The following is a 57,671-nucleotide window of genomic DNA, read 5'->3' on the forward strand; positions in this document are numbered from 1 at the left end:
GATATATCCAGTATTACAACCACAAACGCATAAAGGCAAAACTAAAGGGCATGAGCCCGGTACAATACCGGATTCACACCCATAAGGTAGCCTAATATATATTGTCTAACTTTTTGGGGTCACTTCAGATGCTGGGCGGCTTTTTGGTGTGCTTGGCTTATGATGTGCGGGATCGAAATGAAAGCTTGATCCTTAGGTGAGACAGCGCGTGCCGCCTACTATTTTCTTGAATCCGCGCCAACTAAATTGGCTTTATGGGTTACAGCTAAAGCTGGTTTTTGGACACGTTCATATTGCTGGTGGTTGATCTTAAAAGGATTCGCATTTACGGCAACCTGTTGTTCTCCACCATTTAGAGCCAAAGTGAGCATAATAATCACAGCAGACACCATCAGCATTAGCTTTACCGCAAGCTTCATATCATAAAACCCTCCCGTATCAAGGTCCATCTAAGCCTCATTATAAAATTGGAGTATTATCGCTATATGATCCAGAGATGTTTTTTTTGTAAATAAACCCCTAAATGTTTACTTAAAACTATGGGCTATTCCATGCTTACCCTGATTTTGTTATACTATAGAATGGTTGTCTGATCGGATAAAGGAGAATTTTTTACGCACTAATTTCCAGGGAACTTTAGGAGGAATATACCATGTCCAAATATCATGCTTTAACCGAGGCGCAGGCCGTACAATATGCACGCAGCCTTCCCGATTTATTCACCCCTGACAGCGAGCTTTCCAGCCATGAGATTGGCGATGGTAACTTAAACCTCGTATTTCACATTTCAGAGCCGTCCACGGGGAAAAGCATTATTTTAAAGCAAGCCATTCCTTATGCAAAGGTTGTTGGAGAGTCCATGCCCTTGACCTTGGACCGCGCACGTATCGAAAGTGAGGCGCTGCTAATCCAGGAATCCTTATGCCCTGATCTAGTGCCGCATGTTTATGCGTACGAGCCGGACCTCGCGCTGACGGTTATGCAGGATCTAAGTGACCATACAATTATGCGTAAAGGCTTAATAGAAGGCAACCGTTATCCCCTGTTTGCACAGCATATTGGACGTTTTATCGCCCACACTTTATTTTATACATCCGATTTGGGCATGAACCAGCAAGAAAAAAAGCTAAGAGTTAAGCAATTTATTAACCCTGAGCTGTGCAAAATAACGGAGGATTTAATATTTGATGATCCTTACCGTGATGCCGATACCAACAATATTCCCCCTGCCATTCGGGATGCTGTGGAGGTTTTGTGGAAAGATCAGGAGCTACTGCTAGAGGTGGCGATTTTGCGTAATGGATTCCTGACCAAAGCCCAATCCCTGCTTCATGGCGATTTGCATACAGGCAGTATTTTTATTAAGGAAGATTCTACAAAGGTCATCGACCCCGAATTTGCCTACTATGGGCCTATGGGCTTTGATATTGGTGCTTTATTTGCCAATCTGCTATTAAACTTCACCGCGCAGGAAGGCTGGAGCAAGGATGCCAAATCCCGTGCTGACTACCGCAATTATTTATTAGGAACGGTAAAGGATGTATGGAGCTTTTTCGTTGGCGAATTTCGGTCCTTGTGGGCTTTGTATGGTGTGGACCGCGTATTCGCAGGCGAAAGCTACCAGGATTATTATTTGCAGCAGGTGCTGCGTGATACTTGGGGATATACAGGTGCCAAAATGGTTCGCCGTGTCCATGGCCTGGCGCAGGTCGCTGATATTAACAAGCTTGAGGACCCTGCCGCGAAGGAGCGGGCGCAACGCATCGCTTTGCGCATAGGGACGACACTTATTAAGCAGCATCGCCAAGCCACGTCCATAGATGGGCTTATCGAGATTGCCTTGAACAATGTAGAGTAAGCCAAAAGTGAGGTCAACGAACATCAGGAAGGGAGCTCATCTAAATGAACTTATCTAATAAACAAGAAGCAAAGCCGGCTGCGGATTGGCTGCAATCCGTTCGCTGGAACTCAGCGGACAATTGGCTTGACCTGCTGGACCAGCGTTTGCTGCCAGCTGACATTGTCTACTTGGAGCTAACAACATCCGAGCAGGTCTGGGAGGCCATCAAGCAGTTGGCCGTACGCGGTGCGCCGGCTATTGGTATTACGGCGGCGTACGGGGTTTACCTAGGCGTACGCGGCGTAAGCGGCAGCCTGGAGGAGCTGCTTGACGAAGCGGTCAAGCAGTGCGATTATTTGGCGACGTCACGCCCGACGGCGGTCAATTTGTTTTGGGCGCTGGAGCGGATGAAACAGCGCGCCACAGGTTTGGCCGCAGCAGGCGGCGAGCCGGAGGCGATGAAGCTGGCGCTGCTGGATGAAGCGAAGCTGATCCAGAGCGAGGATGAAGAGACGTGCCGGCTCATCGGCGAGCACGCGCTGGCGCTGTTCGAGGACGGCATGGGCGTCCTCACGCACTGCAACGCCGGCGGCCTGGCCACGGCACGCTACGGCACGGCGCTGGCGCCGATGTACCTGGCGCAGGAGCGCGGCATACACCTCAAGGTGTATGCCGACGAGACGCGGCCGGTGCTGCAAGGCGCACGCCTGACGGCGTTCGAGCTGCAGCAGGCTGGCGTGGACGTGACGCTGATCTGCGACAATATGGCCGGCGTCGTGATGAGCAAGGGCTGGGTACAAGCCGTGATCGTCGGCACCGACCGAGTTGCCGCCAATGGCGATGTCGCTAACAAGATCGGTACCTACAGCGTGGCTGTGCTTGCGAAAGCACATGGCATTCCCTTCTACGTCGCTTGCCCGATGTCGACCATCGACCTGAACACAGCCTCTGGTGATGATATTCCTATTGAGGAACGCCATGAGGACGAAATTACACAGGGCTTTGGCAAACGGACAGCACCTATAGGCGTCAAGGTGTTCAACCCGGCATTCGATATCACGCCTAATGAATATGTAACGGCCATCATTACAGAGAAAGGCATTATCCGAGCGCCTTACCCTGAGAATTTGAAGCAGCTTTTCCTATAAGTATGAAAAAAACAAAAAAACGGCGTACATCCAGAAATGGAATGCGCCGTTTTTTTCATGAAATGTTTACTTGATTAAATAAGGAGGGATCAATTTTAATAGATAGGTTACATCTGCTCTATCAAAGATGCCATCATTATTGGTGTCCACACGATTTCTAATTTGTTGATATACATAACTAATATCCAGTTTGATCTGAGCCTGAATGATACTAGCCGTGCTATTCAACATTCCATCTTTCATAGCTATGGCTGTGATTACTTGTCCCGTGTTCAAGACTGGCTTCTGCGCTGGGTTGTATGCCAGGCTTTGCCTTGTTGGTATGCTTGCATCAAGTGTGTAATAAATCACGGCCTCACTGGTACTACTTGTTAAAGTCACTTCGGTTTGTCCGTTTGCCAGAAACGTTGTGCTGCTTTGTAAGGCTACTTGCTCACTTTCAAATACACCATATATCGAGAAATGGGTTACTTGCGCAAAGGCATTCCCATTAACGATTTGTGTAGCTATATATTCCCACTTCAAGGTAGCTTCATTATAATAAAAAATCCCTACTTTTGCTGTATTGGCACTTGAATCGACTGGAAGCTGTAAAGTAATGGGCTGGTTCGGATTAATCGTAATCCCAAAAAGTGTGAAATTAAGAACCTTTCCAGCTGCCTTGAGCGGGCTACCCGCTATGTTCGGCGGATTGCTAATTAGCGTAGCCGTAATCTTGGCTCCAGGAGCGATCTGTGCCCCATTAAATTGGATATTGACGCCACCTTCAAACTCCATTTGAGCTGCCCCTGCACTAACAGCCTGCTCGACTCCCAACTCAACTTGGCGTGTCACTCGAATATCATAATCCTTCGTCGTTGTATGATCCGATGCCGTTACACGAATTTTGATCGTTTGCGTCCCTGCTTGCAGTCCCGATATCTTCAAAACATCGTAGACAGTAGACGTAACCGTCCCCCCACTAGAAGTTACAATATGCGATGCTCCCGTTCCCGCATAAACTAATTTTAGATATACATTGTCAACCACACTTCCAACACTAAGGTCATATTTCGAGCCGTCAAATAATAAATCGCTAGTATTGTATTGAATTTTCGTCAAATCCGCATTACTAGTGGGTATGGGTGCTACCGTTACTTGAATATCGTAATCCTTTGTGTTTGCCATGTCCTCCGATGTGACACGTATTTTGACAGTATGAACACCCGATGTCAATGATTGTAATTTCAGTGTAGAACCGTTAACACTAGGCGCAACAGTTCCCGTATGCGATAAGACAATCGTTGAAGCCATGGATGATGCTAGATGCAGCGATAAATCTAAGCTTTGCACGGAGCTATCCACACTAAGCTTGTATTGTCCATCGCTAACTATTAAATCGTTGGCGCCATAGCTAATCTTACTTAAATTTGCATTGGGAGATGCCAGTTTGGCGATAAACCCATTATTAACATAGTTCTCCGATTGTTGTTCAAAGGTTCCAATTGAGCCCGTAACAATGGGTTCTCCACTGCCTGATACTATTAAATCGTTCAGCTCATGATCTTGCCCAGGAACACCAAATGTTTTTTGCCATTCTGTATCATACAAGGAATTGAGCTTTAATAGAAGCCCGTATCTGTCATAATCGTCATTACTGAAGCTGGTTCCTATTAAGTAACCTTCATCAGAGGTTTGGCGAATGTGAAGAGATTGGTAGCCAAAGTAGTATTCCTCACTGAACGGTTTAACAACTGGGGTTGACAGCGTCCCCGAGACAGCATTCATAGGTTGTATAAGGATATTGGAGGTGCCTTCTCCTTCCGCTTCCTCAAAACCTACTGCTACATAATTCCCTGCTTTTGTGGTCGTAATTGAATGGAAATTATTGTTATTATCACCCAATCTCGGGATTTCTTTATTCCAGGATAACGAAGAGTTATAATCGCCACTGGCTGGCGAATATGCCAGCATAAATACTTTTCCATTACTCGTTGAATCCAATTCGCCATAAGGAATACGGCTATTTCCCACAACTACATATTGCTCAGGATTAATCCCTTTTATTAATTGAGTGGCTGAAATTTCCGACCCATATTCATCTGGATACTCATCGTGACAGCCCAAGCTAACAATCGTGCTTAAACCAGTCTCCCATTTGTAACGTTCAAGCGTAAAACCATTAATGCCATCACTATCAAAATCATATAAAACCATAAACTCATTAAGACGGTCGGAAGCAACTACCGCTTTCAGTTCATCAACTTCTAACTCGTCGGAGCTGGCTACGATTTGGAATGTAGTTTCATCAAATATTTTAATAAAGGGTATACGAGGTGATTCTCCAAAACCCATTTCACCAATAATTACATATTTACCTGTTTGTCCTGTAAGTTGTGCAATATCCGTTACCACTGTATTATCCAATTGTAAGGAAGACTCAATGGTACCTACGAGGTCTGTTTTGAAAATGGTTGCTTGGTGTTTATCTCCAATTCCTTCCACATAACTGATTGTATCCGCTATGTATAGAATCCGATCATTACCTAGGTCAGCGTCCTTATCATTAATAGGCAAAGCTTTAGTAACAGCGTCTCCTAATCTGCTGTAGCCTGGATCCTTAGAATCATGCTTCCATACAAAATCCGTTGTGGATACGGCATGCGTAGTGGATGGATGCAGCACCACAAGCAAAGTAATTAACAACAATAACCCTACCCCTATAAATCTTCGATAATAACTGATATTAAACACAGCTGAAATTCGATTGAAATTCACTTAACAATCATCTCCTAGTAAAATATAACTGAAACTATCATATATTTTCAGTATACCTTATTTTCTGGAATAAATTATATTAAAAGTGACACCTTTTCTATGAAGGTTCTTCTATTCTGTTAGATTTTGTCTTCACATTTTTTTTACACATATTCCAGTTGTTAGAAGGTGGTATTCACACTTCATTCACATCCCATTGCTACATTAATAGAAGCTAGCAATCCGATTGCTTGAATCGTTTGAAAGGAGAGGCATGCATGAAATCTCGCAAAAAAATAGGGATCACCTTAGTTACTTTATTGGTAATATGCGGGGCTGGAGCTTACTGGTATTGGACCTGGTCCTCCCAACCCAAAAACCAAGCTGCAAACACCCAGGAAAAAATAATGCCCATAAAAAAAGGCACGATACGTTCAGTAGTATCGGGAACCTCGCAATTTGAGGCGAGGGATATGCAGAACATTATCGCCACGGCTGACGGTACGATCAAGACGATGAACCTCACCAGAAACCAAGCGGTTAAGAAAGGTGAGGTTCTGCTCGAAATTTCGGTACCTTCCCAAGAAATCAGCTTGCAGGAATCGGAGTCTACGCTTCAACAGCTCCAGAAGGATGTAAGTGAGCTTCAAAACCAGCAAAATAATTTACAAATTATCGCTCCTATAAGCGGAACCTTGACACTGATCAATAATCTGGATGTGGGTGCCAACGTTAGCAAGACGAGCCGTTTTGCCACGATTTCTGATTCTTCCTCATTAATAGCCAAGCTACCCTTTCAATTGGAAAATGCGGTGCAGCTTAAAAAAGGTGATGTTCTGGATTTGGCAGTCGATGGCTTTAACCTGACTAAAACCGCAAAAGTTGAAGCCATAGGCACTTTGCCCAAGGCTGATGCCAATGGCGGCAAGTTGTTGGATGTGGAGATAAAAGTTAGCAATGATGGTACGCTGGCAGCCGGTATGAGGGTTAAAGGCAGCCTACAGCTAGGTGGAAGGCTAATCGAATCGACCGATAAAGCTACCTTGGATTTCAACTCGGTTGAAACAATATTGACCAACGCTAGTGGAAGCATTAAAGAGCTGAAAGTGAAAAATGGCAATTTCGTCAACAAAGGCGAGCTCATTGCTTCCCTGTTTAATGATACGCTTCAAAACGATATTTCAACCAAGCAATCGGCGATGGAACGCCAAAGAAATACGATAAATGATCTCCAGGAAAAGATCAAACAACTTACAATCATAGCTCCATTCGACGGCGTGTTCTCTACCGATTTTGCCAATAAGAGAAGCAATGTGCTCGCAAGCTATCCGGTCGGTTCCAAGATCGAAATCAATACGCTTTTGGGTGCCGTTGCCAGTCTTGATTATATGCAATTGCCGATCCAGGTGGATGAGTTGGATTTACCCAATGTTCAAACGGGGATGAAAGCAGCGGTGCGCGTAGATTCCATTACGAACAAAGTATTCGAAGGCGAGGTTAACCAAGTATCTACGGTGGGTACGACTACTAACGGGGTTACTTTTTTTGATGCTGTCTTATCAGTAAAAAATACGAGCGAGCTCCGGTATGGCATGACCGCAACCGCCGAAATTATTATTCAGGATAAAAAGGATATTATTTTGCTTCCGATTGAAGCGCTCCAGCAACAGCAAGGTAAAAGGTATGTTACCCTGCAGCAGCCCGATGGCACAAAAGCTGAAAAGCACGAGATCAAAATCGGGATCCGTAATAAAACAGACGTTGAGGTTACCGAAGGCTTGAAGGAAGGCGACCAGGTTGTAGTAGCTACACGCCGGGGCACGCAAAATGCCAGCCAAGCTGACATTGACCGGATTCGCCAGCAATTCCAAGGCGGCGCTGGTGGTGCGGGCGTTATTCCTGGCGGTGCAGGTGGTACTGTTCCCAGCGGCGCGGGCGGTGCCGGAGGCAACCAAAGAACTGGTGGCGGCGGTACCCGTTAATGTGACGAGGAATAGGAGGTTTTTGAGGGATGCACAAAATGATCGATCTAAAGCATATAACCAAGGTATACGAGCGGGGTATGGAGAAGCTGCACATTTTAAATGACCTTTCCTTATCTGTGGTTCAAGGTGATTTTGTAGCGATCATCGGACCCAGCGGCTCGGGTAAATCCACGCTTATGAATATGATTGGCTTATTGGATATTCCGACCTCCGGCAGCTATTTGCTGGATGGTGTGGCCACCGAGAAAATGAGCGACAATCAGCTGGCAGAGCTTCGCAATAAAAAAATCGGTTTTATTTTCCAACAGTTTAATTTGCTTCCCCGGCTGAACGCATTGGAGAATGTAGAGCTGCCTTTGATTTATTCAGGGCTTGGCAAAAAGGAACGCCGTGAAAAAGCGATGAGTATGCTTAAATTGCTGGGGATGGGGGAACGTGGACACCACAAACCGAGCGAGCTCTCAGGTGGGCAGCAGCAGCGTGTGGCCATAGCCCGCGCCTTGTCCGTTTCACCCTCCTTGCTTTTAGCCGATGAGCCTACAGGGGCGTTGGACACCAAAACAGGCAATGAGGTTCTTGAGCTGATCATCCAATTAAACAACCAAGGCAATACGATCGTGTTGATTACCCATGACCCACATATAGCGGAAAATGCCCGCAGGGTCATATCTATTCGTGATGGCGCTATTGTGAAGGATGAACGGCTGCTGCCCCTTCCGGGAGAAGCGGCCCATACAGCAGATGATGCAACGGCAACGGCTCATTTAGCTTCTCATCAGAAAGAGATGATAGAGGTCATAGCCCCTAAAGCTTCAAGCCATTTAGAGGTGAACGGATGAATCCATTAGAGCTGCTCTATATGTCACTGCGCACGGTAACCGCTAATCCAATGCGCACCATGCTGACCATGCTGGGCGTCATTATCGGTGTGAGCTCCGTTGTTACGTTGGTCGCAATCGGGCAAGGTGCCAATGCGCAAATCGAAAAGCAATACGAAAGCCTTGGAACCAACCTGATCGTGGTCAACACTCTCGGAAATGGAAGAGCCACCCAGCTTGATTATGATGAATTGATGACGCTGGAGGAGCTTCCAGAGATTGAAACCATTGCCCCTACGATGGTTAAAGGTGGCTCCAATATCAAATATGACCGTGTACAAGAAAAATACACAGTGGTCGGGACCAACGACCGCTACCTGTCTTTGATGAAGGGCGAGCTTGCCTCAGGACGATTCGTTGTTGATGGCGACATGGGCTTCCGTAACCAGGTTGCTGTGTTGGGCAGCACGGTTGCCCAAAATTATTTTGGTACCTTGGACCCGATTGGCGAAGATATCAATATCGATGGTATCGTGTTTACCATTGTCGGAACACTCAAAGTGAAAGGCTCGAACATTAGTGGTGTCTCGTTGGACAACTCGGTATTCGTACCTTTGGAAACAGCGAGACGCGCTTTCAAGCTGGGAAATATCCGTACCACCTACTTGGAGGCACCTACCAAAGAGCAGCTTTCCACAGCCCAAAGCACGATGCAGCAATATTTAACCTATAAATTCAAAAGCAGCACAGGCTTTCAATTGATTAATCAGGATGAATTAATGAATGCCCGTGTTGCCGCATCAAGCACCTTAAATAACCAGCTCATTAGTGTGGCTTGCATCTCATTGTTGGTCGGCGGAATTGGCATCATGAACATAATGCTGGTAACCGTTAGCGAACGAACACGCGAAATTGGGATTCGCAAATCCATCGGTGCAAAGCGCAGAAACATCCTGCTGCAATTTCTAATTGAAGCCACAGTTATTAGCGGATTAGGCGGCATTATTGGATTGCTGCTGGGAAGCGGCATCGCGATCGCCTGGCCGATGATCAATCCGAAGCAGACGACGGAGTTGTCTTTGGAGGTTAGCATGTACGCTTTCTTATTCTCGGTAGCGGTTGGCATGATATTCGGGCTCTACCCCGCCAACAAAGCCTCCAAGCTGCGCCCGATTGACGCTCTACGTACCGATTAGTTTAGGAGGAAAAAACGTTGAAAAACAATCATAAATCAGCACCATTTAACAAGAAATGGCTATTCACATTGGCTGTTTGCACAACATGCATGTTGGCAGTAGCTCCTTCTGCTTTTGCTGGTAAAGAGGGTGTGTTTGTTTCCGCTGATACTTATTTCACTTTGGAGGATGCCTCTTTTACAGCCGGGAATGATTCTACTTCCTTGCAATTCGCCCTGAAAATGCATAATGGCAGCAGTGAGGACATCGATTTCAACAGCTATGGAGTCCGTATTGTTGATGCCGAAGGCAATCCGTTTTCCGCCCAATTAACAAGCAAGCAGAATGCCAGAGTGACTCCAGGAAAAGATAGTGATTTTCGTTTTTTTTCGAAAATGGCCATTGGCGAAACGCCAGAGGAGCTAAAAGTAAATGTGTTCGCCTGGGACGAAACCGAGCCTACGTTTATGAGAAGCATTGGCGATTTGTCAGTGTACAGCGCGGTTTCCTCCTTGTATGATGCATCCAAGCAAATTTTGATTCCGATGAATGATTTGGATGCTTCTTATTCCAAGGAAGTTCAAGTCGCCATGCGTTTAGGGCGCAGCTACCAAATAGCCGAGAACGGCAGCAGCTACATGTACACAGAGCTATACACACAAAATACAGATAAAGTGAACCTGTCCCTTCCCTCTAATCTGCAATTTCGTTTAATAGGAACAGACTCTTTGCAATACGTTGGAGCTTTGCTCGAAGGAAACCAACAACCTCTACAGCCTGGCAAGCTAACCAAGCTAACGCTGCGCACTCTCGTTCCTGACAGCTTTTTGATAGCAAAATCCAGAATCGAGGCCTTCCATGTGGAATCAGCCGAGGACCGTATATTAGGGGCCTTATCGATCTCCGAAACCGAGCTTAGAATGCCAATTGGCCAAGAGCAGCCCTATTCCATGTTGGGCTCGGATAACGGCATACGTGTGATGGCTGAAAGAGCAATCGCTGTCAAACAAACCGAAGGGATCCTTTTGCAAACAACGGTCAAAATCCGTAACGACAGCGCCACCGCAACAACGCTCCCTGCTTTTACGGCAGCCTACCAGTTTGGCACAGGCAGCGTCGAGGCAAGCCAGGAGCAATCGGTTCGAACCGGCTTTCTTTCACCTCATCAAACGGCTACCGTCCAATATTCGGTCCTACTGCCGGATGGTATTGATCCCAAGACTGTCGATCTTGTCTTATTCGAGCCCGTATCAGGCACGAATACAGGTGCCTCGGCTACTAACAATACAAGCAACAGCAGCGCCAATAGCGCAGGAACAAGCTCCAATTCTGGCAGCATTGCCAATGGGACAGCAGGCTCAGCTACTAACGGTGCTAATGGAAATGCAAGCAGCACTGGCAGCACTGGCAGCACTGGCAACACCAGCAGCAACGGCGGCTCTGCAAGCAACTCAAGTAACAGCGGAAATGCTGGCAATACAACGAATAATAGCGCTAATTCTAATAATGATGCGTCCAGTAATACAGCATCAAGCAGCAACAGCATCGCATCGGGCAGCGCATCTTCAGCTAGTAATAGCTCCAATGGATCGACCAGCAGCTCCAATACAACCAACAATTCCAATACGGCCAATAGAAACACATCCGGTAAACGCCCTATAATGTTGATTGATCTCAGTACTGTAGAATTCGCAAGCCATGCAGCTATCCAATCCAAATCCTATGAGCTAGGAACACCACTGAGCTTTGTTTCCAATGGTTGGCTGGATACGAATATAGAGGTGTCACTGGTCGAGCTCCATATGCATGAGAATAGCGATTTCGGCTATAAAACAGCGGTAGCCAAATATAAATTGACCAACCGGGGTAGCAGCACCCTGAATTTACCTGCATTGGGTACGGAGCTGATCAATAATCAAGGTCTCGCTTTTGCTGGGATTAGGCAGTCCTCCACGGCTAGCCAAATTATGCCCAATACAAGCTATGTGGTGTCCTACTCTTATTTGCTGCCTACATCGGAAACAGGCGCGCAGCTGGCATTAAATGTGTTTGATCCCAAATCAACAGCATCCAATAAGCTGTCGATCGGCACCTACCAAGTCGCTATACAACCCGAATCGACTGATAAAACAATCAGCTTCTATCCGTTCCAGATCAGCTTTGATGCTTACGCGATCACGACATTATACAGCTCTAATGCTTACAACTATATTTTGAGCCTGGACCTGTCAGTAAGTCGCCAGGACTTGGTCATAGTAGACCAAAACTTCTCGCAGCTGGAATTTGAAATCATTGATGGACTCGGCCGCTCGTTGGGCTCGCAAACGGCTGCCTTCACCGGAACGCAAAAGCTTATATCCGGCAACCAAAAGATAACGTTCAGCAACATTAAAACCCAACAATTCGAAACGGGTTTAACGATTCATGTGTATGAAACGATTACGACCCCTAACGGCCCAGCCAAGCGGCTAGTGAAGCTCTTAACACAAGAATAGGCATCTCATCAAAGCCTTTTCGCTTAAGTCTTAATGCTGCCTTATTCATAAAAAGCCTGACAGCTCCATTGGAGCCAGTCAGGCTTTTTTCTATTGCTTAGCGATATCAATCAGTAAAGTGATAATCTCGTATGGCTTAATCGGCAGCCGAATCACCGGGCCCAGCGTTAATCCGCCGACAGGGCGCTCCAGCAGGTCGCTTTCCTGCCAGCTGTGAATTGTGTAATCGCTGCTGACTTCCACGCTTCCACGCTGGCCGCCGAACTCGTGGAACCGCAGGACGACACGTTCGTCGTCCTCGGCTTTTTTGACGGCATCGATATGCACCGTCCCGCCACCACCGGTCAAACGGAATAACGATCCCGGCGCCATAGCGGCTCCAAGCTTGCAGGACATCGGCGCATTGAGGTCCCATGCCTCCTGCACGGTGCCTCCCTCCAGCCAATCCCCCTTATGGGGCAGGAGGGAATACGTAAAGGCATGATGCCCTTGGTCGGCCTGGTCATCGGGAATCAGCGCCGATTTGATAAGGGTTAGGCGCAGTATATGATCCTTAATGTCGTAGCCGTATTTGCAATCATTCAACAGGCTAACCCCGTAGCCGCGTTCGGACAAATCCGCCCATTGATGTCCCACTACCTCAAAGCGCGCATAATCCCAGCTTGTATTCCAATGCGTAGGCCGCTTCACATTGCCGTATTGGATGTCGTAGGTAGCCTCTGTTGAGCGTACTTCAACGGGGAATGCCGCTTTTAATAGCTTGCGCTGCTCATGCCAGTCGACCTCTGTAACGTAATCGATCCTTCGCGAACGTGCATAAACAATCATTTGCTGGCTAATGGTTGAAGCCTTGTAGCTCCATTTAAAATGGATAACAGCCCGAAGCGGCCCTGTTTCCACGATCGAAGCAGCGGTTAAGCCAGTAATCTCCTCTTGCTTCTCTTGATAATAAATATCGATATCCCAAGCTTCATGCCTGCTCTTGGGCTTGTCCTCAAACACCTGTAATACATTGCCGCAAAAGCCTGCAGCCAACACCTCACGTTGAGCCGTTTTGTCCCAAATTGAGGTCAATTGTCCCTTGTCGTTCCAAGTGATCGTATAATATGGAGTGTCAATCCCATGGCTATGCCCAGTAAATATTGACCGTGATTGATGTTGTGATTCATGTTGTGATTCATGCTGTGATTCATGCTGTGATGCATATTGTGATCTACCCATATCCAGCACCGTGTTAGCAATCTGTTGGCTTGCTGCTTCTTTACTAACAAACTCTGCGTCAAAATCTAGTTGTTTAGCTTCTGGAGCCTTATAGGTGATTGTACAATAGCCCATTGGCGCTACTCCAACTAATTCAATCCACCAGCCTGTCGAATCCTGCTGGGCTTGCAACGCTTGGCCTTGGCTATCCTGCCATATCTCGCCAGCCCCAACATTTACCCCGGACTCCAACAGTCGATCATGAGCTACCTGGACCAAACCGCTTCTTGCCCAGCTTGCGCTATTCCAAACCGTAAATGTAGTTTCTTTCGTATTACCATTGCTACCGGACGCAACTACACGCAAACCGAGCGCTTCCTCCGCCTGGCTACATGCTTGCAGAAGTATCCGCTCTGCTTGTCCATACTCCACGCGGGAATCGTCATATACTTCCTTAATCGAGGAGCCAGGAATAATGTCATGGAATTGGTTGCGAAGCACTATTTTCCACGCTTCGTCGATCTGCTCCTTGGCATACGGCAGCCAATTGCCTTGCTCTAGACTGCCCATAACGCCCAGCCATTCCACTTCACGAAGCAGCAGCTCCAACTTGCGGTTCATCAGCTTGTTATAGGCTTGGCTTGTATAGGTGCCGCGGTGAAGCTCCAAATACAGCTCGCCATCCCAAGTATGCACATACTCCTTCGTAGCCGCTACGGTCTGCCGCAGCTGGGCAAAATATTCATCTGCCCTCCCTGTTGCCACATGGGGAATGCCCGGCATTTCATCCAGTCTGCGCCGCATCTCCAGCATCTCACGGTTAACCCCACCTCCGCCATCACCATAGCCATAGGCTAAAAGCAGCTCACGATTAACCGGCTTGTCGCGGTATGTGTCCCAAATCCCGTTAACAGAGCTAGCTGTCACATCGCCATTGTACGTATAAAGCCAGCCACCGCCAGCAGAAGGGTCAGGTGTCGTAATAAAATGTGTCAGTATCTCCGTTCCATCGATCCCCCGCCACTTAAAGGTATCATGCGGCATCCGGTTGTATTGATTCCAGCTGATTTTAGTCGTCATAAATGTATCAATCCCGGACTTCCGCAAGATTTGCGGCAGCGCCCAGCTATAGCCAAATACATCGGGTAGCCACAAATATGTACATTCCGCACCAAATTCGTCACGAAGAAAGCGTGTACCGTAAAGCAGCTGTCTGACTAATGATTCACCCGAGGTCAGGTTACAATCCGCCTCCAGCCACATGCCTCCGCCTGCTTCCCATCGCCCTTCCTTAACGCGCTGCTTAATTTGCTCATAAATATCCGGATAGTCCGTTTTTATATATTCATACAGCTGTGGCATCGTTTGCAAAAACACATAATCCGGGAACTTCTCCATTAATCGCAGTACCGTCGAAAAAGAACGTGCCGCCTTTTCACGGGTATGCTTCAGCCTCCAGAGCCATGCCACATCAATGTGCGTATGCCCAATACAGCGAACGGTCACCGCATGGTGTTTCGGAAGCTGCTGCACCGTTCCACGCAGCAAATTTGCCGCAGCGCTTATCGAGTCATAAAAATCCCCAGAACCCGGCCTTGACCAATCTACCAAAAGAAAGGCCTGGTCTACAGCAGACAGCAGCATCTGCCGCTCGGGCGTATGCTCATGGAGCACTTTCACAACATCAAGAGCAGCTCGCGCAGTGTAATACAAATCATCTGCGGCTTCATCCAACCAGCATAGCTCAGCTCTGCGCAGCTGGTGCTCCATAATCGCCTTGAATTGGTATCCCCCCAAGCCGCTCCATAACCGGAAGCAAAGCCCTATCGTCGTACCGCTACATTCGTCAAAAAACACCTCTTGGTGGTTCGAATCAACACCTTGGTAAGGCTTCCCATTCACATAAAGCAACGATTCAAAGCCGGAGCTGCCACCAGTGAGCCCAAAATCAAACCTTCCCAGCACGCTCCGCCCCTGCCAAGCTGCAGGCACCTTCACCTCCGCTGCCAGCCACACATAACGGTCACGTCCTTGCCAACGGTCCCCGAGCGACATTTCCATCGTGTCCGCCGATTGCGTCAAGGGCAGCACAGGCCGTGCCCCGACTTCACCCAATGGATCCTCCAAGCTATGGAACGCAGGGATCGAACAGCTTTCCCGATAACGAAACTCACTTAACTCCTGAACACGGGCATTTAATTTTTCCCATATATACAACATGAAGGCTGCTCCCCCTTTATTGGTTATTTGCGCCCCACACTATCCCGTACGATTAGCTGTGCCGCTACCAGGCTATTCCTTTTTTCCTCAAAGGGCCTACGCCCATCAATCACTTCTAATATTTGCTGGGCAGCCAAGCGCCCCATCTCAACATAAGGAACCTCCACTGATGTAAGTGTGGGATACATATGCTGGTTGATCCGCTCCGTATTATCCGCAGCCATTACATGGATATCCTTGCCGACCTTCATACTTAACAGCTGCGCGGCACGGCTCACATAAACAGCACCTCTTGACCAGTTGCATAATACGGCTGAAGCTTGTCCACGCTCCATTACCCAATGATGCCAAAAACCAATCCGCTGCTCCCAAGGACCATCCGCCGCCGTAAATACAACTGGCTCCAGCCCTTTGGCCAGCATCCATTCCCTGTACGCTTCCCGACGTTGCTGGTCCCCTTTGCCAAGCTCAATATGCTCATGGTAAAGCTCCAGATAGCTAGGCGGCAATCCCGTCCGCTCCCATATAAAATCAAGCGCGCGATAAATGCTGTCGCGATAATCCATCAATATCGAAGCAATCTGCCCATGCTCAGGATAGCCCTCCACCGATACGTAAGGCAGTCGATGCGTGTTAACTAGCTGCGCCCAAGCTTCATCCACAAGATGGGGGCGATCTAAAGCGACAATGCCATCAATCCGCCGCTGTAAATACAAGTCCAGCAGCCCTTCCAGCTTCTGATGCTCAGCAGGTCCAGACGGATACAGCAATACATAATAGCCTTGGACGGCGCATGCTTCCTCCATGCCCTCGAGTACCTGCAAAAACAAAGGATTCGCCACATGGCCATAGGCCGCCAAGCAGCGGCTGCGCCCCGTCTTCATACCTCTAGCATGAGCATCCACTTGATAGTTCAATTCATGGATCGCAGCGAGCACGGCTTTTCGTTTCTCCTCACCGACTCCTATGCCTTGCGTGCCGTTCAACACAGCAGATACAACGCTTCTCGATACGCCCGCAAGCTTAGCTACATCAAAGCTAGTTACTCTTTTACCTGTCATAGCCTACACCTCACATTTAATATAACACGTGTTATATAAGGGGATCAACATAAAAAAAACACCAGGATCGGCTCCTAGTGGCTTTAAAATCATATGTGTTTAAGCATGCATCAGTTGTTTAAATTGTTGGGTTGCGATGTGGTAACGAAGCTTATTCAAGTCACTTGTTGAGATCTTGTGCATCTCTGCTCCATAACGGATTGTTTTCTCCATTATATGAGCATATCGAACGATTACTTGCGGGCTGATGCATTCATCGTCACAGAAGATCTTCATATCATATACATGGTTCAATTTGATCGAGAAATCATTAACCTCGATGCCAATACCCATTTGACTAATATCCGAGATGCGGACTGCAGTAATTTTAAAATCATCGTTTAATGTAGCAAATGTATTTAATTTGAAGCTTTTGATCGTTACTTGCTCGTCACCAAAGCAATCGTCATATCCGTGTTCTGGTCGGGTTCCTATGTCAAATATTTCGGAATCTTTTGGGGCAAGAATGACCTTGTTGTTGGAAACATGCAACACTCTAGTTAGTTGGCGCCGTTGGAAATCAAAGCACAGCACCTTATCTCCACAGGTAAAATCAATGGGTGCTACGGTCTGAACTTCAATCATATCCGATTGATCGTATCCTATGCGTCCATGATATACTTTTCCTTTGTGTAATAATTGTATCTCTTTCATAAGATCGCCTCCACTTAAGCTATACACTTACTATACGTAAAATTGTTTTAAAAAGTTTGAGAATACTATTAGAAAACTGTTAGTTTTTTTAGCGAATTTGATCAAAACGTGTCGAATGCTGCTGAAATTCCCAAACAATATGTAGAAATGAGAAAAAGCCCCTCGAATTAACGAGGGACTTGTCAGTGATTGTCAGTTTATGTTTAATGGAATCCTGCTTTAGATGATTGGCTAATGCTCCATATGATCTTCCGGTTGCGCAGCTTTAACGGTTAATCCGCCATCGACCATCAGCAGATGCCCATTAATCTGCATCGCCTCATCAGAAGCCAAAAAGACGACAGCGTCCCCGATTTGCCTGGAGGTTCCTAAGCGCTTCATCGGGTTGGCCTCTACTTCTTTTGCACGAATTTCTGGATCGGCCAAGAAGTCCGTGCACATATCAGTGTCGACTGTGCTTGGCCCAACCGCATTCACATTAATATTATATTTACCAAGCTCAATCGCCATTCCTTTGGTTAACATATGTGCCGCTGCCTTGGACGATTGGTAATGCGGAATCACCGGGCTTGTAACCACAAGGCTTGCTGTAGAGAGCACATTAATAATTTTACCATAACGTTTCTCAACCATTGACTTGGCAGCCAATTGCGAGCATAGAAAAATCGACTTCACATTTGTAGCATAGGTGCGGTCCCATGTTTCTTCCGTCAGCTTCATAAAAGGCTCGAAGGGCGCGATTCCCGCGTTGTTAACCAAAATATCTACATCCCCCAGCTCCGCGCGAACCTGCTGGAACATCGCCTCTACTTGCTGACCGTTACCGACATCCGCCTGAACAACCATTGCTTTAACGCCTAAGGCTTCGATCTGTTCCTTAACCTTCTCCGCCAAAACCCGGGAGCGGTCCGATGTATAATTAACCGCTACATGAGCCCCTTCCTCCGCAAGGCGTAAGGCTACCGCTTCACCAATTCCGCGGCTGCCTCCCGTTACGAGGGCAACCTTATTTGCTAATCTTGCCACGGCTTTTGCCCTCCCTTATAGACTTGGTCCGATACGGTTAATGCTGAATTCGGTATGTCCGAGAATTTCGGCCTTGGTCAGCTTTCCGTTCGCTACCTCTTTAATTTCTTGCCAAATCGATTCTCCCGCATCTGCCAAGCTTAACGTTCCGAGCAGCATCTCGCCGACATCGATATCCATATTATCGTTCATTTTCTCAAACATCCGTGTGTTCCCGGTAATTTTGATTACCGGTACAACTGCTGAACCCGTTGGTGTACCACGTCCAGTTGTAAAGCAGACCAAGTGAGCGCCTGCAGCAGCCATCCCTGATACGCATTCGATATCGTTACCAGGCGAATCCATGAAGTAGAGACCATGCTTAGGGATCGCCTCCGCATATTCAATAATGCCTTTAATCGGTGCTGTGCCACATTTGCTGATACAGCCTAACGATTTCTCTTCAATCGTCGTTAACCCGCCGGCAATATTGCCTGGGCTTGGATTGCCACCGCGCATGTCGGCTCCCATACGTTCCACTTCTTTCTCGAAACGGTTGACGATCGTATAAAGCTGATCCGATATTTCTGGAGTTTCACAGCGGGATGCAAGTACATGCTCAGCCCCGATAATTTCGGTGGTTTCGCCAATGACGACTCCGCCGCCTGCTTGAATTAAGGAATCCGCAGCGACGCCTAGCGCAGGGTTAGAGGCGAGCCCTGAAGTTGCATCGGAGCCCCCACATTTCACGCCAATGATCAGCTCGCTGAATGGAATCGGCTCAGGCTGCATCTCATCCAGCTGCTTGCGCATTTTTTTGGCTAGCTCAACGCCATGCGTAATGGCCTTAACCGAGCCGCCGATCGATTGGATATCGAATACCTCAACCAACTTACCCGTTGCCCGAACGGCATCAGCCAGCTCCGTAGGATCGATAACCTCGCACCCTAGGCTTATAATAATAACGCCGCCCACATTGGGGTTTTTACCTGTGCCTGCCAGAATATCAAAGGTACGATCCTTATCTGCGCCGATTTGGCTGCATCCATGCTGATGCGGAATCGCCACCGTATCTGGTACCATCTGCATCACACGGCTGCACACTTGATTGGCACAAATAACAGTAGGAATAATAAGCAAATGGTTACGAATCCCTACCGTTCCATCCGCTCTTCTATATCCCATCATATGTTCCATTGTATTTCCTCCTAAGGTGTTGCTAGGTAACTGGGCAGCTTGTTTGGTAGCTTCGTAACTAACAGCGATATTCCGCTTAGGTTATTAAGCCTTAGATGCTTGGTCGCCGCGCCCACGAATACCCTCGACATTATGCACATGTACATGCTCACCGGCACGAATAAGCACTGTCGTCCTGCCAATAACCTCACCATATTTGCATATATCAGTACCTTGGGCAATATCTTGAAGCGCCAGCTTATGACCGAACCCGATGGCATCGACAAGTGTAACCTCACGAACCTGGTCCAAGACACGATAGGCGACCTTTTGCCCTTGCTCCAAATCTTTAATTGCTGTGGCGACATGATCCCTCGGATCCATCACCAAAGCGTCAGCGCCTTCCTCAATTTGATGCTCTGCCATTGTACGCATCCTTTCAGTATGTTCATGACCTATCACAGAGAGCCTTACAATTAGCTTTGCACGTTAAGCTTGCTCGGCTACCATCCGGTTGGTCAAAGAGCCCAGCTTTTCCACTTCAATCGTTACTACATCGCCGTCTTTCAAATACACCTGCTGATCCACTGGCAAGCCCAGTACTACACCCTCAGGCGTTCCTGTAAGAATGATATCTCCCGGTACCAGCGTCATATGCTGGGAAATATAGCTAACGATTTCATCACAATGGAAGATCATATCCGAAGTATTTGAATTCTGGCGTTGCTCACCATTAACAAGCGTACGAATGCCCAAATTGTTAGGGTCGCCCACTTCATCAGCTGTTACCAGGTAAGGACCAAGCGGACTAAAACCGTCAAGGCTTTTGCCTAGCAGCCATTGCTGGGTACGCATCTGTAAATCACGAGCAGATAAATCGTTGACATTGCAATAGCCGAATACGTGGCTCAAAGCATCCTCTTTGGACACATACTTGGCTGTTTTGCCGATAACGATAACCAATTCAGCTTCGTAATCGACCTTGCTTGTTACTCTTACCGGAAGTGGCACATCAGCACCATGGCTAGTAATCGTATTGTTAAATTTGTTAAAAAGAATCGGATATTGCGGAATCGCTGCATTCGTTTCTTCCGCATGCTTACGATAATTTAGGCCTACACAAATGATTTTGTTTGGATGGGTCACGCAGGGCCCCAAGGTCAATTCTGACTCAACCAGCACATGTGCGCTTGGACCTCTATCTGCAGCAGACAGCACTTGGTCTACATAAGCTCCAAGGATCGTAACCGCATCAATGCCTCCATCAATGACCTCATGGATTGTTTGTGGAATCTGCTGCCCTTCTAGTGCCGGAATAGCTTCCAGCGCAGCGGCAATATGTACAACGCCTTGTTCGGTTTTAACACCCAGTTGTAGTTGGCCTTCTTCAATAAAAGTAAGTAATTTCATAATATGATATCCTCCATATAAATAAATTTTGTCGAAGCTTTAGTCTGTCGAACATTTAGCATGTTGAGCCTTCCGTGCTATTAAACAGCATTTCGTAAAGCTATTAAGCATTTTTCCCGAAAACAACGCCACCATCAATATAAAGTGGAGAACCCATCATAAAACGGGACTCATCGGAAGCAAGGAATAAAGCTGCCTTAGCAACATCCTCGGGCCTGCCCAAGTCACCGCTTAGCTGGCGTTTCTTCAGGGATTCAATGGCTTCCTCAGGATCATCGTAGGAGGTACGCAAATAATTTTCCACAAAAGGCGTCAGGATCGTACCAGGAAGCAAAGCGTTAACACGGATTTGGTAAGGGGCATAATCCACCTGCATCGACTTCGTTAGCGCCAATACGGCACCTTTGGTTGCCGAATACGAAGCACGGCGTGCCAGCCCAATTTCGGCTATGCAGGAGGACATATTAATAATGGAGCCCTCTCGGCGTTCCATCATATATGGCAATACATATTTACTCGGCAAAAAAACACCGCGAATATTAATTTTAATAACACGATCCCAATCGTCAGGCTCCACCTCATGGATAGCCCCGATTCCGCTGACACCCGCGTTGTTAAATAATACGTCGATCCGGCCATAGGCTGCAATCGCCTGGTCAACCATCGCTTTTACAGACTCAGGGTCAGTCGTATCGGCTTGGATAAACAAAGCCTTTCCACCCGCCTGTTCGATTTGCTCCACGGTTTCACGTCCGCCGTCTTCTACCAGGTCATTAACGATAACCGTTGCTCCCTCGCTGGCAAAAAGAAGCGCAGAGCTTCGGCCGATTCCAGAGCCCGAACCAGTGATTAGCGTAATTTTATCCTGTAATCTCACTAGTCATCCATTCCTCTCGATTTAATTTGGCTATGCTTATACAGATACTTACACGGAGCTTTGTGATAGCCTTGCAGCCAATGCACATATTTCCTTTTGTGCCAGCTCCTTTTTCTGTTCCCATTCATGCTGAAACATTGAGCAGCTAATCGCCGCTACAACTTTGCCTTGCATGTCCCTGACCGGTGCAGCCACGCAGCAAAAGCCCATCACAGCTTCCTGTAGATCATAAGCGACGCCTTCTGTCCGTGATAGCTCCAGCTGGACGATTAGGTCACTGCGGTTTTTCAGCGTGTATGGTGTCGGACAAGGCGAGAGCTCCTCCAGCGGAAATAGGCTTTCGATTGCTGATACCTCAAGCTCAGCCAGCAGCGCCTTGCCTAATGCCGTAACATGAGCTGGCAGCTTCATACCCGGCTCAGAGGCCAAACGAACGGGAGAAGGCATTTCTTCCTTCGCCAGATAAAGCACCTCATGCCGATCCAAGCTGGCTAATTGAATCGTTTCTTGAATCGTATGCTTCGTAATGGCTGCTTCCTTACGAAAACGTTCTATCAAGCTAAATTGCTTGAAAAAAGCGTTTCCAATGAAACCGAGCTTTGATCCCAAGGAATAAGTTCCTTGCGCCTCCCGCACGACCCATTCTAATTGCTCCATCGTATTAAGTATGGAAAACATGGAGCTTTTGTTAATGCCCAGCTGCTTCGATAAGTCAATGAGCTTCAGCTTGGAGGGCTGCCCGGAAATGACCAGAAGAACATCGTTGGCTTTTTCCAAAGCCGGTACCCAGTACTTTTTATCCATAGTCCCTCCCAAGATGAGGATTTCAAATATTTCGATAAAACCTCGGTTTATTATAGTAAACTAAGGTTTTGTATATTCTACTTTTTCATCGTACCATCGACTAAATCGCCTGTCAACGGGTAGATGCATAATTAGAGAAATAACCTCAAAAAGCCCGAGCAGCATCAGCATGCCGCCCGGACTTTTAATAAGATTTTTATGATACCTTAAAGCCAAGAATCGTAATATCGTCACGCTGGGGCTCTTCCCCCATATATTCTTGAAGCTGCCGACGGAATAAGGCCTCTTGCTCCTCCAGCGGCAAGACATGAAATTGCTCGATTAATTGGATCAGCTTTTGCCTCCCAAAGGATACATTTTTGGCGCCACCATTTTGGTCCAGATATCCATCAGTTGTGATATAGAATGAATCTCCGGCACTAACCATCAGCTCCGTATTCTTGAAAACAAACTGATTATCTGTTCGAATGGAGCCAATGCTTTTACGATCCCCTTTAATGATGAGCAGTTCCTGGTCATTTTTCTTGAATAGCGAGGTTTTTGCGCCCGCAAAGGTCAACTGGCTGCCACCGATAAAGCATAGACCGATGTCCAAGCCATCATCTAGCATCAAGTCTCCGCCTTGCTCACGGTGCAAGGTTTCTTTAACCAGTCGGTTCATCGATTGCAGGATAGAGGCTGGGTCAATCAACGCATCGGTTTCGGCAATCCGGTTTAAGATCGATATGGAAACCATTGTCATAAACGCACCTGGCACACCATGCCCTGTGCAATCACCAACAGCAAGCAGGTATCCATCCTTCGTTTGCTTCATCCAATAGAAATCGCCACCCACCACATCACGAGGCTCCCACAGCAGGAAATGCTCCGGCAGCAAATCCTCGATTTTATCGCGTGAAGGCAGGATCGATTCCTGAATACGCTTCGCATAATCGATACTATCGGTGAGCTTTTGCTTTTGCTCCGAAATAAGCTTGGTTCGCTCTTGGACCGCTTGCTCCAGCTGCTTATTCAGCTCCACGGCTCTTTTGTAAGGATTAGCGAGATTGCGTGTTACAAAGAAAAACATAAAGATCATCGCAAGAATAAACACCAAGGAAGCAACGACCGTATTGAGCTTAATCGTATCCAGAAAAGCAACGGACTCACTTCGCCTCATTTGGAATAGTAACTTCCAATCCGTCGATTTCAAAGGATAGCTGATCAGATCCATTTGCTTGCCTTCTTGGTCCTCATAATCCAGCACAACTGGCTTTGCAAGGCCACTGTCCGTCTCATTAAGCTGCCCCAGCATTTGCTCAAAGGCTTCCTCAGGTACAAAACTTGATATCATGGCTCCAATATCTTCTACACGGTCAGACAAGTAAATCTTCCCGCTTTTATCGACCAGCCATACATTGCTATTAGCTCCATACTTGTAATTGGTGAAATTATTAGCCAGCTCTTTGAGGCTAAGTCCAATACCCGCAACGCCTACAGGTGATTCAACATCGCCAACAAGTACATTGACAAATACAAAAGTATCCCTTCGCGAATCATTATAATCAATATTGAGGGCCATGCGCTTTTGGGAAGCAAATGAATCGTAGAACCATTTGTCTGCAGGGTTGGTTTGTGATAGAATCTTGCTCATTTGTTTGCCTTCAATCCAATAGCTGCCGGTCATTCTGCTGGCTATGAAGCCATTGCTATAATCGAAGCCTTTGGCTAGATTATCCAGCTTCTGCAATACATGGGCTCCCGCTATCTGGTCTTTTTCACCCGATGCCAACCACTCGATAAGCTCAGGATCCATTGCCATTGTCAACGATGACTCCTGCGCCCGCTGAAGGCGCCCATCTATTTTGGAAGCAATCGATTCGGCGATCCTCACCAAATCCTTGCTTTTCAGCTTATTCACAACTTCCTTCTCGGCAATGATATACACCATAGTGCCTGCCAAAACGATAGAAAGTACAATGATCAAGCTTGCTATCAAAATAACCTTCATCAGATTTTGGTCTTTTCCACTCATCGTCATTTCTCCTAAGCTTGCTCCTGAATAAGCATGGCAGGTAAAGTAAAATAAAAGGTGCAGCCTTGATTTTTCACGCTTTGAACGCCAATATGCCCGTCATGCTGCTGGACGATTTCTTTGGCTATAGCTAGCCCAAGACCCGTTCCTGGCGTTGTACTATTCTTCGCTTTAATCGCCCTATAGAAACGGTCAAATACATAGGGCAATGATTCCTCGTCAATGCCTTGGCCGGAATCGCTGACCTTGAAGGTTACCTTACAAGGCAAAGAACCTACTAATAATAGCTGTTCTTCCCCCAACTCGAACAATCCATCAGAATGGATCTCACCATGGATCTTGATGATGCCTCCAGGAGGTGTATACCGAAAGGCATTGTTCACAAAATTATCCATTACCTGCTCAATACGCTTCAAGTCCATCGAGATGGATACATACCGGTTTCTTGGTATATTTTCTTGAAAATCCTCGACGCTAAACCGATAACCACGATCTGTTGCCTCCAGTTCAAACCTGCTTTTCATCAAATCCAACAGCTGCTCTAGCGGATATTCAGAAAATTGAAAGGCGGCTTTACTGGCTTCAAGCTTAGAAAGCTCGAATAAATCGTCCACTAGGTCATTAACAAGCAGCACCTTGCTATAGATCATCTGCAAATGCGGTTCACCAGGCTCAATAACACCGTCCAGCATCGCCTTAACATACCCTTGGACCGATGTCATCGGTGTCCCAATTTCGTGGGAAATATCACTCATCAGCTTGCGCCGCGATCTCTCAATTTGTTGCAAGTCGTCGTTTATTTGACGAACTTCATCTTCGTGCCGCTTAATATTTTTACTCTGTATATCGCTAATTTTGAATATCTTGGCGGTTAGCTTAATGAGCCGCTCGTAGTCGGTCACAAGCCGCTTGAATTTGGGTAACAGTTCATTATCCTGATAATGCACATTTTCCAACGTTTGACGGGATTCTTCCAGAACCTTCCATTCATTCCCAAACAGATTCTCTTGATCCATCGTCAGGTTTAGACCTCTTTCTGTGCAATAATTTGAAAAGGCAGGTCAAGGTCTTCTTGAAACTCTTCTGCACATTCGATCTCACTATCGTTATCCTCGCTGCAAAACCAGGTTAAGTTCAGGTTTTTACCATCATGGTAAGCTTTGTTGAATTTTTCTAACATCATCATGATGCATTTAGAGCTGCTTGTATTGATATAGGGAAGGCAGAAATGGATCTCCACCTTTTCATCCCCCACACTTTGCAAATAAGTATCCACCCATTGAAGAATGGGCTCATAAAACTTAAATGAATTTTCGGGATACGATTGCCCCCGGACGGACAATTCGTGATTAGCTGGGTTGAAAATAATTTCGGGTGTGCTTCTTGTCGCCTCTAGTTGCAATACTTCTAACATTAAATCACCTGCTTTCTATACGGTTGCTTTTAGTGTGAAAAACGAGAAGCCTGCATCTAGTTCTGTAATTGTATACTCCATAGGCTGTTTAACCTTCCTGGCGATATCGATCAAGCCAAGACCAGCACCTGGTCCTTCCATTGAAGCCACTTCCTGCTTCCGCTTAATTTTGTACATTTTTTTCAATTCTTCTTTATCCATCTGATTAACCTGCTCCAGAACCGCAACTAACTTTTGCACATCCTGGTTTTCCACCTGATTACCGGAGCAGACATAATTGCCAGTTTCAGTCTTGCCAATCGTTACTATGCAGGAATCGGAAATGCGATCGCTGTATTCAGCATTTTCTTTTGATGAACAGTAGTTTTTGATGTTCTGGGTCTGCTCGATAAATATCGAAAATAAATTGAAGATCGCATTTTGCGGGCGCTCCTCGGTTTCCAAATATTTTTTGACAGCCTCACCAAGCTCTTCAATAATGCTTTGCGTAAACTTTCCTGAGAAGGTGATCAATAAGCTGTTTTCACGCAATAAAGTCTGCAGCTCTAATAATTTATCGTTCATAGTTTGGTTACACCTCTTAACATTATGATTTGGGCTTTAGATTTTGGGAAGATAAGAATTAAATTTATAACCGATCCCCCTTATATTGTGAATATATTTAAATTGTGCCACAGGGGTCTCTAGCTTTTTGCGTAAGCTGCTAATATGTACCATTACCGTTCGGGTATCCGAGATGCTATCCGCTCCCCAAATATTCTGGTAAAGCTCATCCAAGGAAAATACTTGATCTGGCTGCCGTGCCAAAAAGATAAGAAGCTGCACTTCCTTGGCGGATAAGGGAACATGTATCCCATCAACATGCACCTGGAAATTAACGAGATCGACAGTCAAGCCGTCAAAAGCAAGAATGCGTAATTCATCCTTCTTCGCAGGAACTGCCCCTCTTCGAAAAATCGGTGCCCTTCTTAGGTTAGCCTGCACGCGCGCTACCATGACCTCCGGGTCAAAAGGCTTTGTTATATAATCGTCAGCCCCCATCTTAAGGCCCTCAACGATATCATCAGAATCTTTATTACAGCTAATAAAAACAATCGGAACATTCGATACCTCGCGAATTTCCTTGCATACGGTAAATCCGTCCATGCCATCCAAATTAATATCCAACAAAATCAATGCGGGGCTGTGTTTCTCAAATTGAGTCAAAGCTTCCTCCCCTGCTCCAGCTAGAACGACGTCAAAACCTTGGTTACGCAGGTAGAGCTCGATCAAGCCGCTAATCTCCGGATCATCTTCTACTAGCAGTATTAACTCGCCTGACAAATGAATTCACCCCTTCAATGCGGATACATCCTGTAGTTTCATCTGCAAGTTCATATTATGCTAAAATCTACACTGTCTTTATTATACTTCAGACAAGCATGTCATTTGAACTGTTTTTTAAAAAGATATTGTCAGGATTTAGCGAATTTGAAAATGCTGTGAAGCAAAAACGAGGGAAGCTTAAATAGTGGTATACCAAAAAAAAAAAGCCGGGGACATCAGTTTCCTGAAATCTCCCGGCGGATTAACCTATCTATTGGAGCTTTTGTTTCAGCAAAGCTACGATGGAGCTTACCGCTTCAGCCCGCGTTGTGCATTGATGATGACTGGATAGGCTCGAGCCCTTCACCTGCCACAAGACCAATAAAAATAAACCAAGCTTCTCTCTGGATGCTTGGTTTATTGGGCTTTACAAATACTACTTGATGATCACTGCGTATACCTTACCTGGACCATGAATCCCTATGGTCAAGTCATTTTCGATATCCGCGCTGCGGCTAGGGCCTGTAATCAGGTTTAAAGACGAAGGATATTGGCCTGCTTCCAGCTTGCCATCGGTTACATGCTTGAACGCTTCACCCATACGTGTAACCAGTTGGTCCGCACGAAAGACAGCAAACAGAATATCCGTGAGCAAGCTGACGGAACGGCCATTTTCCGGCGAGCATTGCAGCACCAGTGTGCTAGTATTGGCCACCGCGTAATCAGGCCAGATGATGCCCAGCTCACAGCGCTCGGTGCGCTGCAGCAGCTTGCTGCGTTGTGACCAATTGGTCGGTGCTGGCATCATATCGTTAGCGTGCACAGGCGGCAATTCAACTGGGCCTGCAGCAGCCGTAGCTTCAAGCTTGCTTGGGTCGATGTGGTTCGCTTCAATCGGCGCAACCTCATCGTCACCTGTTGAAGCCGCTGCGCCTGATGCAGCTGGGGAATCGGTGCCCGCAGCAGCCGCAGCGACACTTGCCGCAAGCGAGCTTGCCTCAGCTTGAACGTCAGGCTCGATGGACCAAGGCACCACTTCAACTCCGGCAGCAGCTAATGCTGCGTCTAGGCCCAGTGCCACTAGGCCCTCATGCTGCCAACGAGCTGCTTTCGTGACTTGCAGCTCTTCCGCGATTTGCTGGAGCCAAGCTCCAATCTGCTCTTCAGCCTCCCCAGCTTCCACGATCAGAACCTTACCCGTTAACGCAGTCCAGTTGTCGGTAAATAGCTGGATTTTCTCCTCTGTTGAGCGCTCAATCTCTTTATAAAACTCAGGCGCTCCACGGTACGGATGCTCAGGCGGCGAGGCATCCAGCGCCTTGCGCCCTAAGCGCGACGATATATTAGCTATAAATGCATCGCGGCCACGAATGGCTCCAGGATTAATGCTCATTGTGATCACCCTTTTTCTCAGTAGCTTGGGACGGAGCAGCCGATGAAGCTTGCGCTGCTGTTGTACCGTCAGCCGACGCTTTCATCTCTTGCTGGAGCTTATTCCAGCGGTCACGGAAGGATTCCTTCGGCTTCATCGGGAAGAAGCGCGACTGCGTCCATCCGGCCATCGGCCCCGGTCCTTTCTTAATGAAGCCTTTACTTAAGAAAGGCTTCTGCAAATAGTAGGCGGAATTCATCGCCACTTTATATAGCTTGGCGTTCCCAAACACGGTTTGGAACGTCTTGAAGGCGAATCGCTCAGCGATGGGGGTCAGCCCCATCTTGACCTTGCGGTTGCGAAGCTGCACCAGCATATCGTGCAGCGGAATCTTGACGGGGCATGCCTCATAGCAGGCCCCGCAGAGGCTGGAAGCGTAGGCGAGCTCGCCTGCTTCCTTCATGTCCTGCTGCAGCAACGGTGTCAGCACGGCGCCAATCGGACCGCTGTAAACGCTGCCGTACGTATGCCCGCCAACATGGCGGTATACCGGGCATACGTTTAGACAGGCTGCGCAGCGGATACAGTTCAAGACCTCTTGAAACACCGGATCGCCCAGTTGCTCGGATCGCCCGTTGTCAAGCACGATCAAGTGCAGCTCCTCCGGTCCGTCGAGCTCCCCTTCGCGCCGCGGGCCTGTAATCATCGACGTGTAGGTCGTCAGCTTCTGGCCGGTTGCGCTTCGCGCCAGCAGGTTCAGCACGACCTCTAGGTCGTCGAAGGTCGGCACCAACCGCTCCATCCCCATGATAACCACATGGGACTTCGGAATCGTGCTGACCATCCGCCCGTTTCCTTCATTCGATACCAGTGTGATCGAGCCTGATTCTGCGACTCCGAAGTTACAGCCTGTCAGTCCGATGTCGGCTTCGAGGAAATAATTGCGCAGCCGCTGCCTGGCAAAGTCAGCGAGCACCCGCGTTTCCGGAGGAAAGCTTTCGCCGGATTCCTCGTTGAACAGGTCGGCAATTTGCTGCTTATTTTTGTGGATAGCGGGAATAATCAGATGTGACGGCGTTTCCTTCGCCAGCTGTAAAATATATTCGCCCAAATCGGTCTCAATCGCTTCGATCCCATGCTCCTCCAAATGATGGTTGAGGTGAATCTCCTCGGATACCATCGATTTGCCTTTGGCTACCAGCTTCGCTTTGCGCTTATTGGCCAGCTCCATGAACGTCTGCACCGCTTCATCTGCTGTCTTGCAAAAATAAACATGCCCGCCTGCCTTGGCCACGTTGTCCGTAAACTGCGTCAAATAATAATCAAGATTGTCGATAACATGGGTACGGATTAACCGGCCGCGCTCACGCCACTGCTCCCAATCACCAAAGTCATCGGTTGCTTTGAGCTTGCCCGCCTTCAGCTTATCCGTTGTAAAAGCAACCGCCTTGCGCAGGAAATCATCGGCAAGCGCTTCCTCTGTCCGTTGCTTTAGCCCGGTTCCAATTAACGCTTTAGTGTCGACCTGACTCACTGCGCTTCACCCCTTCCTCTAGCAATTGCGCCAAATGCATAACGCGAATCGGCTTATTGTCTTTATTCAAAGCACCACCAATATTCATCAGACAGCCCATGTCGGTTCCAACTAGAACCTCCGCGTTTGTCGAGCATACATTACCTGCCTTCTCGCATACCATGGCCTCGGACATATCAGCCATTTTCACGGCGAAGGTACCGCCAAAGCCGCAGCAATCCTCTTTTTTGGGCAGATTGATCAATTCAAGCCCCTGCACATTGGCAAGTAATGCTCCGGGCTCTTCCTTAACCCCTAGCAGGCGCATCGCATGGCAGGAGGGATGGTATGTCACTTTGCTGTCAAAGCTTGCACCAACATCTGTAACTCCAAGCACGCCAACTAAAAATTGCGAAAACTCATACGTTTTCTCCACTAGCTGCTCGGCTCTTTGCAGCCATTCCGGTTCTTCCGCAAAAAGCTGTGGATAGTAGTGGTGGACCATACCTGTACAGGAGCCTGAAGGAGAAACCACATAATCGCTATGCTCAAACGCACGAATTAAGCCACGCGCGACCTCTCTCGCTTCATCTTGGTAGCCGCTGTTGAAGGCAGGTTGTCCACAGCAGGTTTGCTGCTCAGGGAAATCTACCTCGCAGCCATAACGGCTTAAGAGCCTGACTACGCTTTCACCAACCTCTGGATACAGCTGGTCAGCCAAACAAGTAATAAATAAGGATACCTTCATTGGGATACCTACCTTTTTAGTAATAGCTTTTTGTAATAGCTTGATTTTTGGGATTTAGATTATTTCTTCGATTTATTTTATACTTATCAGGTTATCAGATAAGTTGGATTTTTGGAAGTCTTTTTTTCCTGAAGAGCGGAAAAAAATAAGGGTATTGAGCAAGCCCACCCTTTCTCCGATGGTTTGCACAGGTAGTGAGGTGCTGCTAAGCAACAAACTATCCTGCCGAATTCGTCGGTAAGTTATGTATTCGGTAATGCTGCTCCCCGCTTCCTTGCGAAAATCCTAGACACATGCAGCAGGAGAACTAAGTTACAGACATGCAAAGACCACTGTTTATGTTAAATAAACAGTGGTCTTTATTGAGAATTACTTTTCACTTTATTCTTGAGCTCCATTCATTACCTTACATCATTAGAACATCTTCAGAATTGATATCATCCGATCATACATAATTGTTAAGGTTTCAAATTTTTTAATCATCAATTTTTAATCATTACATGGTTTCAAATTGTTGGTCACTTGACCGTTAAGTACTTTTGTTAGAGGTTGAGTTCCCACATGCTTCGATTGTTCCTTTAATTAAGCATGCTTCGCTAACCTACGTCATTGGACTATCCCCTCTCTGCCTCAGATCGAATTTATGGCTTAAGTTCAACTTCTTTAAGGTTAAACTTTGACGACAAGTGTTACGCTAGGGTTGGATTCCCACATGCCCCGAATGCTTCGGATCATTGAGCATGCTTCGCTAACCTACGTCATTGGACTATCCCCTCTCTGCCTTAGATCCTTTTCGCATTACTGAGATGGTGCATAATTTCAATGGTTTTCGATTGTACATTTTACATATAAGTTCAACTTTTTCAAGGTTAAACTTCGACTTCGCATCTTGACTTTGGGACTAAAGTTCAACTCCTTCAAGGTTAAACTCTAACGACAAGTGTTAAGCTAGGGTTGGATTCCCACATGCCCCGAATGCTTCGGATCATTGAGCATGCTTCGCTAACCTACGTCATTGGACTATCCCCTTTCCTTGCATTTTTTTCATTTTACATATAATTGACTTCCAGTACTAGGGTTTTGATATGCCCTAGACCGAAACTTGTAAACGAATGAAGGTTTGAAGAGTAGCTTGTGTTTGTTGTAGTTTAGTGTGCTTCTATTCTTTTGTTGTTAGTGTGTTGCTGTTCTTTTGTTAATTTCATATTAAGCTATTATTGTAATATTGTAAATATTCAGATAATTCTGTAAATCGTCTTGATAGCCCATACATTGGGATTAGCTATGCTTATACTTCATATTCCATACTATTACTCCCGTTTACTAACTATATGCCTAAACAGTTTTAATTATGAGAATCAGGCGGTTATTTTTTTAAAAATTTCAGCAGTACCTTTTCGACATGGAACAAATGCTTACGCATCGCTTCTTGGGCGGCATGAACGTCCTTGTCGCGGATTGCCTCGTAAATTGCTTTATGCTCCTCCCACAGCTGCTTGGATACCGTTTTATTGGCATACATCTGTAAGCGCCTCGTCTCGCGAATCGCTGTTTGCATCTGTGTGGAAATCGAATCGATCATCCGAGCCATGATTGAATTATGTGCTGCCTGGGCCAATGTCAAATGGAAAAGGATGTCCGAACGCTCGCCTTCCAACTCATCACCCAAAAATTGCTCCATATTTCGCAAAATCTCCGAGAACTTGGCAAGATCCTCTTCATTGCGCTTCTCAGCGGCTAAGGCTGCATTGGAAATTTCCAGCGCCTGCCGCGCTTCAATGAGCTCGATAACGGTCTCGCGGTTCATTAGCAGCGCGTCGAACACCGGCAAGTCCACATCCTGCGATTCAATGCTTCGCACATAGCTGCCTTCGCCTTGATGGATTTCAACCAAGCCCATTGCCTTTAAAGCGCTTAACGCCTCTCTTAACGTGGACCTGCCTACCTGAAACCTTTCGGAAAGCTCTTTGGCTGAAGGCAGCTTTTCTCCCGGCTGTAGCTGTCCGCTGACGATTTGCTCCTTGATCTGGTCCGCAATGACTTCATATATTTTTCGTGAAGAAACCTTTTGAATTTCCAAGCATGACGCCCCTCTTCTTCTATTATATAGTTCTTGCCTAATTATATGAGCTTGCCTGCCCATTTCGAGGATTATGCTATTTTTGAGAATTGTGCTATTACGACGCTGGAATTTATTAAACATAGCTCTGGGACGATTCCCGAAATGACCCTGGCGTTATACCAACGGTTTTACGAAATAGCCGAATAAAATAATTGTAATCAGTAATACCGACTTGTGCCGCTATTTCCTGCACAGGTATTGTACTATGCACTAGCAACCGCTTCGCCTCCTCCATCCGCAGCAGATGAAAATATTGCAACGGGCTCATGCCCGTATGCTTCTTGAGGCAGCGCGCCGCATAATCGAAATCAAAATGAAGCTGGCTTGCCAGATTCTGAGCATGGAAAGGATGGCTCAGATGCTCTCGCAAATACAGCTTGACCTGCTCTGCTATCGCATAGGAGCGCGTTGAGCGGCGGCTTGCCCGCAAGCTTGCCTGCAATTGGCTTAGCAAACGCCCCATGGCTACCTGCAGGTCTACGGCATGCTCCAAGGTTAAGCTATCTCGCAGCTTCAGTATATCTTCTAAAGTAGAGATAAGCGGATTCAGGTCAATCGCCCCATACTTGGGTAAATATAAAGCCTGCTCCGATGGATGCAGGTCACTGTCTGATCCTTTACGTACCATAGAGGACCAAGGAATATCCTTCTCCTGCATTCGTGCTACAGGCCGGCCATGGTTAAAATGCACCCAATAAACCGCGGTTGGCTCTGTGCAGGGTGAATAGCCGCAGTGGGTGTGGCCCGGCTCCAGCAGCAGCATTTCCCCGCCTTTGACCTCATAGGGAATACCATCCTCTGTTATATAAAGTGTCCCCGTGCCTACAATTAACATATCATAGACTTCGAAATTGCGCTCATAATGCTGCATGCCCGGCTTCCAGACCGAATAGCCTGCTGTTAAAAATTGCGGAAGCGGAGGTATGCGGAGTTGCAAAATTTCCATTGCATGCTCTCCCCTGTCTCAGTATGTATTGCCTTTGTTTCTAAGTTTAACGCATACAGAGCCGGGAAACAATTATTTTTAGTCGAAACTGTGCTATAAATAGTCGTTTGGATAACTATTTCCTTTTACCGAATAACGGTATAGTTTTCATGGGCTGTTCTCTTGCTCAGCGATTCTACCATTTGAATTAAGGAGTGTGCTATTCATGCGTTTTCGCCAGGTTCATTTAGACTTTCACACCTCAGAAATGATTCCTCATATCGGCAAGCAGTTTTCCAAGCAGCAATTTCAGGCTATGCTCCAAAAAGGGCATGTGGATTCCATAACCATTTTCTCCAAATGCCATCACGGCTGGGCCTACCATCCTACTGTCGAAAATGAAATGCACCCCGGTCTGGATTTCGATTTGCTCGGTGCCATGATTGAGGCTGCCCATGAGATTGATGTCAAAACACCTGTTTATTTATCAGCCGGACTCGATGAAAAGCTAGCACGCCGCCATCCCGAATGGCTGATCCGCGATATTAACGACAATACGAACTGGCTGGATGGCTTTATGAAGCCAGGCTACCACCAATTCTGCTTTAACTCGCCTTACCTCGATATTCTGGTGCGACAGGTGGAAGAGGTGGTCCGCAATTATAATGGGGATGGCATCTTTCTCGATATTGTGGGTGTCCGCAAATGCTACTGCCACAATTGTGTAAGCGCTCTCCGCTCAGAGGGAAGTGATCCGCGTGATCTCACAGCCGTTATTGCCTTGGGCGAAAAAACATATGCCAACTACACACGGCGCATTCGTGAAGCGATTGATGGCATCCGCCCAGGCTTACCTGTGTTCCACAATGGAGGCCATATTCGCCGTGGGCGTCGGGATTTATCAACGATGAACTCCCATCTGGAGCTGGAATCGCTGCCTACCGGCGGCTGGGGCTACGACCACTTCCCGCTCTCGGCGCGTTACGCACAGGGGCTTGGTATGGATTATTTGGGGATGACCGGCAAATTCCATACCACCTGGGGCGAATTCGGCGGCTATAAGCATCCTAATGCGCTCCGCTATGAAACCGCGCTCAGCATCGCCAATGGCGCCCGCTGCTCGATTGGCGACCAGCTACATCCTGAAGGCTTGATGGATCCAGCCACCTATGAGTTGATTGGGCTTGCTTATAGTGAAGTCGAGCGTAAGCAAGCATGGTGCACGAATGTTACCAACATAGCTGATGTGGCCTTGCTGTCTGTTGAAGCTATCGCTTCCTTAAAGGAAGAGAAGCGGGAGGAACGCGCGGGCTCAAGCGATGCAGGCGCGATACGCATGCTGCTCGAGGGCAAAATTTTATTTGATGTAGTAGATCTGGAGAGCGATTATACTCCCTATCGTGTATTGATCCTGCCCGATGAAATTTCGGTCGGTGCCACGCTACAAGCGAAGCTGGATGCTTATTTGGCCCAAGGCGGCAAGGTGCTGGCTACGGGCCGCTCTGGGTTGAATGAAGCGGGCGATGCTTTTGCCATTGAGCTTGGCGTAGCTTGGGAGGAGCCGAACCCTTTTAAGCCCGACTATTTCCGCCCCAGCTTCGAGCTTGCCAACCTGCCCAGCGCCTCATTTATTTTCTATGGAGATGGACAACGCGTCAGTTTGACAAGCGGAACGGAGCTTGGCAAGCGCGAAAATCCTTATTTTAACCGTGATGTCTTTACATTTTGCTCACACCAGCATACACCAAGTGCTGGACAGTATGGCGGGCCCGGTATGGTTCAAAGCGCTAATGGCATCTATTTGGCCTGGAATGTTTTTGCCGATTATGCGACTAAAGGCAGCTTGGCTTTGAAGGAATGTGTATTGGCTGCCTTAGAGCTTCTGCTGCCCGGCAAAACCCTGCGCACCAATCTTCCTGCCCAAGGCATTGTGACGCTGATGGAGCAGCCGGGGGAGCAGCGGTATATTAACCATTTGCTATATGCCTCTCCTGTTAAACGGGGCAATGGTGTTGAAGTGATCGAGGATATTTTGCCCATTTATGATACCCAAGTAACGCTTGCGCTAGGTAAAACTGTGAAAAACGTTTACTTGGCTCCCCAGATGGAGCCATTACCGTTCGAGATAGGCGAAGCAGGTTCGGTCAGCTACACCTTGCCTAAGCTTATATGTCATCAAATGGTTGTGCTTGAGGTGTGATGGTTGGATAAGGTGATAAGGTGACGGTTTGACTCTCCCCTTTAGGCTGTGTAGTATAGAACTGGAATATAAAGCTAGAATGGATACAACATAGCTATTAAGGAGAGATCAAGATGACCTTGCTTAATCAGACTGCGATCATTACGGGTGCGGGAAAAGGAATTGGCAGGGCTACCGCCTTTGCCTTGGCCAAAGAGGGCGTCAATCTCGGATTGCTGGCGCGAAACCATGCCGAGCTTGAAGCGCTACAACAAGAATTGACAAGCACATATAGCATCAAAGTAAGCATTACTACGGCGGATATTTCGACCAGAGCAGAAGCAGAGCGGGCAGTGGCAACGTTAATAGCGGAACTCGGCTCCCTTGATATCCTCATCAATAATGCCGGAACAGCGACGTTTGGCACCCTAATCGATATGGAGCCGGAGCAGTGGGAACAGATTATCCAAACCAATCTGATGGGTACGTATTATGTAACTCGTTCCTCCCTGCCAACGATGCTGGCGCAAAAGAGCGGAAGTATCATTAATATCGCTTCTACTGCAGGTGAACGCGGCTTTGCGACTGGCTCTGCTTATTGCGCTTCGAAATTCGCTGTGCTTGGCATGACCGAAGCGCTTATGCAGGAGGTTCGCAAATCGAACATTCGCGTTACTGCGCTCACACCCTCAACCGTGAATACGCCGTTGGCTGTTAATGCCGGCCTCCCCATCGGTGACGAGGATCGTATGATGCAAGCGGAGGATGTAGCCGAGCTCATCCTAGCTGCTCTGAAATTGCCACAGCGTGTTTTCATGAAAACCGCTGGAATTTGGACAACAAACCCGCAATAAACGCAATTACAATGAAATTGTAGAAAGGTATGCACATACCTTTGCTCATGCATATGTCTAGGCACATTATCATGATTGTAAGCTTTCTTTCACGCCAACATCCCCTCCAAGGACTTACACCAGGAGGGGATTTTTATTGGTTTCATTATTGATCCACATTTGATCCTGTGATTCATTCTTACATAGGTTAAAAGAGCCTTTCAGCTTTTCACCTGCTTAAATTCTGAAGGCGAGATACCAGTGAATTTTTTGAAACAAACACTAAAATATTGCGGATTGCGATAGCCAACCTTTTCAGCTACCTCATACGACTTTAGATCGGACATCCGCAGTAGCTCCATTGCTTTGTTCATGCGAAGCTGGTAGAGAAAATCGCTGAAATTAATATTTTTTTCTTTTTTGAAAATAATGCTTAAATACGTAGGGCTGATATGCACGATGTTCGAAACATCTTGTAAGGAAAGCCCCTCTTGATCGTAGTGAAGCTCCATATAGGCAACAGCCCGATGGATAAACCTTTTCACTTGATGGTCACGTTGATCGTTAACAATCGCAATAAGCTGAATGACAAGCTGGCGAATGGATGCGAAAATTTCATAGACCGTTTGCATCTGCTGTTGCTTCGTATAGACGGCATAGAAATCATCCAATTGCTTCGCCTGCCCCTCCAATTCCTTATACAACCAGACGGTAACCTCCACACCAATCAATCGCATGCGGGACAAGGAAACGGATTGGCTCTCTATAATGGACTGCTCCATGCTGCTCAAAATCACAAGCGCTTCTCGCTCCAAGCCAAGCTTAACCTTGAGTGCCAATTCTTTTTCCAGATCGTTCAATTCAACTGCTTCCTTGTGAGGAGCATCGCCGGTATCAGCCACGGTCAGGACACGATTCGTTCCCAAAATATGCCTAAATTCCAATGCAGAGCGTGCACCTTGATAAGAAAACGCGATTTCCGAAGCCGGCCCATACGCAAATCCGATGCCTGCGGTCACTGTGGTTTTCAAATATTTCTCTACATTGCCCCGAATCTTCTCGGCAATCTCGTAAGCCTGCTGCTCAGCCTCCATCTGCCCGCTTTCCGCACATAGGATAAGTACAACCTCATCCTCAAAGGAATTAAACACAAGCCCATTGCCCAGGCTGGCAAGCGTTTCTTCTGCTACGTTCAGCACACAGTATTTGAGCACCTCTTTGCCGAAACGATTCTGGTATTCGGGGTAGCTGTAATCATCGGCCTTCAATAGAATAACCGCATAGTGTGAAGCGGCAAGATTGATGCCTAGGAAGTCACTGCCCGAGCTGATTTCAAGAAGAGAAAGCTTACCGTCAACCAGCTTCTCAAGAAATCGTTGCTTAAGAAGCGGCATACCCTCGACGACCTTTTGCCTCATGACAGACTCATATTCAAGCTCCTTCATCGCCCGCTTGGCAGTCTCGAGCAATTTATCACTGTCCACAGGCTTCAATAAATAATCGAATACCTTGAGCTGCAATGCCCGCTTGGCAAATTCAAAATCATCATAGCTCGTCAGCATAACAATCTTCGTCTCCGGGTACGCCTTAACGACCTGCTCTGTCAACTCGAAGCCATCGACAAAGGGCATGCGGATATCTGTAATAATGAGCTGGGGGCGCTGCTCAGCTATTAGCTTCAAGCCTTCCTCCCCATCGGATGCGGAGCCAACAAGCTCGAAACCGTTTCCATGCCAATCGATGTTTTTGCTTAACCCGCGAATAATAATGACTTCGTCATCGATGATGGCTACTTTATACATGACAGGGATCTCCTCCTGAGCGTCTTTTGTAGGAAAACTTAATTCGTAAGCATCATCTGAGCTTTCCAACGGAAAACTACTGTTTTCTAAAGGTTACAATAGCTACAGTCCCTGTTCCGAGACCACTTTCATAGCTGAGGCCATACGACATGCCGTAATTCAGCTGCAGCCGCTTGTGTACATTGCACACACCAAAGCCAACTGCTTCTTCACCCATCGTGACCTCCAGCAGGGCACGGTTAATGTGTGCTAGCTGCTCAGCCGACATTCCAGCTCCATTATCCTCCACACGGATCACACCATCCTCACCGCGGATCGTTCCGATAATGTGGATATGCCCTTTCGTACGGATTTGCTTCATACCATGATAGATCGCATTCTCGACTAGCGGCTGCAGGGTCAGTTTGACCATTTTGAAGTCCAATAGCTCCGGATCAATGTCAATGCTATAAGTAAAGCTGTCGCCATAGCGCATTTGCTGAATCGTAAAATAATGGTTGATATGCTCAATCTCCTGGGATACAGGAATAATTTCACTGCCTTTACTGATCGAAATGCGGAAGAAATCGGCGAGTGCGGATACCATTTGGCTGGCTTCCTTCTTCTCGTTCATTTCTACAAGATGCTTAATGGAATACAGGGTGTTGTACAGAAAATGCGGCCTGATCTGAAATTGCAGCGCCGCGAGCTCCGCCGACCGCTTCTTTTCTTGTTCTTCCTCAACCTGTACAAGCAAATGTTGAATGCGTTGGATCATATCGCGCATCCCCCGGTTCAATACTCCAATTTCATTGTTCGGGTATTCCTTGAATTCAATATCGAGATTGCCCTCTTCAATGGTATTGATTTTGCGGGTTAGCTGGATGATCGGCTTCGTAATAAAATTGGCCAGAACGTTAGATAGCAGGATCACGACCACGAATAAAACGGACATAACCGCCATGCTCACGTACTTGATGTAGCTGACCTTGTTCAGCAGCTCTTCCTTGGGAATGACCGCGGCAATTTTCCATTTGTTGATTCTAAGGGTATCGTAGACGACCAGCATTTCTTTGCCATATTCATTTTTGATCGTCATTTGCCCGGACGCTTGCTTCGTTTGCAGGATTCGGAGCTGTAGCTCAGCATCCTTAATATCATACTTCTCGGCAATTTTCTTATAGGTGATTAAGCCGTCCTCGCTCACAAGACAGAGATAGCCATTTGTACTGATGGTTGGTGTGGTTAAAATCGTTTGGAAAAACGAGTCTTTAATATTAAACAAAATAATCCCTTTACTGTGGTCTACGTCCTTGCCTAGCAGCTTATATAAACTAACGACCTTTCCGTTGTAGTTTTTATTTAGCGACAGCGCGATGGGGTCGGTATGCAGGGTAAGCCAATGGATCACGGAGGTTGGGTCAGTTGCCTGTCTAAGCTTGTAAGGCTCAAGTGAAATGTTGACTTGCGCGGTCAGGTCATTTTTTCTATAAAAAGCAGGGCGATTATAGTTGTAATAGAGCAGCGTCGAATCAATTAACGCCCTATCGGGGAATGCGCGGTTCAGTGCTTTATTCAATAATAAATAATCGTCCGATTGTAATTGGTACTCAGAGCTTTCCGTGCGGGCCGTAATGTCGGACAAATCGGAATCACTGTCAAGAATAGTCAGGCTGGTTACTACATCGGTTAATTTATCATTCAAAAAACTCTGGGTTTGCGACACCGTATCGGAAATGCTTGTAAACGCATTTTGTTGTAATTGATCGGTTGCGAGCAAATAGGAGAATAAACCAGTAATAAAAACCAATAGCATCATAATCGGAATAAATAATAGCAAGATCGATGATTTCAGTGAACGGTTGCGAATGAACGACAAGTCTAATCCCCCCATGGTTTTATGATAGCACAAGGCGAAGGCGAACAGAGGTTTTTATGGAAATAACAACCAAATCCCCCTATACAGCGCTGATACCTGCCCGAATAAACGGGAGTTACAGCGCTGACTAGAAGGACAGTTTGCCACTATTCCATGAAGGGATACATTAAATCAGTATTTCATGTTATTTCTTGATACTCTTATCGTACTCAGCCTTAGCCTTCTCCATCGCGCTGGCCCAGCCATCAAGGAAAGCTTCGGATGTCATCGATCCGGACATAACCTTCTGGAAATTAGGCTCCAAGGTTTGCGCCAATATGCTGCTGTAATCCGGCAAGTAAATCGGAACATCAAGCACGACAGTATCTTTGTCTGCCATTACTTTGGCTCCGTCTTGGATGTGCTGTGATTTCTTTACATAATCGCTTTGCAGCGCGTCGGCGTTAATTGGCATCTGCCCGATTTTTTCATTCCAGTACGCCTGCGATTCGCTAGAGAGAATGAATTTGAAAAATTCCCACGTTTCCTGTGGATGCTTGCTGTTTTTGAAGATACCGTAGCCATTGGCACTTGGGGCTACGATTGTTTTACCAGTACTCGATTTGGGCAGGATCGTTGCTGCGAATTTCCCTTCGCCAATCGATTGCACATGGTTGTTGTAGGAACCAAAATTATGCTGGACGATAGCGGCTGTTCCAGTATCGAAGGTGGCGACCATTTCCTTATAAGCATTGGTGATGTCGCTGGTCGGTGTGTATTTCTTGTACATGGCTACATATTTTTTCAAAAATTCGAGATTTTTTGGATCATTGACGGTCGCTTTGCCTTTGGCATCAAAGTAGCGCTCAACACCCGAATAAGCATACATCACGGTTGTAAGTTGATTAATACTGCCCCCACCGCCGCGCATTGTGTAACCAAAACGGTTCTTGCTGGCATCTGTCAGTTTCTCAACATCCTTGAAATAATCATCCCACGTTGTCGGCGGATTCAGGCCCGCCTCTTTGATCCAATCTGACCGGTACCAGAATACGTCCATATACATGGTGCCCGGAATTTGGTAGAGCTTCTTGTCCGGCACCAAGGTGCGGTTGTATTCAATTAGGCTTTTGGTGATTTTATCCTTGTCGCTCCATTTATCGAAGTAAGGATCAAGCGCCAGCAGCACGCCCTTGGCGGCAAAATCAGAGATCCAGATCGCATTGATCCCCGCAATATCCGGCGTGTCGTTAGAAGCGATAGCAACGTCGTACTTTTGCTTGGCTGAGGTGCTGGGAATCCCGACGTATTCGACGGTGATGTTCGGATTTTTAGTTTGGAAGCGCTTAATAATTTCTTGTAAATACGGAGTACGGTCGGGTCCAGCATTCTCATCCCAGAAAGTGATCTTCACGTTCTCTGCGGGTTTGGCTGGATCCGCAGGTTTGGTTGTATCTGCAGGTTTGCTGCTGGCTGGACTGGGAGTTGCTGCACCGCCTGCGCTGTCACCACTCCCGCAGCCTGCCATCAAAACAGAGAAACCGAGCGCTCCCATCGTAAGCATCGAAACCATTTTTTTTACCATGTTCCATCTTCCTTTCCATCTCCTACATATATGCTAATCCCCGAGGGAAATTAGTTCAAGCTTAACCTTTGACCGCACCAGAGCCCATACCCTGAACCAGATATTTTTGAACAAAAGCAAACAAAATGACGGCAGGCAACAAAGAAATCAAGCTTCCGGCAGCAAGTGCACCGTAATGGATATCGAATTCTCCCTGCATATAACGCAAGCCGACAGGCAGCGTGAACAGAGCGGGTTTACTTATGAACATTAGAGCAAATAGAAACTCGTTCCAAGCATTAATAAAGGTGAATACGGTGGTTGCGACGATACCAGGCAGCAGAATGGGGAAGATGACGAGAAAAATCGCTTTAAGCCGGCTGCACCCATCGACCATCGCCGCTTCCTCCAGCGCCTCAGGAATATTGCTGATAAACCCACTCATTAGCAGTGCATTAAAAGGAAGCTGGAACGTGCTGTAGGTGATGATGAGTGCAAACAGATTACTCGTCAGCCCAAGCTGCTTGAAGATCATAAATAACGGGATGAGCAGCATCGCGCCCGGTACAAATTGTGTACATAACAGCATGATCATAAAGGCACTCTTGCCTTTGAACTTAAATCGGCTAATCGCATAGCCAACCAAGACCGAGCAGATCAACACAATGATGACGGTCATCGCTGAGACGAACACGCTATTTTTGAAAAAAACCGAGAAGCCTACATTGTTCCATGCTACAATATAATTTTCGAAGGTGACAAGCTCCGGCCAATACCTGATTGGCAAGCGGGTAATTTCGCCCTCCGACTTCAGGGAGGTGACGACATTCCAATACAGGGGGAACAAGGTGAACGCCGTCGCCAGTAGCAGCGGCAGTCTTAATACGAATAATCGATCCAAGCTTCGTAGCATTGGTCTAGACCTCCTTGCCAAAGCGGCTCAGTTTCAGGTAACCCATCGCGAACACTAGCAGAATGATAAAGCTGATAACCGTCAGCGCCGAGCCGTACCCGAAGTTTTGAGCAATAATCGCCTGATTCGCTACGTACATAGTCAGTGTGGTGGTTGCATTGGCCGGTCCGCCGCCAGTCATCGTGAAGATCAAATCAACATTGTTAAATTCCCAGACCGCCCGCAGCAGCGTAGAGAGGATAATCGAATTTTTCAAAAATGGCAGCGTAATGTGGATGAACGACTTCCATCTCCCTGCGCCATCGACCGTGGCCGACTCATACAAATCCTGCGGAATCGTCTGTAGCGCTGCTAACATCGTAATGGTAAAGAAGGGAATACCTCTCCACAGCTCGGTAATGATGATGGCAGGGAACACAGTGTTCATATCCGCCAGCCAGGCAAAGTTCGTGTTGATCAGCCCAAGCTTGATGAAGATACTGTTGACCAGCCCCATATGTTCGTTGAGCAGCAGCGACCACATCGTGGATGTAATAACCCCCGAGACCGCCCATGGCATAATCGCAATGGATCGAAATAGTCCACGCATAGCGAAGGTTTGCGTCAGCAGCAAGGCAATCAGCAGGCCGAAGAGAAGCTGGAATACGACCTCGATGGACACCCATTTGAAGGAAATGAGCAAGCTGGAATAAAACAGCTCGTCGGTAGTGAAGATCGCTTTGAAGTTATCCAAGCCGACAAATCCATTGTAGTAGGGCTTGGAAGGGTTAAAGTTTTGAAAGCTGTAATAGAATACATTCGCCATCGGGTAGAACAGGAAGCCCATAATTAGCAGTACAGCGGGAGCAATCAGTAAATAAGGCATCCAGTTGGTTCGTTGCCGTTTCTTGCGATGTTGCAAGCGCTGTTTTGTCACGTTGCCTGGCATCTTATCCATGTAAGTGGAGTTGGTACTCATCGGGTTCCTCTCTTTCTCGGAAAACTCGGAATGACGACGGCAGGTTCGTCGTTCTTCGTTGGGTATGTATTAACTATACTGGCAATTCCCTATATCTGGAATGTAATATCTTTATCGCTTTGTTAAATATCTTTTCACCTTTATGAGCGGCACTAGGCAAGCCGATTGCCATATGGACAGCACACACCAAAAAACCACCTGGTTATCAATACCAAGTGGTTCGGATGAAAATTCCCTCTATGAAAAGCTCCCTTTACTTTAGATCACCTGCTCCGTGTCTTCTCGTAACTTGCTTTATATTCGTCCATCATTTGGGAGCCGCCGGCTTTTTTCCACTTCTCGATCTCGGCCTGCCACCCCGCATCATCAAGCTTACCCATGATGTATTTGGTTTGCGCGTCCCAGATCATCTGCTCCAGCTCTTTTCCGCGTTCTGAATACGTCGTGGAATTTAAAGTCAGAGCGGGGTTGGGGATCGAATATTTCGTATTCTCCTTGGCTACCGCAATTCCCTTCTCTCCAATCGGAATGTCCTTTAGCAACAAGCTGTTGTATCCCTCCATATAGGGAAGATTATCACGGTATGGCTTCACTTCTCTTTGGAAGGCAGTGAGATCTTTAAACTCTGCTTTGTTGTCCGCAGTCTTCACATAATGCTTGCCTTCCACACCGCGCTGCAACAACGTTGTAGCATCCGGGTTCATTACATTGTCAAGGAATTTCAATAGCTTCTTTACCTCGGCTTCCGTTTTCACAGTAGATTTCGGAATGACATAAATACCGGAGTTACCAGTTTGACCGGCAACGCGAATGCCTTTGGGACCGGCCAACGGTTCCACATCCACTACACCCTTTGGATCAACCTTGGATAGGCGATCCTGCTGGCTTTTCCCGGTCTGCGCTACGGCAATTTTGAGTCCTGCCCGACCCGAATCAAATAGCTTCTCCGCTTCGGTAGAATCAAATACAGCAAAATCCTGGTTAATCAGCTTTTCATCGTATAAACGTTTGAACAGCTTCAACACATCATTGTATTCCTTGGAGGTAAACTCCGGTTCAAAGCTGCCGTTCACAGTGGACCACTTATTCGGACCGCCTAAACCGACAGCAAATCGGGTCAATAGCGAAGCTTGACCTTCATTATACTTTTTAAACAATACGATACCATACGTATCATTTTTCCCATTTTTATCCGGGTCGTTAAGGGTCATAGCCTTAGTTACATCGTACCAATCGTCAATCGTTTTAGGCACCTTCAGACCGAGTCCATCCAACCAATCCTTTCGAAACACGATGGCCGCCCGCGCAATTTCTGAAAAAATAGGAATACCGTATACCTTTCCATTCACCTGTATGTTATCGAAAAACTGCTGGCTCTGGGCAGACAAATTTTTGTAATCCTTTAGATAAGGACCTACTTCCCAGAACAAATCGGACTCCATAGCGCCAATAATGTTTGGCGTATACTGCACTTTAAGCAGCTGAGGCATTTCATTGGAGGCAATCATCAAATTGACCTTATCATCATATGCTGCACCTGGAATCCATTGAATATCTAATTGGGTGTTTGTGTATTTCTCAAGTAGCTGTTCTACTTCACTGTCTTTATTCGGAATATCGCCAACCTGGGCCAGCGCTATACTGATGGGCAAGGGGGTATTATCTTCTTTAACCAGAGCAGCAGGTTTATTGTCTGGTGCTCCACCACAAGCAGCAAGTGACATCGATACAATAAGCAGTGCTGCCATTAGGGTCATTCTTGATCTCTGTGTCGTTCTTGATCTCGGCTTCATTATATAATCCCCTTCCCTTTATGATTAAATTATCCTTTAACCGAGCCTAGCATAACCCCTTTGGCAAAATGCTTTTGCAAGAACGGATATACAGCAAGAATCGGTAGTGTAGCAAATACGATAACTGCCATCCGTATCGTTAGCGGTTGAATCTCGGTTTCATCGAAGCCTGTATCGCCGATTCGGCTTTGAGCCAATATAACGATCTCACGAAGCAGTACTTGCACAGGCCATTTCTGATTATCGTTGATATACATAATGGCATTAAAAAATTGATTCCAATGCGTAACCGCATAAAACATACCAAAGGTAACCATAGCGGGCATCGATAAAGGCAAGACGATCCGGAACAAAACACCGACGTCGCTGCATCCGTCAATTCGAGCCGAATCCTCCAGCCCATCGGGAATTTGCTGAAAAAAGTTTTTCAATACGATTAGGTTGAATGCGCTGATAGCGTTGGGAATCATCAACGACCATAAGGTATTCGTGAGTCCCATTGCTTTTACAACAAAATAAGTGGGTATCAATCCTCCACTGAAGAGCATCGTAAATAATACCGCCATTAAAATAAATTGACGTCCCCGAAGAGTTTGACGCGCAAGCGGATAAGCCATTAATGAGGTCAACAGCAGGTTGATAAAGGTACCGACGACGGTAATGTAGATCGATACGAACAAACTGCGAATCAAGGTATCGGTTGAAAATATATATTTGTAAGCGGATAAGGAAAACTCTTTGGGAAATAAAATAAATCCCCCTTTGGCAACCTCATGCGGACTTGTAAACGATACGGCTAGAATATAAATAAAAGGAAGTACAGTCGCAAGGCTTATTAGGGTAAGCAGCCCATAGTTTATACTGTCAAATATTTTATTGCCTAATGTACGGTCATAATTCATCAGCTTACACACCCTCCTGTTCTATTCGTCCTAATATACGCCTTCCTCGCCGAACTTCTTAGACAGCCAATTGGCTCCCATAACAAGCAACAATCCGATTACGGATTTGAATAATCCGACTGCCGCGCTATAGCTGAACTGTGACTGCGTTAAGCCTTTGACATAGACATAGGTGTCAAACACTTCCCCGACCTCACGGTTCGTTGACGTCAGCATCAGGAAGATATGTTCAAAACCAGAGTCCAAGAATGAACCCAAACGTAAAATGAGCAGAATGACAATCGTGCTTCGAATGGCTGGAAGCGTAATATGCCATACCTGTCTCCAGCGATTAGCTCCATCCATGCGTGCAGCTTCATACAATTGCAAATCGACTCCCGAAAGCGCTGCTAGAAAAATAATCGTGCCCCATCCTACCTCTTTCCAAATCGACTGCGTGACAATCATCGTACGAAACCATTCCGGCTCTAGCAGAAACGCAATTTTTTCACCGGTAATAACAAACAAGAGTTCATTTAAGATCCCGCCTTCGGTAGTAAGTAGCATATAAAATACACCTACTACAACAACCCAAGAAACAAAATGCGGAACGTATATTAATGTCTGTACGAATCTTTTGAAGCGCTCTCTTCTTACTTCATTCATCATTAACGACAACACAATCGGCAGCGGGAAAAAGAACGCCAAATTATAGATGGCGAGCAGTCCAGTATTACGAAATAACATCCAAAACTGCGGTTCACTGAAAAATCGCTCGAAATGCTTCAAGCCAACCCAGTTACTATTCAACATCCCAAGATGTGGCTTATAATCCTGAAAGGCAATAATGAGCCCGTACATGGGGATGTACCTAAAAATAATGAAAAATATAACCCCTGGTAACAGCATAAAATACATCCACTTATCACGAATCAATTCCTTCATGAGCGGGCTGCGGTGACCCGCTTTATTTCTTATCAGCACTGCTCCGTTGTCCGTCTGTGAATCCATGGGTTGTCCTCCTGACATTAATGATTAGCATGATGGTATAGCTAATTATTGTCCGATTTACCGTAACATTCTATAGTTTGAATTTAACTTGTGTTAAATTTGCTTCTTGTTGAACTGATGTCGATACTTTCCGGGAGTCATATCCACAATTTTGCGGAACGTGCGAATAAACGCAGTTGTGTTCGTATAATTCAGCCTTTCAGCAATTTCAGAAACCTTCCATGACGTATTTTCTAGCCAGGTTTTCGCTATACTCATCCGATAATCCGCCAAATATTCGCTGAAATTGATATTCATTTCCTTCTTGAATACCCTGCTTAAGTAGACGGGATGAAAATTCATAATGGATGCACACGCCTCCAAAGAAATCTCCTGATCGTATCTTTCATGAACAAGCTTGATCATCTGATTGGCTATATTTAAGTACTGGGATTCGGCTTGTTGATTTAAAAAGTTAATTATCGGATCAAAAAGCTCGCCTTTAAACCATTGTATGATAGACTCCAGAGTAGTTAGTTTCAGGAAATGTTCAACGGTAGCTTTTTGGCCCAGTACCAATTTGACTGAACCTCCCTGCTCCTGAACAAGATGGTAGGATTTCGAAATCAACTGCATCATGAGTACAGGGTATTCATTGAAATGGATGCCTTTCTCCACAATGGCCGATATATAGGTATCGAATATAGTATCGACTGCTTCTACATCACCAGCCTTTAAAGCAACACCTAACTTATCCTCAAGAAGCTTTAGTTGCGTATAAACCGTCACTTCCATTGTTTTCTTACCAGCGTCTATATCCTCGTAATGAACAATGATATCCTGCCCCAGGCTCATACGACACTTCAAGGCCTCCAGACATTCCCTATAAGCCATCACCGATTTGGTCACCTTATCAAAAGGTTTGCTAATCCCAATGCTGACCGGCAGCTGAAGAAATTCTTGAACTTTGCCCTTGATTAATCCCGCAATTTCGAAAAAGTGCAGCTTCTGTTGCGCATCATGGTCATAAGGACAGAGCAGGAGGGTTACCTGCGACTGATCCAGCAAAATCGGGCTAAACCGATCATCCTTCGCAATTAATTCGCCTATGATATTATTAATAGCGAATAGCAAAAGCTCCTTATCATGCTCCTGATACCGTGTTTCCTCCAGCGAATCAATCTGTACAGCCATTACCACAAGCCGCTTCCAGCGTGTAGGAAATCCGAATATTTGTGCGCGGTAGGCAAAATCAGCATCCGAAATTTGACCCGCAAACAGCTTCAGCATGAAAAATTCATTTAATTGATTGAACTGTCCTCGAACCTGCTGCTGGAGATTTTTCTCCGTGCTGAATAAGGTGCGGAACCGTTCTTCGATTGATAAAAATTCATCTTTATGATCATGGTCATCCACTTTGATGTCTTTGGTAAATTCAAAAAGCCGCTTAATCGGAGAATACATTTTCCGGCTTCCATACAAAGCAATCAGAGCGACTAATGCAAAGATAATAGTACAAGCAATAAAGGTGATCCAAGCAATCTTCTTGGATTGTTTTGTAATGTCCTTGATCGATACGGCAGAGACATAAATCCAACCATTATAGGATGAAGACCGGAAAGTAATCCCCATATCCCGACCTAACAGATCAGCATTAAAAAAACCAGACTGCTCTTTAGTCGCAATAATACGTTCGGCTACCAAGGAATGAATCTCCTTATTACTATCCATATCGCTGCCTTCAGAAAGAAAATCCTGTCCATTGCTATCAAGCAAGAATACCTCCCCCAACTTATTGTTAGAGGACAGCAGGTCCTTCACTTCGCTGTTAGCAATTTCCACGATTAGCAACGCCTTCGGCTGGCCTTTGTTCGTTATAACAGGAACTTTAAATACCATCCGTATTGCTTTGGAAATGTTGCCTTCTTCAGGTTCTGCTTCACTTATATGGGCCTCAGCTTCATTGCTACTGTTCTTGACGGGAATCCAGAACAAGTTGTTGGGATATTGTGCATAGGAAGCTATCAGATCATGCTCCTGATGGGTGCTGAATTTGCGAAAGGTTGCAAAGCTGACCATCCAATCCTTTTGCAGATTGACCAAATAAGCCTCTCGGATGCTTGTGAACGTCTGCAAATTATACAATCCTTTAGATAAATCACGAATGTCGAAAAAGTCGTCTGCATTTAAGCTTTTATCCAATGAATACGCTACCAATGGAGAGTTTAAATATTGCAATGAAGTCAGCTCCAACGTTTTCAAAGCCTGTTCCACCCGCATTTGTGTTTGCAGAAGAACCTGCATATTCCCTTCCTTGACCTTCTCCTCGATATCTCCTGAAGCTATGTAATAAGAAATTACACCGATCGAGATGACTGAAATTGCTGCCAGAATAAAACTAAAACCAAGTAGGCGCAACATAAATTTAGGCATAGGGTAATCTCCTCCTGTCTTCATGTATCGGAAAAGACCTTGCCAACGGCAAGGTCCTCTGCTTGGTAGCGTAACTAGTTGATTCCTTAATTATTTTTTGTTTTTTGCATAGGCCGCTTCATATTCTTTTATCAAGCTGTCACCACCCGCTTTACGCCATTTTTCTACTTCGTCCGCCCATCCCGCATCATCAATTTTGCCTACGATATATTTCGTCTGCGCATCTGCTATTAAGGTATCCAGTTCTTTACCTCGCTCCGTGTATATCTTGGAAGATAACGTTAATGCAGGATTAGCTATTGCATATTTAAGACCCTCAGGCTCCATTTTATAGCCTTTCATGGCAAGCTCTGTATCTTTTAACGGAGGTACATTATACGTTTCAAAGTTCAGCAGATTGTCACGGTAAGGCTTAACCTCGCGATTAAAGAGAGTTAAATCGATCCATTCGACAAAGCCGTCGGATGATTTCTTATGGTGGACACCCTCAATTCCGCGTTTTTGCAAGGTTGACATATCTTTATCCAATAATTTATCCATAAACGCCAGCAATTGTTTGAGTTCAGCTTCGTTTTTTACAGCTGATTTCGGAAACGCCAGAAAACCGTTATTACCTGCTTGACCGGCAACTCTTGGTCCTTGCGACCCTTCCCATGGGGCAATGTCCAATTGAGCCGTACTCACCACCTTAACGATACGATCCTGAATATTCGCAGCATTGGTGGCCAATCCATTGATTTTAATAACTGCACGACCTGCTTCAAATTGCTTATCCATTTCCGTACTATCCAAAGCCGGGAAGTCCTGATTAATAAGTTTTTCGGTATAAAGACGTTTGAACAGCTTCATAGTGTCTACAAATGGTGGAGTCAGAAATTCGGGGGTGAATTTCCCGCTGTTATCAACACCCCATTTATTAACTCCCCCTTGGCTTACTGCCACACGGGTTAGAGTGGAGTTGTTACCATCATTATACTTTTTTTCCAGCATAAGTCCATAAGTATCATTTTTCCCGTTTTTATCAGGATCATTTAATGTTAACGCTTTCACAACACTATACCATTCATCAAGTGTTTTTGGAACCTTCAAGCCCATGGAGTCCAGCAGGTCTTTCCTATAAACAATCGCGTTCCGCCCGATTTCGCGGTAATTGGGAATTCCGTAAAGCTTGCCATCCACTTTAATATTCTCATAATATTGTTGATTTTGTGCCATCAAATTTTTATAATCTTTGAGGTAAGGGCCAATTTCCCAGAATTGATCCCCTTGAATAGTACTGATAATCGTAGGAACATAGTTGACTTTCATGATTTTTGCCATTTCATTGGATGCAATCATGATATTGATTTTCTCATCATAAGTGGAGTTGGGTACCCACTGAATAGTCAATTTGCTATTGGTATATTTTTCAATCATCTGTTCAATCGTGTTTCCTTTGGCAGGGATGTCTCCTACCTGGGGCATTACAATCGATACCTCTAAAGGTTTCGTGTCTTCTACCTTTGTACTGCCTGTAGTACTCTCTGTTTTATTGGAAGCTTGCTCCCCTGCACAGCCTGCTAAAACCCCTGTGGCCATTGTGATCGTACCTATTAATGCGAACCACTTTTTTTGCGTCCTGTTCATCTGGCAATTACCCCTTTTCCGACTCTAAATTTTTAGTATCCGGCTGCGAAAATTATACTTACAGTAAGTGCATGTCAGCAACCAAGTCTGCAACAAGGAAAATATAACATCCGACCCAGTTACAAACAATCCTCTTTATTTAACTTGTTGGAAAAACACGATGGATTCGCCAGTTTGATAAGCTTTTCCTCATATCAAAATCCTCTCCAAGTAAAAATCACTTAGAGAGGCGTTCGAAAAAATTCGCGAAATTGGATTAAGCTTATTTACTTTTTAGCCAAATATTTGCGTATATCAAAACCAACAGCAACGACAATAATCAACCCTTTGATGATTAGCTGCCAATATGGGTTGACCCCTATGAAGGTTAATCCGTAGTTGATGACACCGAAGATCAGGACACCTGCCATAATCCCAGGCACGGTACCGATTCCACCAGCTGTAGAGACCCCTCCCACCACACACGCAGCGATAGCATCCAGCTCGTACATGTTGCCGTAGTTATTGGTAGCCCCGCCTGTTCTAGCTGCCTCCAGCACACCACCAAGACCATAAAGTGCACCGGCAAAGCCATAAATGTACAACAGGTTCCGCCTGACATTAATACCCGAAACGGTTGCCGCTTGAATGTTGCCGCCGATCGCGTACATATTTTTCCCGAGCCGCGTTTTATTAAACACCACCCACACGATGATCGCAACGACGACGGCGATAATGACAATATAAGGGATGGAATAAGGACCGTTGGGACCTATAAAGCCAGTGCCGATATTCGTAAAGTCTTTCCTTAGCCCGGCAATCGGCTGCGATTCATTCGGCTTCAGGTCAAAATAGATCGAGTTCGCGCCATATACAATAACCATCGTGCCCAAGGTAGCGATAAACGGAGGAACGCTAAATCGTGCAACGATCCAGCCATTAAGCAAACCGACCACAAGGCCCGCTATAATCCCAATAGCGATTGGAGCCCATACGGGCAGCTGCGCCATCTCAGGGAAAAAGCGCCTTGGATAATCGACGATTTGCAGCATAGAGGCCGAGAGGACAGCGGTTAAACCAACTACCCGCCCCGCTGAGAGGTCGACACCTCCCGTAATCAATACAAATGCTGCACCGAGGGCAATAATGGCACGGGTTGAATTTTGCAATAGGATATCCCGTAAAATGTCCAAGGATAGAAATCGCGGGTCGGATATGGCAATCCCTGCTACAAGCACAAGCAGTACTATATAAATCGCATACTGAGTGAAGAAATTGCCTACACTTTTCGTATTCATCTGGTTTGGTTCCTTTCCCTATGACTTGTGCCTTATGCCTTGTGACTTATGACTCATGACTTATGCTTGGTAGCCAAGCGCATGATCTCTTCCTCGGTTGCCTGGCTCCCTTCCACCACTCCGGTAAGGCGTCCTTCGCACATCACCATAATGCGGTCTGACATCCCTAGCAGCTCGGGCATCTCCGAGGAAATCATCACGATGCTTTTCCCTTGCTTGGCTAGGTCTGCCATGATGCTGTAGATTTCAAACTTGGCTCCTACATCGATCCCGCGTGTGGGTTCATCAAGCAATAAAATGTCCGGCTCGGTCAGCAGCCAGCGAGCCAGCAGCACCTTCTGCTGGTTACCCCCCGAGAGGTTTTTGATCAGCGTACGCATCGATGGTGTCTTTACACGAAGCTGCTCGATGCTACGGTTGACTTCCTTCCTGTACTTTTTCTCATCCAGCAGAAAAAAAGGATTCACATATCGATCCAAATTAGCGATAACCGTATTTTCCTGGACGGACAATACCGGGAATATACCGGTTACACGGCGCTCCTCAGTCAGCAGTGCAATCTTATGCTTCTTCGCATCAATGGGAGATTTAATCCGTACCTGCTTGCCATGCATTGAGATCGTGCCCGATGCCAAGGAGCGCAGCCCAAACAGCGCTTCAATAACCTCTGTACGCTGGGCACCGACAAGTCCGCCTATTCCCAGAATTTCTCCCTTGCGAATATCGAAGGATACATCCTGAAACATTTTCGGAAACGGTGAGGATAAGCCTTCAGCTTTTAGGATCACCTCTCCGGGCACATTCGTCCGCTCTGGAAAGCGCTGGCTCAAATCACGGCCGACCATTTTGGTAATAATGAGGTCTGTCGTTAGCTCCGCTGCCGGCCACGTACCGATCAGCTTGCCATCGCGCATAATCGTAACCTCATCGGAAATACGCAGGATTTCCTCCATTTTATGAGAGATATAAATAATCGCTACGCCGCGCTGTTTCAGGCCGTCAATGATTTTGAATAAAGCCTCTACTTCATTGCCCGTGAGCGACGAGGTCGGTTCATCCATAATAATAACCTTGGAATGAAAGGAAACGGCCTTGGCAATCTCCAGCGATTGCAGCTTGGATACCGACATCGTCCCGGCAATCGTGTAAGGATCAATATCCATTTCCAAATCCTTAAATAGCTGATCCGTATCCTTGAACATCTTTTTGTGGTCGACGAATTGAAAAGGACCCCTACCTTTCACAGGAAAACGACCGAGCCAGATGTTCTCCATCACATTACGGTGCGGAACGGGGTTAAGCTCCTGATGAATCATAGCGACACCCAGATCAAGTGCGTCCTTGGAGCTATTCATTTCCACCTGGCTCCCGCTCAAATAAATCTCTCCGCCATCTGGCTTGTAGATACCAAACAGACATTTCATCAGTGTCGATTTACCCGCACCATTCTCACCCATCAGCGCATGCACGGTACCTGGACGAACCTTAAGCGTCACATTATCGAGCGCCTTGACGCCCGGGAATTCTTTGGAAATACCCTTCATTTCAAGCAATAAACCATTATCAGCCACTGCTAACGCCCCCTGCGTATGTTGAATGTATACGCAATGTATACGCCTCTTCCGATGCCTATCCAATTATTTTGATTTATTTCGCATTATTTAGCGTCATTCATATTTTCTTTCGTGATTTTTTTGTAAGGGACCCACACATATTTACCGTCGGAAATGTCATAGCCTGCATTGTCTTTATTCGGCGTTTGGCCCTGAGCCAATACGTTCGCCAGGTTCAAGGTCGCTTTACCCTGGTTTTTGGCATCATTTAATACCGTTCCGAGCAAGGTACCATCCTCCAACGCTTTGAGTGCAGGTGCCGTAGCATCAACACCAACAACGGGAAGGTATTTGCCATCCTTAAAGTATCCCTTCGCCTTCAAGGCCTCAATCGCTCCGAGCGCCATGTCGTCATTATTTGCGAATACCGCTTCGATTTTATCGCCTTGGGAGGCCATGAATGCAGCCATTTTTTCCTGCCCTTTGACACGATCCCACATCGCTGTATCCTCTGCCAGCTTTTCCACCTTCAGCCCGGAGTCCTCAACGGCTTTGATCGAAAATTTGGTACGCAGCTCCGCGTCTTGGTGGCCAGGCTCGCCTTTGAGCATGACATATTGGACAGTGCCGTCTTTGTTCTTATCCGCTTCCGGGTGGGCTTTGAAGTAATCGACGATCAATTGACCCTCCATCGTTCCGGATTGCTCGGCCTTGGCGCCCACATAATACACCTTATCCCATTTTTTCATATCGTCCGCAAGCGGCTCACGGTTGAAAAATACAACGGGGATATTGGCTGTTTTAGCTTTATCGATGATAACGCCAGCGCCCGTACGGTCAACGGGGTTAATCGCGAGAGCGTTCACTTTTTTTGTGATAAACAAGTCGACTTTATCGTTTTGTGTAGGCTGTGAGTTTTGGCTGTCTACAACCTCGGTAGCTGCTTTGCCTTCAGCCGCTGTCGTAATCGCATTACGAACGCCTGTCATAAACGTATCGTCAAATTTGTAAATGGCTACGCCGATGACCGGCTTCTTGGCCGCTGCTGCCGGAGCCGGCTCCGTTTTTGCACCAGGCGCCGGTGCTGCACCACTTGCTGCTGGAGCAGGTGTATTCGAGCCGCAGCCCACAACCGTCGCTATCAAAGCCGCTGCGAGAAGAGTCGTCATTATTTTTTTCATGTAAAGACCTCCGTTAACCTTATTTTTAATGATTTCTACATCCTTATTATCAGTGAAATCAAGTGCTATTCCCATGCAATATACTCCTGTGTTCTATGAATATCCTCATGTGTTTAAGGAATGTGTGTTAGCCGTTGGTTACTGGACAAACGGAAACAGCAGCTTTTGATTATCCAGCCAAAACATATTTTCCTGATCAATCACTTTTGTTCCGGTATCAATAAATTCAGGAATTTTGTGGCCGTCTATTGCTTGGGCTACATGTTTAACTCCCAAATATCCCATAATAAAAGGATTCTGGATGATCGTTGCCTGAATGACGCCATCCTGCAAAAAACCGATGTTCTCCGGCGTATTATCAAAGGTAACCACCTTCACTTTTCCGGCAAGCCCCATTCGGTGAATCGTCGACGCCGCTCCTATCGAGGAGATTGCATTTAATGCGACTAGCCCATCGATTGGTTGGTCCATGCCGAGCAGCTTCTCGGCCAACCCTTCGCAATGCACGGAATCGGTATCGCAATATTCCTTGTCTGCAAGCTGCACCTGTGGATATTTGGCTAACTCCTCAAGCAGTCCTGCTTCTCTTTGCCGAGTATTTTTGGTCCCTTTGTCAAAGCTCATCACAGCAATACGGCCTCGTTCACCTACCAGCTCCATCAGCTTTTTGGCGGCCTTTTGCCCAGCCTCATAGTTATTGATCCCGATGTAGCCTTTCGCTTGCGGTGAATCCGCCTCGGAGTCGATCGTAATAACAGAGATATGCTTGCTTGCCGCTAGCTCAGCTATTTCCGTAAAACCTTCGAAATCGAAATCATTAGCAGCTAGCACCAAGCCATCGGCTCCGTCCTTAATGGCCTGATGGACAAGCTCAAGCTGTCCGTTGATATCTTCTCCCCGCTCAGGTGAGGTAATTGATATCTGTAGATTAAATTCCTTGGCAGCGGCTTCTGCACCCATGCGAACGGTCTTCCAATAGTCGCCTTGGCTGGATTGGAAAATTAGCGCCACGCTTTTCAGCGATTCGGCTGGATTGGTCATATCCCCTTTAGCTGAGCAAGCGCTCAAAAGCAAGGTCGCCATCACCATAGTCGCAAATGTCCATCTATACTTCATTAAAGTTGTCATAGGTCCTCCCGTTCACTTTCCTCCCCAATAAAAGGAATCGTCAGCTTAACTAACGTCCCCTCCTCCAGCACACTTTCCACCTGTAAGCCATAAGGCTCGCCGAATGTAAGGCGTATGCGTTCATGCACATTTTTGAAGCCCACGCCCGAACCTTCATCGGATTTAGTTTCTCCAGATAAAATCAGCGCTAACCGTTCAGGAGAGATGCCCAGCCCGTTGTCCCTCACCTCAAAAATAACTTGCTGCTCCTTAACCCGGGCGGATATACAGATATGTCCTTTATCCACCATCATCTCGATACCATGATAAATTGCGTTCTCCACTAACGGCTGTAAAATCAATTTCAAGGTCTTGCAGGAAAGCACCGCTTCCTCCGCTACGATTTCATAGTCGAATTTATGCTTATAGCGAACCTTCTGGATAATTAAATAATTACGGATATGCTCCAGCTCTTCCTGTACTTTAATAATTCGCTTGCCTTTGCTCAAGCTGATACGAAAAAATTTGGATAACGAGGTAATCATCGTGATCACATCCTCGCTTTTGCCGCTGCCTGCCATACGCACTACAGAGTTTAAGGTATTGTACAGAAAATGCGGATTAATTTGCGACTGCAGCACATCCAATTCACTCTTTCGCTTTGCTTCTTGTTCATGGATATTTTGCT

Annotated in this window: 46 protein-coding genes (1 of these 46 running past the window's edge); 10 read left to right on the forward strand and 36 right to left on the reverse strand. The window is 46.5% G+C overall.

What is annotated here, in order from left to right; translation table 11 throughout:
* A partial coding sequence (locus G9U52_RS04525; protein WP_166146753.1) for an IS3 family transposase occupies positions 1–95 on the forward strand: 95 nt, incomplete at its 5' end.
* A gap of 123 nt (positions 96–218) precedes the next feature.
* On the opposite strand, the gene G9U52_RS04530 is transcribed toward G9U52_RS04525, so the two are convergent.
* Positions 219–419: a hypothetical protein gene (locus G9U52_RS04530; protein WP_166146755.1), complete on the reverse strand. Its 201-nt coding sequence runs from the start codon at positions 417–419 to the stop codon at positions 219–221.
* Between the two features lie 233 nt (positions 420–652).
* On the opposite strand from G9U52_RS04530, the gene mtnK reads away from it, so the two are divergent.
* Positions 653–1,858, forward strand: a complete 1,206-nt coding sequence (mtnK, locus tag G9U52_RS04535) for an S-methyl-5-thioribose kinase (RefSeq protein ID WP_166146757.1) — start codon at positions 653–655, stop codon at positions 1,856–1,858.
* 44 nt (positions 1,859–1,902) lie between these two features.
* A complete protein-coding gene (gene mtnA / locus G9U52_RS04540; protein WP_166146759.1) occupies positions 1,903–2,988 on the forward strand; it encodes an S-methyl-5-thioribose-1-phosphate isomerase in 1,086 nt (361 codons plus the stop codon).
* 66 nt (positions 2,989–3,054) lie between these two features.
* Here the strand turns inward: mtnA and G9U52_RS41295 are convergent, their stop codons facing one another.
* On the reverse strand, positions 3,055–5,745 hold the full coding sequence (locus tag G9U52_RS41295) for a chitobiase/beta-hexosaminidase C-terminal domain-containing protein (protein WP_166146761.1): 2,691 nt from the start codon (positions 5,743–5,745) through the stop codon (positions 3,055–3,057).
* 257 nt (positions 5,746–6,002) lie between these two features.
* On the opposite strand from G9U52_RS41295, the gene G9U52_RS04550 reads away from it, so the two are divergent.
* The 4 genes from G9U52_RS04550 to G9U52_RS04565 are packed head-to-tail and all read left to right on the forward strand — an operon-like array spanning position 6,003 to position 12,197.
* A complete protein-coding gene (locus tag G9U52_RS04550) occupies positions 6,003–7,706 on the forward strand; it encodes an efflux RND transporter periplasmic adaptor subunit (RefSeq protein ID WP_166146763.1) in 1,704 nt (567 codons plus the stop codon).
* Between the two features lie 29 nt (positions 7,707–7,735).
* Entirely contained in the window at positions 7,736–8,548 is an 813-nt protein-coding gene (locus G9U52_RS04555) for an ABC transporter ATP-binding protein (RefSeq protein ID WP_243767148.1), read from the forward strand.
* Positions 8,545–9,723: an ABC transporter permease gene (locus G9U52_RS04560; protein ID WP_166146765.1), complete on the forward strand. Its 1,179-nt coding sequence runs from the start codon at positions 8,545–8,547 to the stop codon at positions 9,721–9,723. The genes G9U52_RS04555 and G9U52_RS04560 overlap by 4 nt, the downstream gene beginning before the upstream one ends.
* Positions 9,724–9,740: 17 nt before the next feature.
* Positions 9,741–12,197, forward strand: a complete 2,457-nt coding sequence (locus G9U52_RS04565; protein WP_166146767.1) for a hypothetical protein — start codon at positions 9,741–9,743, stop codon at positions 12,195–12,197.
* A gap of 90 nt (positions 12,198–12,287) precedes the next feature.
* Here G9U52_RS04565 and G9U52_RS04570 read toward each other — a convergent pair whose 3' ends face one another.
* The 14 genes from G9U52_RS04570 to G9U52_RS04635 form a co-directional block, all read right to left on the reverse strand.
* Positions 12,288–15,617: an alpha-mannosidase gene (locus G9U52_RS04570; protein WP_166146769.1), complete on the reverse strand. Its 3,330-nt coding sequence runs from the start codon at positions 15,615–15,617 to the stop codon at positions 12,288–12,290.
* Positions 15,618–15,640: 23 nt separating this feature from the next.
* Positions 15,641–16,678, reverse strand: coding sequence for a LacI family DNA-binding transcriptional regulator (locus G9U52_RS04575; RefSeq protein ID WP_166146771.1), 1,038 nt, complete (start codon positions 16,676–16,678; stop codon positions 15,641–15,643).
* A gap of 99 nt (positions 16,679–16,777) precedes the next feature.
* The gene (locus G9U52_RS04580) at positions 16,778–17,371 is read right to left on the reverse strand and encodes a PilZ domain-containing protein (protein WP_166146773.1); all 594 of its coding nucleotides are present in this window, start codon (positions 17,369–17,371) and stop codon (positions 16,778–16,780) included.
* Between the two features lie 231 nt (positions 17,372–17,602).
* A complete protein-coding gene (locus G9U52_RS04585; protein WP_166146775.1) occupies positions 17,603–18,397 on the reverse strand; it encodes an SDR family NAD(P)-dependent oxidoreductase in 795 nt (264 codons plus the stop codon).
* 15 nt (positions 18,398–18,412) lie between these two features.
* Entirely contained in the window at positions 18,413–19,573 is a 1,161-nt protein-coding gene (locus G9U52_RS04590; RefSeq protein ID WP_166146777.1) for a UxaA family hydrolase, read from the reverse strand.
* 84 nt (positions 19,574–19,657) lie between these two features.
* Positions 19,658–19,978, reverse strand: a complete 321-nt coding sequence (locus G9U52_RS04595) for a UxaA family hydrolase (RefSeq protein WP_166146779.1) — start codon at positions 19,976–19,978, stop codon at positions 19,658–19,660.
* Positions 19,979–20,041: 63 nt separating this feature from the next.
* Complete coding sequence (locus tag G9U52_RS04600) at positions 20,042–20,962, reverse strand: fumarylacetoacetate hydrolase family protein (protein WP_166146781.1); 921 nt, start codon at positions 20,960–20,962, stop codon at positions 20,042–20,044.
* Between the two features lie 103 nt (positions 20,963–21,065).
* Positions 21,066–21,839, reverse strand: coding sequence for an SDR family NAD(P)-dependent oxidoreductase (locus G9U52_RS04605; RefSeq protein WP_166146783.1), 774 nt, complete (start codon positions 21,837–21,839; stop codon positions 21,066–21,068).
* A 48-nt stretch (positions 21,840–21,887) separates the two neighbouring features.
* Positions 21,888–22,643: an IclR family transcriptional regulator gene (locus tag G9U52_RS04610; RefSeq protein ID WP_166146785.1), complete on the reverse strand. Its 756-nt coding sequence runs from the start codon at positions 22,641–22,643 to the stop codon at positions 21,888–21,890.
* Between the two features lie 196 nt (positions 22,644–22,839).
* A complete protein-coding gene (locus G9U52_RS04615) occupies positions 22,840–24,657 on the reverse strand; it encodes a SpoIIE family protein phosphatase (RefSeq protein WP_207952809.1) in 1,818 nt (605 codons plus the stop codon).
* Between the two features lie 11 nt (positions 24,658–24,668).
* A complete protein-coding gene (locus tag G9U52_RS40785; RefSeq protein ID WP_279538551.1) occupies positions 24,669–25,673 on the reverse strand; it encodes a sensor histidine kinase in 1,005 nt (334 codons plus the stop codon).
* A gap of 8 nt (positions 25,674–25,681) precedes the next feature.
* A complete protein-coding gene (locus G9U52_RS04625) occupies positions 25,682–26,071 on the reverse strand; it encodes a DUF1987 domain-containing protein (protein ID WP_166146789.1) in 390 nt (129 codons plus the stop codon).
* Positions 26,072–26,086: 15 nt separating this feature from the next.
* A complete protein-coding gene (locus G9U52_RS04630) occupies positions 26,087–26,635 on the reverse strand; it encodes a SiaB family protein kinase (protein ID WP_166146791.1) in 549 nt (182 codons plus the stop codon).
* A 36-nt stretch (positions 26,636–26,671) separates the two neighbouring features.
* Positions 26,672–27,394, reverse strand: a complete 723-nt coding sequence (locus G9U52_RS04635) for a response regulator transcription factor (protein ID WP_166146793.1) — start codon at positions 27,392–27,394, stop codon at positions 26,672–26,674.
* Between the two features lie 187 nt (positions 27,395–27,581).
* Between G9U52_RS04635 and G9U52_RS04640 the strand changes: the two genes are divergently transcribed.
* Entirely contained in the window at positions 27,582–27,728 is a 147-nt protein-coding gene (locus G9U52_RS04640; protein ID WP_166146795.1) for a hypothetical protein, read from the forward strand.
* 84 nt (positions 27,729–27,812) lie between these two features.
* On the opposite strand, the gene G9U52_RS39765 is transcribed toward G9U52_RS04640, so the two are convergent.
* From G9U52_RS39765 to G9U52_RS04665, 5 genes are all read right to left on the reverse strand, one after another.
* Complete coding sequence (locus G9U52_RS39765; RefSeq protein ID WP_243767149.1) at positions 27,813–28,769, reverse strand: LutC/YkgG family protein; 957 nt, start codon at positions 28,767–28,769, stop codon at positions 27,813–27,815.
* Complete coding sequence (locus tag G9U52_RS04650) at positions 28,759–30,282, reverse strand: LutB/LldF family L-lactate oxidation iron-sulfur protein (RefSeq protein ID WP_311764806.1); 1,524 nt, start codon at positions 30,280–30,282, stop codon at positions 28,759–28,761. The genes G9U52_RS39765 and G9U52_RS04650 overlap by 11 nt, the downstream gene beginning before the upstream one ends.
* The gene (locus G9U52_RS04655; protein WP_166146797.1) at positions 30,263–31,009 is read right to left on the reverse strand and encodes a (Fe-S)-binding protein; all 747 of its coding nucleotides are present in this window, start codon (positions 31,007–31,009) and stop codon (positions 30,263–30,265) included. Before G9U52_RS04655 ends, G9U52_RS04650 begins: the two co-directional genes overlap by 20 nt.
* A gap of 1,366 nt (positions 31,010–32,375) precedes the next feature.
* A complete protein-coding gene (locus G9U52_RS04660) occupies positions 32,376–33,089 on the reverse strand; it encodes a FadR/GntR family transcriptional regulator (RefSeq protein WP_166146799.1) in 714 nt (237 codons plus the stop codon).
* 115 nt (positions 33,090–33,204) lie between these two features.
* Positions 33,205–34,077, reverse strand: a complete 873-nt coding sequence (locus tag G9U52_RS04665; RefSeq protein ID WP_166146801.1) for a helix-turn-helix transcriptional regulator — start codon at positions 34,075–34,077, stop codon at positions 33,205–33,207.
* 205 nt (positions 34,078–34,282) lie between these two features.
* On the opposite strand from G9U52_RS04665, the gene G9U52_RS04670 reads away from it, so the two are divergent.
* Both G9U52_RS04670 and G9U52_RS04675 read left to right on the forward strand, forming a co-directional pair.
* Positions 34,283–36,256, forward strand: a complete 1,974-nt coding sequence (locus tag G9U52_RS04670; RefSeq protein WP_166146803.1) for an alpha-amylase family protein — start codon at positions 34,283–34,285, stop codon at positions 36,254–36,256.
* A 113-nt stretch (positions 36,257–36,369) separates the two neighbouring features.
* Positions 36,370–37,089, forward strand: a complete 720-nt coding sequence (locus tag G9U52_RS04675) for a 3-ketoacyl-ACP reductase (protein ID WP_166146805.1) — start codon at positions 36,370–36,372, stop codon at positions 37,087–37,089.
* Between the two features lie 200 nt (positions 37,090–37,289).
* On the opposite strand, the gene G9U52_RS04680 is transcribed toward G9U52_RS04675, so the two are convergent.
* The 15 genes from G9U52_RS04680 to G9U52_RS04750 all read right to left on the reverse strand — a co-directional run.
* On the reverse strand, positions 37,290–38,870 hold the full coding sequence (locus G9U52_RS04680; RefSeq protein WP_166146807.1) for a response regulator: 1,581 nt from the start codon (positions 38,868–38,870) through the stop codon (positions 37,290–37,292).
* A 76-nt stretch (positions 38,871–38,946) separates the two neighbouring features.
* A complete protein-coding gene (locus G9U52_RS04685; RefSeq protein ID WP_166146809.1) occupies positions 38,947–40,728 on the reverse strand; it encodes a cache domain-containing sensor histidine kinase in 1,782 nt (593 codons plus the stop codon).
* Positions 40,729–40,912: 184 nt separating this feature from the next.
* Positions 40,913–42,292 carry an ABC transporter substrate-binding protein gene (locus G9U52_RS04690; RefSeq protein ID WP_166146811.1) on the reverse strand — a complete coding sequence of 460 codons (1,380 nt, stop codon included), beginning with the start codon at positions 42,290–42,292 and terminating at the stop codon, positions 40,913–40,915.
* A 61-nt stretch (positions 42,293–42,353) separates the two neighbouring features.
* Positions 42,354–43,184 carry a carbohydrate ABC transporter permease gene (locus tag G9U52_RS04695; RefSeq protein WP_166146813.1) on the reverse strand — a complete coding sequence of 277 codons (831 nt, stop codon included), beginning with the start codon at positions 43,182–43,184 and terminating at the stop codon, positions 42,354–42,356.
* 4 nt (positions 43,185–43,188) lie between these two features.
* Positions 43,189–44,142, reverse strand: a complete 954-nt coding sequence (locus tag G9U52_RS04700) for a carbohydrate ABC transporter permease (RefSeq protein WP_243767150.1) — start codon at positions 44,140–44,142, stop codon at positions 43,189–43,191.
* 263 nt (positions 44,143–44,405) lie between these two features.
* Complete coding sequence (locus G9U52_RS04705) at positions 44,406–45,935, reverse strand: extracellular solute-binding protein (RefSeq protein WP_166146815.1); 1,530 nt, start codon at positions 45,933–45,935, stop codon at positions 44,406–44,408.
* A 29-nt stretch (positions 45,936–45,964) separates the two neighbouring features.
* Positions 45,965–46,837, reverse strand: a complete 873-nt coding sequence (locus tag G9U52_RS04710; protein ID WP_166146817.1) for a carbohydrate ABC transporter permease — start codon at positions 46,835–46,837, stop codon at positions 45,965–45,967.
* A gap of 30 nt (positions 46,838–46,867) precedes the next feature.
* Positions 46,868–47,761, reverse strand: coding sequence for an ABC transporter permease (locus tag G9U52_RS04715; protein WP_243767198.1), 894 nt, complete (start codon positions 47,759–47,761; stop codon positions 46,868–46,870).
* A gap of 159 nt (positions 47,762–47,920) precedes the next feature.
* Positions 47,921–50,239: a helix-turn-helix domain-containing protein gene (locus G9U52_RS04720; RefSeq protein ID WP_166146821.1), complete on the reverse strand. Its 2,319-nt coding sequence runs from the start codon at positions 50,237–50,239 to the stop codon at positions 47,921–47,923.
* A gap of 90 nt (positions 50,240–50,329) precedes the next feature.
* Positions 50,330–51,865, reverse strand: a complete 1,536-nt coding sequence (locus G9U52_RS04725) for an extracellular solute-binding protein (protein WP_166146823.1) — start codon at positions 51,863–51,865, stop codon at positions 50,330–50,332.
* Positions 51,866–52,131: 266 nt separating this feature from the next.
* Entirely contained in the window at positions 52,132–53,142 is a 1,011-nt protein-coding gene (gene mglC / locus G9U52_RS04730; RefSeq protein WP_166146825.1) for a galactose/methyl galactoside ABC transporter permease MglC, read from the reverse strand.
* Positions 53,143–53,195: 53 nt separating this feature from the next.
* Complete coding sequence (locus G9U52_RS04735) at positions 53,196–54,686, reverse strand: sugar ABC transporter ATP-binding protein (protein ID WP_166148094.1); 1,491 nt, start codon at positions 54,684–54,686, stop codon at positions 53,196–53,198.
* A gap of 113 nt (positions 54,687–54,799) precedes the next feature.
* Positions 54,800–55,876, reverse strand: coding sequence for a galactose ABC transporter substrate-binding protein (locus tag G9U52_RS04740; protein WP_166148096.1), 1,077 nt, complete (start codon positions 55,874–55,876; stop codon positions 54,800–54,802).
* 138 nt (positions 55,877–56,014) lie between these two features.
* Entirely contained in the window at positions 56,015–57,004 is a 990-nt protein-coding gene (locus G9U52_RS04745) for a substrate-binding domain-containing protein (RefSeq protein WP_166146829.1), read from the reverse strand.
* Positions 57,001–57,671, reverse strand: partial view of a cache domain-containing sensor histidine kinase gene (locus tag G9U52_RS04750; protein WP_166146831.1) — the end only. The gene runs 1,117 nt beyond the window's last position; only the last 671 of its 1,788 coding nucleotides appear in the window; the start codon falls outside the window, past its right edge — the gene reads right to left on this strand; the stop codon is at positions 57,001–57,003. The genes G9U52_RS04745 and G9U52_RS04750 overlap by 4 nt, the downstream gene beginning before the upstream one ends.

Origin of the sequence: Paenibacillus agricola, from assembly GCF_011440305.1 — a bacterium.
In the GTDB taxonomy this organism is placed as follows: domain Bacteria; phylum Bacillota; class Bacilli; order Paenibacillales; family NBRC-103111; genus Paenibacillus_S; species Paenibacillus_S agricola.

Excerpts from the sequence above, each read along its gene's own strand:
- G9U52_RS04530 (WP_166146755.1), bottom strand. The coding sequence starts at position 419 with ATGAAGCTTGCGGTAAAGCTAATGCTGATGGTGTCTGCTGTGATTATT.
- mtnK (WP_166146757.1), top strand. The coding sequence starts at position 653 with ATGTCCAAATATCATGCTTTAACCGAGGCGCAGGCCGTACAATATGCA.
- mtnA (WP_166146759.1), top strand. The coding sequence starts at position 1,903 with ATGAACTTATCTAATAAACAAGAAGCAAAGCCGGCTGCGGATTGGCTG.
- G9U52_RS04550 (WP_166146763.1), top strand. The coding sequence starts at position 6,003 with ATGAAATCTCGCAAAAAAATAGGGATCACCTTAGTTACTTTATTGGTA.
- G9U52_RS04555 (WP_243767148.1), top strand. The coding sequence starts at position 7,736 with ATGCACAAAATGATCGATCTAAAGCATATAACCAAGGTATACGAGCGG.
- G9U52_RS04560 (WP_166146765.1), top strand. The coding sequence starts at position 8,545 with ATGAATCCATTAGAGCTGCTCTATATGTCACTGCGCACGGTAACCGCT.
- G9U52_RS04570 (WP_166146769.1), bottom strand. The coding sequence starts at position 15,617 with ATGTTGTATATATGGGAAAAATTAAATGCCCGTGTTCAGGAGTTAAGT.
- G9U52_RS04575 (WP_166146771.1), bottom strand. The coding sequence starts at position 16,678 with ATGACAGGTAAAAGAGTAACTAGCTTTGATGTAGCTAAGCTTGCGGGC.
- G9U52_RS04580 (WP_166146773.1), bottom strand. The coding sequence starts at position 17,371 with ATGAAAGAGATACAATTATTACACAAAGGAAAAGTATATCATGGACGC.
- G9U52_RS04590 (WP_166146777.1), bottom strand. The coding sequence starts at position 19,573 with ATGGAACATATGATGGGATATAGAAGAGCGGATGGAACGGTAGGGATT.
- G9U52_RS04595 (WP_166146779.1), bottom strand. The coding sequence starts at position 19,978 with ATGGCAGAGCATCAAATTGAGGAAGGCGCTGACGCTTTGGTGATGGAT.
- G9U52_RS04600 (WP_166146781.1), bottom strand. The coding sequence starts at position 20,962 with ATGAAATTACTTACTTTTATTGAAGAAGGCCAACTACAACTGGGTGTT.
- G9U52_RS04610 (WP_166146785.1), bottom strand. The coding sequence starts at position 22,643 with ATGGATAAAAAGTACTGGGTACCGGCTTTGGAAAAAGCCAACGATGTT.
- G9U52_RS04615 (WP_207952809.1), bottom strand. The coding sequence starts at position 24,657 with ATGAGTGGAAAAGACCAAAATCTGATGAAGGTTATTTTGATAGCAAGC.
- G9U52_RS40785 (WP_279538551.1), bottom strand. The coding sequence starts at position 25,673 with ATGGATCAAGAGAATCTGTTTGGGAATGAATGGAAGGTTCTGGAAGAA.
- G9U52_RS04625 (WP_166146789.1), bottom strand. The coding sequence starts at position 26,071 with ATGTTAGAAGTATTGCAACTAGAGGCGACAAGAAGCACACCCGAAATT.
- G9U52_RS04630 (WP_166146791.1), bottom strand. The coding sequence starts at position 26,635 with ATGAACGATAAATTATTAGAGCTGCAGACTTTATTGCGTGAAAACAGC.
- G9U52_RS39765 (WP_243767149.1), bottom strand. The coding sequence starts at position 28,769 with ATGAGCATTAATCCTGGAGCCATTCGTGGCCGCGATGCATTTATAGCT.
- G9U52_RS04655 (WP_166146797.1), bottom strand. The coding sequence starts at position 31,009 with ATGAAGGTATCCTTATTTATTACTTGTTTGGCTGACCAGCTGTATCCA.
- G9U52_RS04665 (WP_166146801.1), bottom strand. The coding sequence starts at position 34,077 with ATGGAAATTTTGCAACTCCGCATACCTCCGCTTCCGCAATTTTTAACA.
- G9U52_RS04670 (WP_166146803.1), top strand. The coding sequence starts at position 34,283 with ATGCGTTTTCGCCAGGTTCATTTAGACTTTCACACCTCAGAAATGATT.
- G9U52_RS04675 (WP_166146805.1), top strand. The coding sequence starts at position 36,370 with ATGACCTTGCTTAATCAGACTGCGATCATTACGGGTGCGGGAAAAGGA.
- G9U52_RS04680 (WP_166146807.1), bottom strand. The coding sequence starts at position 38,870 with ATGTATAAAGTAGCCATCATCGATGACGAAGTCATTATTATTCGCGGG.
- G9U52_RS04690 (WP_166146811.1), bottom strand. The coding sequence starts at position 42,292 with ATGGTAAAAAAAATGGTTTCGATGCTTACGATGGGAGCGCTCGGTTTC.
- G9U52_RS04695 (WP_166146813.1), bottom strand. The coding sequence starts at position 43,184 with ATGCTACGAAGCTTGGATCGATTATTCGTATTAAGACTGCCGCTGCTA.
- G9U52_RS04700 (WP_243767150.1), bottom strand. The coding sequence starts at position 44,142 with ATGAGTACCAACTCCACTTACATGGATAAGATGCCAGGCAACGTGACA.
- G9U52_RS04705 (WP_166146815.1), bottom strand. The coding sequence starts at position 45,935 with ATGAAGCCGAGATCAAGAACGACACAGAGATCAAGAATGACCCTAATG.
- G9U52_RS04710 (WP_166146817.1), bottom strand. The coding sequence starts at position 46,837 with ATGAATTATGACCGTACATTAGGCAATAAAATATTTGACAGTATAAAC.
- G9U52_RS04715 (WP_243767198.1), bottom strand. The coding sequence starts at position 47,761 with ATGAAGGAATTGATTCGTGATAAGTGGATGTATTTTATGCTGTTACCA.
- G9U52_RS04720 (WP_166146821.1), bottom strand. The coding sequence starts at position 50,239 with ATGCCTAAATTTATGTTGCGCCTACTTGGTTTTAGTTTTATTCTGGCA.
- G9U52_RS04725 (WP_166146823.1), bottom strand. The coding sequence starts at position 51,865 with ATGAACAGGACGCAAAAAAAGTGGTTCGCATTAATAGGTACGATCACA.
- mglC (WP_166146825.1), bottom strand. The coding sequence starts at position 53,142 with ATGAATACGAAAAGTGTAGGCAATTTCTTCACTCAGTATGCGATTTAT.
- G9U52_RS04735 (WP_166148094.1), bottom strand. The coding sequence starts at position 54,686 with ATGAAGGGTATTTCCAAAGAATTCCCGGGCGTCAAGGCGCTCGATAAT.
- G9U52_RS04740 (WP_166148096.1), bottom strand. The coding sequence starts at position 55,876 with ATGAAAAAAATAATGACGACTCTTCTCGCAGCGGCTTTGATAGCGACG.
- G9U52_RS04745 (WP_166146829.1), bottom strand. The coding sequence starts at position 57,004 with ATGACAACTTTAATGAAGTATAGATGGACATTTGCGACTATGGTGATG.